This window comes from Hydrogenophaga atypica (assembly GCF_042665215.1).
Lineage (GTDB): Bacteria > Pseudomonadota > Gammaproteobacteria > Burkholderiales > Burkholderiaceae_C > Hydrogenophaga > Hydrogenophaga defluvii_A.
This window is the reverse complement of sequence record NZ_JBHTCA010000025.1, coordinates 1-53,431: the sequence shown is the minus strand read 5'-3', so window position 1 is coordinate 53,431 and position 53,431 is coordinate 1. Positions and strand designations below refer to the sequence as shown.

The window sequence follows — 53,431 nt, the reverse complement described above, 5'->3', positions numbered from 1 at the left end:
CCGAGGCGCTGGAGTACGGCATGGTGGGCATCAACGTGGGCATCCTCGCCACCGAACACGTGCCCTTTGGTGGCGTCAAGCAGTCCGGCCTGGGCCGTGAGGGTTCGCACCACGGCATGGACGACTACGTGGAGATCAAGTACCTCTGTGTGGGGGATGTGCTGCGCTGAGTGGCGGTGCTTGGCCAGCGTCTGAGCCGGCCAGGCCCACTCCTGCGGTTGTGCCCGATGCCTTGCGCTCCCGCTTGACCGCGTACATGGCGGCATCGGCCTGATCGAGCGCCTGCCCGGCATCGAGCGTGGCCGGCGCCACCACCGCCAGGCCCACACTGGCCCCGGGGTAGTCCAGCACCCGACCACGGACCACAAACCGGCCCTGGGTAGCGGCGATCACACGCTGCAGAAAGGCCGCGCCAGCGGCCTGGGCCTGTTCGGCATCGGCCGGCCCTTGCCCGATCACCACAAACTCGTCGCCACCGATGCGGGCGGCCAGGTCTTCGTCGCGCAGGCTCATCTGCAGGCGCTGCCCCATCTCGATCAGAAACGTGTCGCCAGCGTCGTGGCCGTGGGTGTCGTTGATGCGTTTGAAACCATCCAGATCGAGAAACGCGATCAGGAGGTGGTTGCCGGTGCGTTTGCCGTGGGCCAACATGCGGGCCAGCTCGCTGAGCAGGGCCCGGCGGTTGGGCAATCCGGTCAGCGTGTCCGTTCGGGCGTGGTGCGCCAGCTGTTCGTTGGCCTGCAGCAGCTGGTGAAGGAGTTGCTCGCGTTCGATGTGCTGGCCAATCAGCGTCGAAAACAGGGCCAGCAAACGCTCGATGTCGGGGTTGCGGGCGTGGCTTTCGGTGCTGGCCACACACAGGGTGCCGTACAGCGCATCGTTGCCCAGTCGCACCGGCACGCTCACGTAGGTCTGCAAACCCAGCGCCTGGGCGGCGGCGGAATCGGCCCAGCGCTGCGCGACATTCGATTCGAAGGGGTGCCCCTCGTCCAGCGCACGTTTGCACAAGGTGTCGCCCCAGGGCACCGCCAAGCCCTCAGGGATATGGAGGGTGCGCGTGTTGTGAGCGAACAGGACGCGCTGTTCGTCCCGGTCGACATCGATCACGGTGAGGTAGGCCGAATCCAGATCGCTGATGACCTGCAGCATCTCCAGCAATGGGCGCGTCAATTCCTCCAGGGATCGTGCCGAGGTGACGGACGTGACGAGCCGATCGAGGAGTGCGTCCATGGGCCATTATGGGCAGGCAGCCCACGGGATATCAAGCACGGGGGAACGGGCCGAGCAGCTGTTGCACCTCTGGCGTGAGCCACCAGGCCTGGAGCGCCGCACACCGTGCGGGGCTCAGACGGGCGCGCAGACAGGCGATGTCGTCTGAGGTGTCGGTGGCCCAGTCCAGCGGCGGCGGCAACGTGCCTGTGGCCGGGTCCGCCGCCCGCTCGCTCAGCCACACGCACAAGGCACACAAAGCCAGCGCCTCGGCGCGGCCATCGGTCGGCCAGGGTGGCGCCTCGAACACCAGCCACCCGATGTCGGCCGCATCGTCCACCACCCCATGGGGCAGCCCCCAGTGGCCCATGAGCAGACGCCCCAGCTCGGCCGCGCACAGACCCACCAGCTGTTGTTCTGCCTCGGCCCGCTGGGTCGGCGGGCCGTTGGCGAGCGCGGGCAGCTGCTCGGCGGGGGCGCTGGCCAGCACGGCCAGACGCCCTAGAAACGACAACAACACGGCACTGGACCAGCGGCCGGCATCGGCCAATGGCCAGGCACTGGCGGCCCGCGCCATCAGTTCACTGGCCAGGGCGCTGGCCCGCCACAGGCGGTCTATCGCCTGCTGCCGTGGCGCCTCGCTGGTCTTGAAGGCGGCAATGAAGATGTAGCGCAGGCAAGTGATGCGCACCGTGGTGAGGCCCAGGTAGGTGACCGCCTGCGCGATGCTGTTGACCGGCTGCGGCAACCCGTAGAACGGTGCGTTGACCGCCTTGAGCACCCGCGCCGCCAGCAGCGGCTCACCGGCCACCAGGTCGGCCAGTTGGCGGGCACTGGCCTGGTTGACGAACTCGGGCGAGAGCAGCTGATCGAGCAAACGCGAGGGACGCGGCACAGCCACGTGGGCCGCCAGCAGCTGTTGCTGCTGCTCGGTGCTCAGGTCGTTGGCACGCAAGGGCCTGAAGCGGGGCAGGTTCAGCGGCGCATCACCGGTCGGGGCGGGCGCCCCCACGCTGGAGGGCGGTTCGTGTGATGTCTGCGGTGTGGGCACACGTGCCGGAGCACCCTGCGGTCGCGCCCCTAGGCGCTGGCGCAACAGCCATCCGATGGCGATCACGGCCACGCCCAAGCCCACCCACAGTTCCATGCTGACGCCCTTTCCGGCTCTCCACCAGGCCACCTGGGGTCAGCGTATCACGGCATGCCGACCTTGAACTGACCCACCGTGCGGGCCAGGTGTTCGGCCTGGTCCTTGAGGCTGGAGGCCGCAGCGGCGCTTTGCTCCACCAGCGCGGCGTTCTGCTGGGTCATCTGGTCGAGGTTGCCAATCGCCGCACCCACCTGGGTGATGCCCGAGCGCTGTTCGTTGGCCGCCGCCGAAATTTCCTGCATCATCTGCGAGACCCGGCGCACCTGGTCCACGATGTCCTGCATGGCCACGCCGGTTTCATTGACGAGGGCCGAGCCGGCGTCCACCGCCTGCGAGGAACGCCCGATCAGCGCCTTGATTTCCTTGGCCGCCTCGGCGCTGCGTTGGGCCAGCGTGCGCACCTCACCGGCCACCACCGCAAAACCCCGGCCCTGCTCGCCGGCCCGCGCCGCTTCCACGGCGGCATTGAGCGCCAGGATGTTGGTCTGGAAAGCGATGCCGTCGATCACGGTGATGATGTCGTTGATCTTGCGCGAGCTGTGGGTGATTTCCTCCATGCTGCCCACCACCCGCGCCACCACCTCGCCACCCCGCGCCGCCGACTCGGCCGCACTGGCCGCGATGCGGTTGGCCTCCTCGGCGGTCTGGGCCGACTGCGTCACCGCCCCGGTCATTTCCTCCATGGTGGAGGCGGTTTCTTCCAGGCTGGACGCGGTCTGCTCGGTGCGGGCCGACAGGTCGTGGTTGCCAGTGGCAATTTCGTCGGACGCCTGGTGCACCGACTGGCTGGTCTGGCTGATGTCCACCAGCGTCGCGCGAATCTTCTCGACAAAGTTGTTGAAGCCCTGGGCAATGCGGGCCAGCTCATCGTGGCCCTGCACCTGCAGGCGCCGCGTCAGGTCGCCGTCGCCCGAGGCCACGTCCTGCATGGCCTTTTCCAGTCGGCCCAGGCCGGCCACGGCGGTGGCCACCACGGCAGCTGCCACCAGCACGCTGATGACCGCCACCACCAGGCCGCCCAACAAAGCATTCACCAGCAACTGCCGCAGCCCGGCCAGCGCCTCGCTCCGGTGCAGCGCCACCACCAGCACCCAATCGGTGCCCGCAATGGGTGTGGCCAGCAACAGGCTGTCGGTGCCCTGGATGTCCATGCGCGTGAGCTGCCGGCTGTCCACCATGGCGCCCACACCCGCCGCGTTCAGGCCGGGTGCCAGGGCGGTCGCCTCCTTGAGCACCAGGTCCAGCGTCTCGTGCACCAGCACCTTGCCGCCGCGCGAGACGATGAAGGCGTTGCTCGACGGTGTGGGGTGGATGGCCGTGACGCTGCTGGCCACCACGTCCATGAACACATCGCCCGCCGCCACCGCGGCGGTCTGTGCCCCGTCCTTGACCGCCACCGCAAAAGTCATCACCAGCTTCTTGCTGCCGGCGTCCACATAGGGTTCGGTCAGCGCCACCCCTTGTGTGGCCGACGCCTGCGTGTACCAGGGCCGCGCGGTCGGGTCCCAGTCGGGCGGCAGGTTCTGTGGGCTGGAGAAGATGGCCTTCTTGCTCGCGTAGCCGATGTAGGTGGTGTCAAACCCGCCGCTGCGCACGCCCTGGGTGAGCGCGGGCAGCGGGTCTTCCACCGCCGTGGCCGGCGCCAGCGCCGCCACCACCGCCGCCCGGGTCTTGACCCATTCGGCGATGCCCGCCGCTCGCGCTTCTGCCAGCGCCTGGGTGCTCTGCGTCAGCGTGGCCATGGCCGAGCTGCGCACCGTGAAGAAGTTGAAAGCCGAGACGACCGCCACACTGAGCACCACCAGCACCGCGGTGGTCACGATCAGGCGCAACTTCAACGACAGCTTGGCGAAGGCGTTCATGGCGGGCCTTTCTGTGGCTAGGATAGAAACATTATGTCAAGCATTGTCAAATTTCAACACACTCCCCGACAAACTTTGATCGGGGTTTCAACGCGGGCACCCCGATGACCCGCCCCACCCGCTGGCGTGGCGCCTGGCCCCAGGCACTGGTGGCGGTGGTGGGCGTTGTGATCAGCCTGGTGGTGGCTGCCTCGGTGGCCAGCTACAACCGACAGCAGTCGCAGGAGCGGTTCGAGCGCCATGCCGAGCGCATCGACAAGGAGGTGCGCCAGCGCTTCCGGCTGCCCTTGTTCGCGCTGCAAGGCGCCGCTGGCCTGCACGCGGGCAGCGGTGAGCTGCGGCTGTCGGAGTTCCGCGCCTTCATCGCGGCGCTCAATCTTGAGCAGTCGTTTGCCGGCATCCGGGGGCTGGGCCTGATCGAGCGTGTGCCCCTGGCCGACGTGACCGGGTACGAGGCCCGCGTGAGCGCGCAGGACGGCCCCGGTTTTGCCGTCCACGAACTCGCGCCCAGCGCCTTGCCAGAGCGCTACGTCATCCGCTATGTGGAGCCGCTGCGCGACAACCTCTCGGCCCGGGGGCTGGACGTGGGCAGCGAGGCACTGCGTCGCGAAGCCATCGAGCGCGCGATCGACAGCGGCCAGCCCACCCTGACCCAGCCTGTGGTGCTGGTGCAGGACGGCCGCCGCAGCCCGGGCTTTCTGATGTACCACCCGGTCTACCGCCCGGTCAACGGCAAAGCCCCTGGCAGTCCCCCCGAAAGGCGGGCCCAGCTGGACGGTGTGTTCTACGCGCCCATCATCGCGTCCGAACTGCTGGGCGACGTGGCCGCCCTGGCCGACGGGCTGGTGGACTTCGAGCTGTTTGCAGGGCAGCGCACCGACGACCTGCAACGCCTGGTGTACGACAGCGACCACCACCTCAGCAACCCGGACGCTGCACCCGCCGGCGGGCGGGCCTTTCACCTCACCCGCCCACTGAACCTGCTGGGCCAGCCCTACCTGCTGCAGGTCAGCAGCACGGCCACGTTCGACGCCACATCAGGCGGCGCGGTGGCACCGCTGGCGCTCGCGGCCGGTCTGCTCATCAGCGCCTTGTTGACCTACCTGGTGCGCGTGGTCACGCTGGGGCGCGAACGGGCCGAACAACTGGCCACACGCATGACGCTGGACCTGGACCGGCTGGCCAAGGTGGCGCAGCGCACCTCCAACGCCGTGGTGATCACCGACGTGGCGCGGCGCATCGTGTGGGTCAACGAAGGTTTTGAGCGCCTCACCGGCCACAGCGCGCAGGATGCCCTGGGCCACCTGCCCGGCGAGCTGCTGCAACTCGACCACAGCGACCCCGGCCTGCTGCGGCGCATGCGCGCGGCCCTGACGGATGCGCAGTCCTTCCAGGGCGATCTGCTGACCCTGCGCGATGGCAACAAGCACTGGCTGCAGGTGGAGATACAGCCCTTGCGCCATCCCGACGGCAGCCTCAACGGCTTCATGGCGATTGCCGCCGACATCACGACCCAGAAGCAGGCGGAGCAGGCCTTGCGTGACTTCAACGAACGCATGGCGCTGGCCGCCGACAGCGCCGGCCTCGGGGTGTGGGAAATCGACATGGTCAGCGGCCAGCGCATTTGGGACGCGCAGATGTACCGCATGTTTGGTGTGGCGCCCGACAGCCCGCAGGCCGAACCCCTGGGCATCTGGCGCCGCTGCCTGCACCCCGAAGACCGCGAGCGCGTCAATCGCTCGCTGGCCAACGCCCTGGCCGGCGGGGCGCCCTTTCAGGCCGAATTCCGCATCGTGCGCGACGACCACAGCGTGCGCCACCTGCGCGGGGCCGCCCACGTGGTGCGCGATGCCGACGGCCGCGCGCTGCGCATGATCGGCCTCAACCACGACGTGACCGAACAGCGCCAGCTGGAGCAGGACCTGCGCGACCAGAACGCGCTGATGCGCACCATCCTGGAGGCCTTGCCCTGTGGCATGAGCGTGTTCAACCACAAGCTCGAACTGGTGGCCTCGAACGCCGAGTACAAGCGGCTGCTGGGTTTTCCCGACAGCTTGTTCGAACGCCAGCCGCCGCAGTTCGAAGACTTCATCCGCTACAACGCCGAACGCGGCGAATACGGCAGCGGCGACATCGAGGCCACGGTGGCCGACATCGTGGCGCGTGCGCGCGGCGAAGCGCGACCACACCGTTTCGAGCGCGTGCGACCGGGCGGCATCCCGCTGGAAATCCAGGGCGCGCCCATGCCCGGCGGTGGTTTTGTCACCACCTACGTGGACATCACCGAGCGCAAGCAGGCCGAACAGGCCATCGCACAAAAAGAGGCCTTGCTGCGCGGCGCCATCGACACCGTCAACGAAGCCTTTGTGCTGTACGACCCTGACGACCGGCTGGTGTTCTGCAACGAAAAATACCGCGATCTGTACGCCGCCTCGGCCGACCTGATCGTGCCCGGCGCACGCTTTGAAGACATCATCCGCAAAGGCGCCGAACGCGGCCAGTACGCCCAGGCCATCGGCCGCGTCGACGACTGGGTGGCCGAACGCATGGCGCAACACCGCGCCGCCAACACCTCGCTGGTGCAGCACCTCGACGACGGGCGGGTGGTGCGCGTCATCGAACGCCGCATGGCCGACGGCCACACGGTGGGCTTTCGCATCGACATCACCGACCTGGTGCGTGCCACCGAGGCGGCCGAGGCGGCCTCGCGCTCCAAGAGTCAGTTCCTGGCCAACATGAGCCACGAGATCCGCACCCCCATGAACGCGGTGCTGGGCATGTTGGCGCTGTTGCGGCGCAGCGCCCTCAACGCGCGCCAAGCCGACCACGCGGCCAAGGCCGAAGGGGCGGCGCGTTCGCTGCTCAACCTGCTCAATGACATCCTGGACTTCTCCAAGGTGGAGGCCGGCAAGATGACGCTGGAGGCCCAGCCCTTCGAGGTCGAAGCCCTGCTGCGCGACCTGGGTTTGGTGCTGGCCATGAACGCCGCCGGCAAACCGGTGGCGGTGCTCTACGACATCGACCCGGCCCTGCCGCCCGTGCTGGTGGGCGACGCGCTGCGCCTGCAGCAGGTGCTGGTGAACCTGGGGGGCAACGCGGTGAAATTCACGCTCCAGGGCGAGGTGGTGATTTCGATGCGACTGGCCGCCATTCACCAGGGCGTGGCCCAGGTGGACGTGGCCGTTCGCGACACCGGCATCGGCATCGCGCCTGAAAATCAGCGCAAGATCTTCAGCGGCTTCACCCAGGCCGAAGCGGACACCACGCGCCGCTTTGGTGGCACCGGGCTGGGCCTGGCCATCAGCCAGCGGCTGGTGGCCCTGCTGGGCGGTGAGTTGTGTCTGGACAGCACGCCGGGCCAAGGCAGCCGCTTTCACTTTCAGCTGGCGCTGGCCCTGCCCACCGAAGCGGCGCCACCGGTGGCGGCTCGGCGGCCACTCTCAGGCCGGGTGCTGGTGATCGACAGCCATCCCGTGGCACGCGAACTGCTGGCGCACATGCTGTCGGGCCTCGGCGCCCAGGCCGAGACGGTGGGCCACGGTCAGGGCGCGCTGGACCGGCTGGCCCAGGGCGAGCGATTTGAGGCCTTGCTGGTGTCGGCCACACTGCCCGACATGGACGCCACCGCCCTGTGCCACGCGGTGCGGCAACATGGCCCCGCGCCGGGGCCACGCTGTTGGGTGCTCACCGACCACGGGCACGAGCCGCCAGCGGGCGAGGACGGCGCCATTGCCGGCTGGTTGACCCAACCCGTGACACCCGGCACCTTGTGCGAGGCCCTGCGGGCGACCCGAACGCCCTGGCTGGCACACAGCCACGCCACCTCTCGGTTGCAGGGGCTGCGGCTGCTGCTGGCAGAGGACAACCCCATCAACCAGCAGGTGGCACGCGAACTGCTGGAAAGCGAAGGCGCGCTGGTGACGGTGGTGGACAACGGCGCACTGGCGGTGCAGGCCGTGGGCCAGCCCGGCACCCGTTGGGACGCGGTGCTGATGGACCTGCAAATGCCGGTGATGGATGGGCTGAGCGCCACCCGCCAGATCCGCCAAACCCATGCGGCGCACGCGCTGCCGGTGGTGGCCATGACGGCCAATGCCACCTCGGCCGACCGCCAGGCTTGCCTGGACGCGGGCATGAACGAACACGTCGGCAAGCCTTTTGTGCTCGACCAGTTGGTGTCCGTGTTGCGGGCCGTCACCGGCGGCGACAGGGTGGCCGCAGCGCCGGCGCCCGCCGCTGCGCCACCGGCCACCCACCAGGCGCCGGCCCACATCGACGCCGGCGCGGCCATCGCCCGGCTGGGCGGCCGGGCCGATGTGTACCAACGCATGCTGCAGGCGTTTGTGTCCGACAGCCCGTCCAGCAGCGCGGCGCTGCGGGCGGCCTGGGACAGCGGCGACACGAGCGAAGTGCAGCGGCAACTGCACACGCTCAAAGGCTTGGCGGCCACGCTGGGGCTGGACACCCTGGCGCAGACGGCGGCCACGGCGGAACACGACCCCGACAGCACCCCGGCGGTGTTGGCCCAGTGGGGCGACACACAGACCCAAGCCGACGCGCTGGCGCGTGGTCTGGCTTTGCCGGCGCCAGCCCCCATGGCAGCAGCGTCAGACAGCGCGGCCTGGCGCGACGCGTTGCGGCACCTGTTGACGCTGTTGCGCAGTTCGGACATGGGTGCCACCGACGCCGTCGAACGCCTGGCGGCACAGATGCCCGTCCAGCACAGGGCCGCGTTGGCCGAGCTGCAAGCGGCGGTGGCGGTGCTGGATTTCGAGCGCGCGCAGGGCCTGTGTCAGGCCTTGCTCGATTGAGGTTCGGCGCGGCCCAACGCACGCCCACGCCCGCCGTGTTTGGCACGGTACAGGGCGGCGTCGGCGTCTTGCACCAGCGACTGCTCGCCGTCTTCCAGCGGCGGTGTGGCGGTGCCCACCCCCACACTGACGGTGACCACCTGGGCGGCACCCGAAAACGCGTGTGGCAGCGCCAGCTCGCGCACACACAGCTCCAGCCGGTCGGCCAACATCAGGGCCGCGTTGTGGTCGGTTTCGGGCAGCAGGCAGGCGAATTCCTCACCACCGTAACGCGCCACCGTGTCGCCCGGACGTTGCAGGTGGCGGGTGAGCGCCCGCACCACCTCACGCAGGGCCTGGTCGCCTGCCGGGTGCCCATAGTGGTCGTTGTAGGCCTTGAAGTGGTCCACGTCGATCATCAGCAAAGACAGCGGTGCGCCACTGCGGCGCGCACGCGACCACTCCATGGCCAGGCGCTGGTCAAAGTAGCGCCGGTTGTAGCTGTTGGTCAGCGGGTCCACAAACACCATGTCGCGCAGCAGGTCCGACTGGAATTTGAGCATCAGGTGCGTCTTGACCCGCGAGCGCACCACACGCGGGTTGATGGGCTTGGAGATGTAGTCCACGCCGCCGGCTTCCAGGCAGCGCGATTCGACGTCGTCGCTGGTGTGGCCGGTGACAAAAATCACGGGCAACTCGCGCGTCACCGGATCGGCCTTGAGCTGCTGCAACACCGCGAAGCCGTCCATGCCGGGCATTTCCACGTCCAGCAACACCAAATCGGGCAAACGTTCGTGGCACAGGCGCAGCGCGGCCTCGCCGCTGGTGGCCATGAGCACCTGGCAGTCGGGCGCCAGGGCGCGGTACAGCACCTGGATCTGGATGGCCTGGTCGTCCACCACCAGCAGGCGAGGCTGGCGAGGCAAACCGGCCAGAAAGTCGCTTGTCTCCGGTTTCATGGCGGCACGTGTGGGGTGTTTTATTGAATGCAACGGGGCGAAAACAACCCCAGACCCGCATTGTGCACGCCTGCGCTCAGCCGGGCGGCAGCACGCGGATCAGGCGCCCTTCGCGCTCGTCGGTGAGCAGGTACAACAGGCCGTCCGGCCCCTCCTTCACGTCGCGCATCCGTTGGCCCAGGTCAGTCAACAGCCTGTGTTCGCGCAACACCCGGGGTTGTGGGCCGGCAATGTCCAGCTCCAGCCGGGCCAAATAGCGGAACTTGAGCGAGGCGACAAACAACTGGCCCTGCCAGTCGCTGCCGTAGCGCTTGCTGCGCAGAAAGACCATGCCGGCCGGCGCAATCGACGGCGTCCACTGGTGCAGCGGCTGCTCCATGCCGGCTTGGTGGGTGAGGCCTTCGCCGATCTTGCCGCCGCCGTAGTTCTCACCGTAGGTGATGACGGGCCAGCCGTAATTTTTGCCCGCCTCGGGGCGGTTGATTTCGTCGCCACCCTGTGGGCCGTGTTCACCCACCCACAGGCGGTTGTCCGGCCCCCAGGTCGCACCTTGTGGGTTGCGGTGGCCCCAGCTCCAAATTTCGGGCAAGGCGCCGGCACGCCCCATCAGCGGGTTGCCCGGTGCGGCGCCGCCCTGCTTGCGCAGGCGCACCACCTTGCCGTGGTGGTTGTCCAGCGTCTGGGCATCGGCCATGCGGTGGAAGCGGTCGCCCAAGGCCAAAAACAGAAAACCGTCGGGCGACTCGACGATGCGGCAACCAAAGTGCAGGCGGCTGGCCACCTTGGGGCGCTGGCTGAACAACACCTTCCATTGCTCCAGCCGGCGCCCATCGTCGGACAGCCGCGCGCTGCCCAGCGCGGTGGAATTGCCGCTGCCATCGGCTGCGGGCTCGGCGTAGCACAGGTACACGCGGCGGTTTTGGGCAAAGGCGCTGTCGGCCACCACGTCGAGCAAGCCCCCCTGCCCGCCCGCTTCGATGGCGGGCAGCCCGGTGATGGGTGCCCCCACCTCGCCCGTGGGTGACACCCAGCGCAGCCGTCCGGGGCGTTCGGTCACCAGCACACCGCCGTCCACAAAGGCCATGCCCCAGGGGTTTTGCAGCCCGGTGGCCACCACCTCGGGGCGCACCGCCTGGGCCTGTGCGGCCCAGGCCAAAACCCACCCCAACACGATTCCCATGAGTTGCCGCTTGCTGTTCCACATGGCCATCTCCTGACGCAAAAAACCATTGTGAACGATGGCCCTCATCGCCATCGACGATGGGCCCACAGCCCCAGGGCACAAGGGGGCTGTGCTAGTCTCACGCGCTGTTTTTGTTGTACCGGCCCGCACTGCACGCGCCGCTTTTTGCGCCCCTTTGTCCGTGACCTGTTCGTGACCTCCTCGCGCTCCCTCACCACCGGTTTGTTGCTCGCCAGCGCGGGCTCCATTGCCTTCAGCGGCAAAGCCATCATCGTCAAGCTCGCCTACAGGCACGGCGTGGACGCGGTCACGCTCATCATGTACCGCATGTTGTTCGCGCTGCCGCTGTTTGTGGCCATGGCCTGGTGGGCCAGCCGCGGGCAACCGGCGCTGAGCACTCGCGACCGCTGGGGCATCCTGGGCCTGGGCTTCAGTGGCTACTACCTGGCCAGCTTCCTCGATTTCTGGGGCCTGCAGTACATCAGCGCCAGCCTGGAGCGGCTCATCCTTTACCTCAACCCCACGCTGGTGCTGGTGCTGGGCTGGCTCATGTACGGGCGGGGCATCACGCTGCGCCAAGGTACGGCCATGGCCATCAGCTACGCTGGCGTGGTGCTGGTGCTGGGGCACGAGGTGCAGTTTCAGGGCGGCTGGGGCGCGGTGGGCGCCCTGCTGGTGTTTGGCAGCGCGCTGAGTTATGCCATCTACCTCGTCTACAGCGGCGAGATGGTCAAGCGCCTGGGCTCGCTGCGGCTGGTGGGCCTGGCCTCCACCGTGGCGTGCCTGTTGTGCATTGCCCAGTTCGTGTTGCTGCGGCCGCTGGACGCGGCCCTGGTCGCGCCGCCCGTGATTTGGCTGTCGGTGCTCAACGCGGTGGCCTGCACCGTCACACCGGTGCTGCTGGTGATGATGGCCATCGAACGCATCGGCGCGGGCCTGACCGCCCAGACTGGCATGATCGGCCCGCTGTCCACCATCGCCATGGGCGTGGTCTTGCTGGACGAACCTTTCAATGCGTGGATCATCGCCGGCACGGTGCTGGTGATGGGCGGTGTGGTGCTGGTCACCCGCGCGCGCTGACCTTTTCAACTTTCAGGAGTAGCACACATGGACTTGGGCATTGCAGGCAAATGGGCGCTGGTGGGCGGCGCGAGCAAAGGTTTGGGCTGGGGCTGTGCCGCCGCCCTGGTGCAAGAGGGCGTGAACGTGGTGATGGTGGCACGCGGCGCCGACGCATTGAACGCCGCCGCCGCAGGGCTGCGCGCGCAGGCCACGCGCCCCGGCCAGCAGGTGCTGGCGGTGGCCGCCGACATCACCAAGCCCGAGGGTCGTGAGGCCGCCTTCACCGTGGCCGGTGGCCCCGGTCGCGACTTCGACATCGTGGTGACCAACGCCGGCGGCCCGCCGCCCGGTGACTTCCGCAGCTGGGAACGCGAGGCATGGATCGCCGCGCTGGACGCCAACATGCTCACCCCCATCGAACTCATCAAGGCCACGGTGGACGGCATGGCCGCGCGCGGCTTCGGTCGCATCGTCAACATCACGTCCAGCGCGGTCAAGGCGCCCATCGACATCCTGGGCCTGAGCAACGGCGCGCGCACCGGCCTCACCGGTTTTGTGGCCGGCCTCTCGCGCAGCGGCATCGCCGCGCAAGGCGTGACCATCAACAACCTGCTGCCCGGCGCCTTCGACACCGACCGCCTCAAGGGCACCATGAAAGGCGCGGCCGACAAAACCGGCCAGCCCATCGAAGCCATCATGGACGCGCGCCGCAAAACCATCCCGGCCAAACGTTTCGGCAACCCCGAGGAATTTGGCGCCATCTGCGCCTTCCTGTGCAGCCAGCAGGCCGGCTACATCACGGGTCAGAACGTGCTGGCCGACGGTGGTGCCTACCCCGGCACCTTCTGACGCCGGAGGCCCACATGGACGACCACCAATTTCAGTATGTCGAAGGTCAGGCCCGGCCGGGTTTTCCTGCGCTGCTCGCGCAGTTCCAGACCCACAGCGATGGCGCTGCCGCGCAAGCCACGGCCGAACTCGACCTGCCCTATGGCCCACACCCGCGCCAGCGTTTTGATTTTTTTCCTGCGCCCGCCGCCGCCCAGGGCGTGATGCTGTACCTGCATGCGGGCTACTGGCAGTCGCGCGACAAGTCGCCGTTCCGCTTTCTGGCGCCGGCCTTCCAGGCGCGGGGTTTCCACGTCGCACTGGCCAACTACCCGCTGTGTCCCGATGTGACACTCGATGAACTCGTGAAAGCGGTGGCGCCCAGCGTCGCGGCGGTGGCCGCGCATGCGCGCCAGCGCAGCGGCGCTGACCTGCCCCTGGTCGTCGCCGGCCATTCAGCGGGCGCCCACCTGGCCAGCGTGCTGGGACTGGCACAAGGCGACCTGCCCCGCCACGACCCGGCCAAGGTCGATGGGGTGTGGGCCATCAGCGGCATTTACGACCTCGCGCCCCTCGTCGGCACCACCCTGAACCAAAAGCTGCGCCTGGACGCCGAAACGGCGCGTCGCCAATCGCCCTTGCTGACCGCCACCGCAGCACCCGTGCCGGCCGTGTGGCTGGTGGGCGGGGCGGAAACACCGGCCTTCCTGGCGCAGAACGCCGACATGCACCAACGCTGGCAAGGCCAAGGTGGCAGCGCAGGCGCCTGGAGCGCCTGCGTCCAAGCACCCGATGCCGATCACTTCACGGTGCTGCAAGACTGGGCCGCGCTGCGCGGTCCGCTGGCCGACACCTTCGAGCGTTGGTGGGCGCAGGTGCAAGACCAGGCACGCTGAAACCTCACGTGTTGTTTCGCTCGCGACGCAAGGCCTTGGCCTCTTGCTCAAAGCCATCCTTGAGCCGTTGGGTCGGCAAGGTCAGCGGCGCATCGGTTCGGCAAAACAGGTGGATGGTGGTCTGGAGCAAGGCATCCGCGATGGGCAAAGCCACCAAGCCGTTGCGGGGTCCGTGGCTGTCAAAAAATCGCTTGGGCATCAGCGCCACGGCGTCCATGCCCGGCAACACCGCGAGCAAGGTGGAGAAGGACTCGCACTCCAACATCACACGCGGCGGTGACAGGCCCAGGGCCTCCAGCCCCAAATGCACCGGGTCGCCCGGCCCGTGCAGCGGCCCCGTCAGCACCCAGCTCGCGCTCTCCAGATCGACCAGCCGGCGGCTCTTGGCCAGGGGGTGTCCAGCGCGGGCGGCGATCACCTCCGGGCTGTCGGTCAGGGGCAACACCGCCAGATCGGGCCCCAGACCTGTGGCCGGCAACGGGCCCAGCGCCAGGTCCAACTCACCCGAGCGCAACTGCAACAAGGCCTTGGGGTAGAGCGCATCCACCAGGCGCACGCGCACCTGCGGCCAGCGGCTCTGAAAACGCGCCACCGCACGCGGCGCCAGCATCAGCGCGGCAGCGGGTGACACGCCCACCGAGACCGTGGCCTGGGCGTGTTGGGTGTGCCAGGTCACCTCTTCGCGGGCGCGTTCGATTTCACGCACCACGGTGGCGGCGCGTGCGGCCAGCAGTTCGCCCGCCGGCGCCAGGTGCACCCCCTTGGGTGTGCGCACCACCAGCGCGGTGCCGAACTCTTCTTCCAGCTGTTTGAGCGCCTTGGTCAGCGCCGGTTGGGTGACGTTGAGCGCCTGCGCCGAGGCACGCAGGCTGCCGGTCTGGGCCAGGGTCAGGAGCAGGTGCAGGTGTTGCAGTCGCATCGTTGGCGGGCTCGTCGGGGTGATAACCCATGGTAATCGACCTGAGAAAAAGCGATTGGATGGACGGAACAACGCGGCCTAGCATGACCCCATCAAAAGGCCATCCATCCCGAGGAACCCGGCATGAAGTCCCCCGTCAAGAACATCCTCTTCATCATGTGCGATCAGCTGCGCGCCGATCACCTGTCCTGCTTCGGCCACCCGCGCCTGCACACGCCCCACCTGGACCGGCTGGCCGCGCGCGGCGTGATCTTCGACCGCGCCTACGTCAACTCGCCCGTGTGTGGCCCTTCGCGCATGAGCTACTACACCGGCCGCTACGTGCACTCGCACGGTGCGAGCTGGAACTTCGTGCCACTCAAGGCCGGCGAGATGACGATTGGCGACCACCTCCGCCCGCTGGGCGTGCAATCGGTGCTGGTGGGCAAGACCCACATGCGGGCCGACCTGGCTGGCATGTCGCGCCTGGGCATCGACCCGCAGTCGCAGATCGGCGTGCGCATTGCCGAATGTGGCTTCGACCCTTACGAGCGCGACGACGGCATCCACCCCTACTCCGGCCACGATCCCGACCCCAGCTACAGCGACTACCTGCGGCGCAACGGCTTCGACGGCGACAACCCCTGGGAGACCTGGGCCAACGCCACCGAAGACGACGACGGCACGCTGCGCTCGGGCTGGTTTCTCAAGTACAGCAACCGCCCGGCCCGCATCCCCGACGAACACTCGGAGACCCCCTACATCACCCGCCGGGCGATGGACTTCATCCGCGAGGCGGGCGAGCAGCCCTGGTGCCTGCACCTGTCCTACATCAAGCCGCACTGGCCTTACATCGTGCCCGAGCCCTACGCCAGCATGTACACCGCCGACGACGCGCTGCCGGTGGTGCGCAGCGATACCGAGCGCGACAACCCGCACCCGGTGTACGCTGCCATGATGGACCACCGCGTGTCGCAAACCTTCTCACGCGACGGCGTGCGCGAAGCGGTGATGCCGGGTTACATGGGCCTGATCAAGCAGATCGACGACCAGATGGGCGTGTTGTTCCAGTTCCTCGAAGACAGCGGCCTGATGGACAAGACCATGATCGTCTTCACCTCCGACCACGGCGACTACCTGGGCGACCACTGGATGGGCGAGAAGGACCTGTTCCATGAGCCAGTGATCAAGGCGCCGCTGATCGTCTACGACCCCGACCCACGTGCCGACACCACGCGCGGCACCCGTTGCCAGGCGCTGGTGGAAGCGGTGGACATCGCGCCCACGTTCCTTGACGTGTATGGCGGCCCCGCCGTGCCCCACGTGATGGACGGGCGTTCGCTGCGCCCACTGCTGTTCGGTCAGACACCGACCGACTGGCGGACCGAAGTGGTGTGCGAGTACGACTTCTCGTTCCAGGATTCGCGCATCGCCCTGGCCACCAAACCGCGCGACGCCTGGATGCGCATGGTGCGCGACGAGCGCTGGAAGTACGTGTTGTTCGAGAACTTCCGGCCCATGCTGTTTGACCTCTTGAACGATCCCAACGAATTCCACGACCTGGGCGCCTCCACCGCACCCGAGCACGTGGCAGCAAAAGAGCGATTGCACGAGGCCCTGTTCCGCTGGGCCCGCCAGCCACGCCAGCGCGTGACCGTGCCCGACGGCGCCATCGAGTCCATCGAGGTGCAGGCCCGCATCACCGAAGGCGGCATCCTGATCGGCTACTGGGACGAGGACGACCTGGCGCAAGCCCGCCAGCATTTCAAGCCCCGTTTTGCCTCGCACAACCCCCTGGTCAAGCCCACGCTGGACCGCCTGACGCACCCGGAAACGCAACCCTCAACACCGCCCGCCACACAGCCCGAAGGAGCCACCCAAGATGCGTGAAACGCCCGACATCACCCGCAAGAACCAGAGCCTGGACAGCGTGTCCTGGAACATCCTGGGCCAGGTCTACACGCCCAAGCAGATGACCGACGACAGCTTCTCGTGGCACGCCACCTTCCCCGAGGAGACCTTTGTGCCGCCACACGTGCACCCGCACCAGGATGAGTACATCTACGTGCTCGAAGGCCGCATCGACCTGATCCTGGACGGCAAGACCACCTCGGCCTCGGCCGGTGATCTGGTGCGCATGCCACGCGGCATCCCACACGCCTTCTTCAACAACTCCGGCAAGCCAGCCCAGGCGCTGTTCTGGGCCGCGCCAGCGGGCAAGCTGGTGGACCTGTACCGCCGCATCCACAACATGTCCAGCCCGGCCGAGGTGGTGAAGGTGGCGCGTGAATACGATGTCGTCTTCCTGCCGCCCATCTCGTCGGCCGCCGACACCCCCGCCCCCGCTCACGTTTGAGGACAACACCATGATCCAACGCAGACATCTGATGGGGGCACTGGCCGCGTCACCTTGGTGGGGTGCCCTGCCCGCCTCGGCTCAGACCTACCCCGACCGGCCGATCAAGATCATCGTGCCGCTGCCGCCGGGCAGCCCGCCCGATGTGCTCGCCCGGCTGGTGGCCGATGGGCTGTCCAAACTCTGGAAACAGGCGGTGGTGGTGGACAACCGGCCAGGCGCCACGGGCATGATCGGCATGCAGGCACTGGCCCGCTCCGCGCCCGATGGCTACACCATGGGCATCCTCTTTCTCACCCACACCGTGTTGCCCGAACTCATGGGCCCGTTGCCCTACGACACGGCCAACGACCTGGCACCTGTGGCCAACCTCGTGTGGCTCTACAACGTGCTGGTCGTGCCCTCGGCTTCGTCCATTCAGTCGCTCAAGGACCTCACCGACCGCGCACGCACCCAGCCCGGCGCCGTCACTTTCGCTTCGGGCGGCAACGGCTCGCCGGCGCACCTGGTGGGCGAATCGTTTGGACAGGCCAGCAAACTGAAGATGTTGCACGTACCCTTCAAAGGGCCGGCCGAAGCGGTGACCGCCCTGCTCGGCGACCAGGTGTCCACCATGTTCGCCACCACCTCGGTGGCCGCACCCTTGGTGCGGGCGGGCAAACTGCGTGCCGTCGCGGTCACCAGCCCACAGCGGCTGGCGGCCTTGCCGGGCGTACCCACGCTGGCCGAAAGTGGATTGGGCGACATCGAACTGCGCGAATGGGAGGGCCTGGTGGCCCCCGCCGGCACACCCCGCCCCATCATCGAGCAATGGAACCAGGCGCTGTTTCAGGTGCTGGCCGATCCCGCGCTGCGCAACAAGCTGGCCGATCTGGGCATGTCGGTGGCCCAGGCCAACCGGCCCGAAGAATTTTCGCAACTGGTGCGCCAAGAGCTGGTGCACTGGGGCAAGTTCGTGAAGGCCACCGGGCTGAAGCCGGGCTGAAAGCCCCCACCCCTCAACGCCGGGACGACACCACAATCCCCGCCACGATGAGTGCGAACGCCAGCGCGTGGTACGGCTTGGGCAATTCGCCCAGCACGAACGCTGACATGACGGCCGCAAACAGCGGCGCGAGGTTGCTGAAAAACGCCGCCATGGCCGGGCCGGCGCGCTGCACACCGGCACCCCAGCAGCGGTAGGCCAGCAGGGACGGCCCCACGGCCACATAAACCAGTGCGGCCACCAGCGGCCAGCCCCAATCGATGTGCGCAGGTGTGTTGCTGGGCAGCAGCCACTCACCCGCCGTGGCCACACCCGACCACACCAGGCCAAAACCGATCTGCGCCATCAGGAACGCGGCCCAGTCGCCCCGAATGGCCTCGGGCTCCTTGCGTTCGGTCAACATCCAGCTGTAGACAGCCCAGATGGCGGTGGCCAGCAACATCCAGGCATCGCCGGCCACCAGCCGGATGCGCAGCAGCTGCGCCACATCGCCCCGCGACAAGACCACCAGCACACCCGCCAGCGACAGCGCCGCGCCCAGCACCGCAGGCCGCGTGATGGGCGCCGCAAAACCGATGCGCCCCACCACCAGCATGAACAGCGGCATGCTGGCCACCACCAGCGTCACGTTGATGGGCGTGGAGGTTTGCAAGGCCAGGTACTGCAACGCGTTGTAGCAACCAACCCCCAGCAGGCCCAGCACGGCAAAACGCTTCCAGTGCGGCCACAGGCCACTGTCACGCCGCCACACCCAGTGCGCCAGCGGCAACAGCAACACAAAGGCCAGCACCCAGCGCAAAAAGTTCAGCGTGATGGGCGGCACCAGATCGTTGACCAAACGCCCCACCACCGCGTTTCCCGCCCACAGCAGGGGCGGCAGGGTCAGCAACAAGACTGTGACAGGAGAGAGGCGGGTGGCGGACATGCGGAGACTGTACCAAGCCACCCTCCTGACGATTTGATTACGGCGCCGCTTTGCACACGCCCCTTCACACAGCACGCGATTGCCCCCTTGGCAGCATGCCCACCTGCTTCAGAGAGCAAACCGTTCGACAAGTCACACAAGACTCTGTCAATCCACACTGTAAAAATGGGGGCTCTTACGTCGATCCAACTTGATTGATTGATTTACAATTTTTCCAATATCCGGTAGATCAATATTTACAAGTATCGCATCCCTCAATAGCTTATCCCGAATCTCAATCCTGTACCCATTGCACACCAGCGCCAGCACCTCACAACTATCAAAATACGCTCGAAAGCTTCCTAGATAATTGACACTTCCAGGCCGCAGGTCAACTACAGTCGTGGGAAATGTTAGAGTTTTTTTTGAAACAAAAAAATCCTTTTCCCGCCCCACATCAACCATGGCAGGCGTCGCAAGTGCATCGATCCCAGTTCCGTCACGCTGCTGTACATTGATGCTCGATATTTTATACTTCCCAGGAGGCATCTTAACCGACAAAAACGATCGTCCATACTCCTCCGAACCATATATTGAGAATTGCAAAGACACATCTCGATTTCTATAAATTCTAGTGGGCACCGCAAATGCAAATTGACCCATTTTATTATTCCCAACTGGGTCAACGGGAGCCATCTGCAAACCCCACAACACAAATCTCGACATGCTTATATCTGAAGTTTGACTCAATAATATTGTTGCCGCATCAGGATGGTCATAGACATAACGTTTTGGCGCTGCACAGCCGACCAAGAGAAAACCAAGAAAAATTACCAATATTTTCATATTAATCAAACAAACTTATAACAGAATAAGAATAGGTCAACTTTATTTTTCCTGCAATCTCCAACAATATATATTAAAACTTTGCACAAAAAAAACTATTGCCTCAATAGGAAATTAGATTTAAAAAGAAATCGGACGGCTTCGATCCGATATTTTCAATCCATATTCGTAGCACGCACAACTAAACAACTGCAAAATAAAGAAAAAGCCATCAAACACGAGAGAATGTCAAACGGTCGAATCAATTGGCAAAAATAGGAAGCCGCCGCAAGCCGCGCTGTGCCAATGCAGTCACGGGCATACCCCGCCGGGTCAGCAAGGCCAATTCGTTCGTGGCAACATCCAGGGCTTTACCCCCCACCGGAGACACCCGACATGAGCCAGAGCAGCCGCGCCGTCCGCATCCACCGCACCGGCGGCCCCGAAGAGATGGTCATTGACACCGTGGCCGTGGGCGAACCGGGCCCCGGCCAGGTGCGCATTCGCCACCACGCCATCGGCCTGAACTTCATCGACGTGTACCAGCGCACCGGTCTCTACAACAACCCGCTGCCGCTGCAACTGGGCATGGAAGGCGCTGGTGTGGTGGAGGCCGTGGGCGAGGGCGTGACGCACCTGAAAGTGGGCGACCGCGCGGCCTACGCCGCCAACCCGCCGGGCAGCTACTGCGACGTGCGCGTGATGCCGGCCATGAACGTGTGCAAGCTGCCCGACGCCATCGACTTCGAAACCGGCGCGGCCATGATGCTCAAGGGCCTGACCGCGCAGTACCTGCTGAAAAAAACACGCCCGGTGGAAGGCCTGGAGCCGGGCGACTTTGTGCTCTTCCACGCCGCCGCCGGTGGTGTGGGCCTGATCGCCTGCCAGTGGGCCAAGGCCCTGGGCCTGCAGCTGATCGGCACCGCCGGCAGCGACGACAAATGTGCGCTGGCGCTGGCACACGGCGCCGCCCACGCCATCAACTACCGCACCGAAAACTTCGTCGAACGCGTCAAGGCCATCACCGCCGGCAAGGGCGTGAAGGTGGTGTACGACAGCGTGGGCAAAGACACCTGGGAAGGCTCGCTGGACTGCCTGCGCCCCTTCGGCCTGATGGCCAGCTTCGGCAACGCTTCGGGGCCGGTGGCGCCGTTCGCGCCTGGCATCCTGGGTGCCAAAGGTTCGCTCTACGTCACGCGCCAGACGCTGTTCACCCACATCAGCAGCCGCGCCGCCACGCAGGCCATGGCCGACGACCTGTTTGCCGTGGTGACCAGCGGCCAGGTCAAGATCCGCATTGACCAGCGTTTTGCGCTGACCGACGTGCAGGCCGCGCACCGCAGCCTGGAAGCCCGCGCCACCACCGGCTGCACCATTCTGCTGCCGTGATCTACCAGCGCCCGCCGCTGCGCCCACGGCAGGCGCTGGCTTTTGAGGGTCAGCCGATTGGCTCGGTGGAAGTCGCAGTGGCGCAGCACTTGCAAGCCCACGGCCTGCTGGCCGCCGATGGCGCGGGCTGGCGGGTGGCTGCACCCTTTGACGCGCTGGCCCATGCGCTGCGCGAGGCCAGCCTGCTGGGCGCCTGGCGCAACGAACCGCTGCCGGTGCTGACCGAAGCCGGTCAGCGCGTCGGCCTCATCGAGCGCGCTGCCGTGCGCGCCCTGGGCCTGGCCACTGCGGCAGTGCACCTCACGGCACAAACACCCGATGGCCGCACCTGGGTGCAGCAACGCGCCTTCAACAAACCCAACGACCCCGGCCTGTGGGACACGCTGATGGGTGGCATGGTCAGCGCGGCCGACACGCTGGCACAGGCGCTGGAACGCGAGACGTGGGAAGAGGCTGGCCTGCGACTGGACCAGTTGCAGGGCCTGACCCACGCCGGCCACCTGCTGATCCAACGCCCCAGTGGCGGTGCCAACGATGTGGGCTACACGGTGGAGCGGATCGACTGGTACAGCGCCACCCTGCCCGAGGGCGTGGCGCCCGAGAACCAGGACGGCGAGGTCGAGCGTTTCGACTGCGTGGACCTTGGGCAACTTCGCGCCGACATCGTGGCCGGACGCTACACGTTGGAGGCCGCGCTCATCCTCGCGCCCGACCTCATCGACGGGCTCACTGCCCCTTGACCTGTTCGCGCAACCGGCTGGGTGCCAACGCGCCGGCCGAATCGAGGATGGGGTAGGCAATGGAGCAGATGTGCGAGTTGATGCGCTTGAGGTCGCTGATCAGGTCGATGTGCAGCGAGCTGCTCTCCATGCTGCCCAGGGTTTTGTCGGACAGGCGGGCCAGGTGGGAGGTGGCGTATTCGCGCTCCAAGTCGCGGAAGCGCGCTTTTTCTTCCAGCAGCTTCTGCGCATCGCGCACGCTGCCATTCAAAAACACGCTCATGCCCAGGCGCAGGTTGTCGATCAGACGGGCGTGCAGTTCACAAATCTCGGCCAGACCGGCCTCTGAAAAATCGCGGCCCTTGCGGATTTTTTTGTCTTCGATGTCGATCAGGACGCGCTCGACGATGTCGCCCACCTGCTCCATGTTGATGGTGAAGCTGATGATGTCGGTCCAGCGTCGGCCCTCTTCCTCGCTGAGCTGCTGGCGCGAGAGCTTGGTGAGGTAGTACTTGATGGCCGAGTACAGGCTGTCCACCGTGTCGTCGAGCTTGCGCAGGTCTTCCGACAGCTTGAGGTCGTTGGTGCGAATCACCGTGAGCACGCCGCGCAACATGGTCTCCACCACGTCGGCCTGGTGCATGGCCTCGCGCGCCGCACACGAAATGGCCAGCGATGGCGTGGTCAACGCAGAAGGGTCGAGGTGGTTGGGTCGGCCCAAGGGTGTGGCCGTGCTTTGCGGCAGCAAGCGCTCGACCCAGCCGGCCACCGTCTGCGTGAGGCCAATAAAAATGGCTGCCACCATGAGGTTGAAGCTCAGGTGGAACAACACGGTCAGCGCCGCCGGATCTTGCACATAGGGTTGGACAAAACGCAGCCACACCGGAATGAGGAACACGCCCACACCCACCGCCAGCAACTTGAACACCAGGTTGCCCAAAGGCACCTGGCGCGTGGCCACGTTGGCGCGCAAGGTGGTCAACACCGCCAGCAGGCCACTGCCCAGGTTGGCGCCCAGCACCAGGCCCAGGGCCACGTCGACCGAGATCACGTACAGCGACAGCGTGGCCGTGAGCAGCACCACCGCCAGACTGGAGTAGGACAGCACCACCAACACCGCACCCAGCAGGATCTCCAGCATGCGGTCGCTGGCGAGTTGCTCCAGCATCAACTGCACCGCCGGGTTGCGGGTGAGCACGGTGGTGGCCTGCGACACCAGTTGCAAGGCCAGCAACATCAAGCCCAGCCCAATCAGCACCCGCCCCACATCGCCCACGGTGTGGCCCTGGCGCGCGATGAACAGGGTGACGCCCAGGAAAATGCACAACGGCGAGAGCCAGGACAGATCAAGCGAGAACACCACCGCCATCAAGGCCGTGCCCACGTCGGCGCCCAGCATGACGGCCAGCGCGGCCGGCAGGGCAATCAGGCCTTGGCCCACAAAAGAAGCCGTGATGAGCGCGGTGGCGGTGCTGGACTGCACCAGGGCCGTGACGCCCAGGCCCGACAGCATGGCGCTGAAGCGGTTGCCCATGCTGACCGCCAACATCTGCCGCAGGTTGCTGCCAAACACACGCAGCACACCCGTGCGCACCAGATGGGTTCCCCACACCAGCAGCGCGATGGCTGCGAGAAGATTCAACAAATGTTTCATAGGACAGTGACCCGACTATAAGCCGGCGATGCACCGTCCGTGCCAGCGGGCTTACCTGCTGCGCCGCACCCTCAGAATCTCGTCCAGGATCATGCAGATCGCGCCCAGGCTGATGGCCGCATCAGCCAGGTTGAACGCCGGAAAATGCCCGCCCGGGAACACGGGCGAAAGAAAGCGCCAGTGGAAGTCCAGCATGTCCACCACATAGCCGTGGATGAGGCGGTCGATCACGTTGCCCAGGGCGCCACCCAGGATGCAGGACAGCGCGAAAGCGAACAGCTTCTGCCCGCTGTGGTTGCGCAACATCCAGACGATGAAGACGGCCGCCCCCAAGCCGATGGCCGTGAAAAACCAACGCTGCCAGCCGCCGGCCCCGGCCAAAAAAGAGAAGGCCGCACCGGGGTTGTGCACCCGCACGATGTTGAAAAACGAGGTGATGTAGGTGCTGTCGCCCAGGCGGTAGTAGCCCAGGATGAGCACCTTGGTGAACTGGTCGATCAGGAAGATGGCAAAGGCCAGCCCCAGCCAGTGCAGCATGCCCGGGCCGCCACGCCCGCCCCTGGCCGCCATCAGGCGTGGGCGCGGGTTTCACCCGCACCGGCGATGTTGCTCACACAGCGGCTACACAGCGTGGGGTGTTCGGTGTGCTGCCCGACGTCGTCGGTGTAGTGCCAGCAGCGCTCGCACTTGGTGGCGCTGCTGGGCGTCACCGCCACGGCCAACGATTCACCGTCCACCACCGTCACCGCCGAGGTGATGGTGACGAACTTGAGGTCGGCCCCCAGCGAGCGCAGCAGAGCCGCGTCGTCAGCGCCGGCGGTGATGGTCAGTGTGGCCTGCAGCGAGGCACCCACCTGGCCGGCGGTGCGCACGTCTTCGATGGCCTTGTTGGCCAGGTCGCGGATGGCGCGGATGCGCGCCCACTTGGCCAGCAAGCCTTCGTTGGGCGTGGGCAGCGGCAGGAAGGTTTCGAAAAAGATCGAACCCTGGTTCTTGCTGCCGGCGAAATGGGTCCAGGCTTCCTCGGCGGTGAAGCTCAGGAAGGGTGCCATCCAGCGCAGCATGGCGTGGGTGATCTGGTGCAGCGCGGTCTGGGCGCTGCGCCGCGCCAGGCTCTTGGGCGCGGTGGTGTAGAGGCGGTCCTTGAGCACGTCGAGATAGAACGCACCCAAATCCTCGGAGCAATACACCTGCAGCTTGCTCACCACCGGGTGGAATTCGTAGACGTCGAAGTGGCGCAGGATGTCGGCCTGCAGCTCGCTGGCGCGGGCCAGCGCGTAGCGGTCGATTTCCAGCATCTGCTCCAGCGGCACGGCGTCTGTGGCGGGGTCGAAATCGACCGTGTTGGCCATCAAGAAGCGCAGGGTGTTGCGGATGCGGCGGTAGGCATCGACCACACGCGCCAGGATCTTGTCGTCGATGTTGAGGTCGCCCGAATAATCGGTGCTGGCCACCCACAGGCGCACGATTTCAGCGCCGAGTTTGCTGGTCACCGATTGCGGCTCCACCGTGTTGCCCAGACTCTTGCTCATCTTGCGGCCCTGGCCGTCGGTGGCGAAGCCGTGGGTCAGCAGGCCCTTGTAGGGCGCGCGGTCGTACAGGGCGCAGCCCAGCAACAGCGAGCTGTGGAACCAGCCGCGGTGTTGGTCGTGGCCTTCGAGGTAGAGGTCGGCCTCGGGGCCCTGCGCGTGGCTGGCGCCGTTGGGGTAGGCGTGGGCGTGCGAACCACGCAGCACGTGCCAGAAGGTAGAGCCGGAGTCGAACCAGACCTCCAGGATGTCGGTGCTCTTGGTGTAGTGCGCTGCGTCTTCGACGCCCAGGATGTCCTCGGCCGTGACGCGGCTCCAGGCCTCGATGCCGCCCTTCTCAACGATGTCGGCGGCCTGGTCCAGGATGTCCATCGTGCGCGGGTGCAACTCGCCCGAATCCTTGTGCAGGAAGAAGGGCACGGGCACACCCCAGCTGCGCTGGCGCGAGATGCACCAGTCGGGCCGGTTGGCGATCATGTCGCGCAGGCGGGTCTTGCCGTTCTCGGGGTAGAAGCTGGTGTGGTCGATGGCGTCCAGCGCCAGCTGGCGCAGGGTCTTTGGCGCCTTGTCTTTGGTGAACACGCCCTCGCCTTCGTCCATGCGCACAAACCACTGGGCGGCGGCGCGGTAGATCACCGGCGTTTTGTGGCGCCAGCAGTGCGGGTAGCTGTGGGTGATGCGAACGGTGGCCAGCAGTCGGCCAGCGTTTTTGAGCGCGTCCAGAATGACGGGCACCGCCTTCCAGATGTGCAAACCACCGAACAGCGGGAAATCGGCCGCGTAAGTGCCGTTGCCCTGCACCGGGTTGAGGATGTCGTCGTAGGCCAGGCCGTTGGCCACGCAGCTGTTGAAGTCGTCCAGGCCGTAGGCGGGCGACGAGTGCACGATGCCGGTGCCGTCGCCGTCGCTCACGTACTCGGCCAGGTAGACCGGGGACAGGCGGCGGTAGCCAGCGTCCACATCAAACAGCGGGTGGCGGAAGTTGAGGCCGCCCAGCGCCGCGCCCTGTGCGGTGGCCAGCACCTGGCCGCTCAGGCCGAAGCGCTCCAGGCACTTCTCGACCAGGCTCTCGGCCAGCACCAGACAGCCCTGGGGCGTGTCGACCAGTGCGTAGGTGAGTTCAGGGTGGGCATTGAGCGCCTGGTTGGCGGGGATGGTCCAGGCGGTGGTGGTCCAGATGACGGCAAAGCCGCTCTTGCCCGCCGGCAGCGCCCCCAGGCCGAACGCGGCGGCCAGCTTGCCCGCATCGTCGGTCTCGAAGGCCACGTCCAGTGTGTCGCTCTGTTTGTCGGCGTATTCGATTTCGAATTCGGCCAACGAGGAACCACAGTCGAAACACCAGTACACCGGCTTCAAGCCGCGGTAGACGAAGCCACGTTCGATCACGCGTTTGAATGCGCGGATTTCACCGGCCTCGTTGGCCGGGTCCATGGTGCGGTAGGGGCGTTCCCAGTCGCCCAGCACGCCCAGGCGTTTGAAGTCCTCGCGTTGCTGGTCAATCTGCTCGGTGGCAAACGCACGGCTCTTGGCCTGCATGTCGTCGCGGCCCAGGTTGCGGCCATGTTGCTTTTCGATGGCGTTTTCGATCGGCAGGCCGTGGCAGTCCCAGCCGGGGATGTACTGCGCGTCAAAACCGGCCAGCTGGCGGCTTTTCACGATCATGTCCTTGAGCACCTTGTTCAGCGCGTGGCCGATGTGCAGCTTGCCGTTGGCGTACGGTGGGCCGTCGTGCAACACAAACAGCGGGGCACCCTGGCGGGCGTCACGCAGGCGCTTGTACAGCCCGCCTTCGTTCCACGACTGGACCCAGGCCGGCTCGCGCTTGGGCAGGTCGCCGCGCATGGGGAAGGGGGTGTCGGGCATGTTCAGCGTGGCGCGGTAGGCGCCGCCTGAACTGTCGGCTTTGCCATCGGCCTTGGCGGCCTTCGCGTCGGCTTTGGCGGGGGTGTTCTGATCGGACATGTGGGGACTCTGTGAGGGAGAAGCGGTGAAGCGGGAAACCGTTCGCCCTGAGCCAAACGAAGGGCGGCGACCGGCGGGGCTGTGTGTGTCAGCCCTGAATTCGGTCGCGCGTGGTCTGGCGGTGTGTCTGGGTGTGCAGCGAGGCAAAAAACGCACGTGCGTCGTCGCAGTCCTTGGCGATGCCCGTGGTCAGGGCGTCCAGACTGTCGTATTTGAGCTCGTCGTGCAGTTTGTGCAGCAGTTCCACGCGGATGATTTTACCGTAGGCCTCCCCGCCGCTCAGACGGGCCTTGAGCGCCTCCGGCCAGTCCAGACAATGGGTTTCCAGCAACACACGCCCGCCGTTGACGTCGTTGGGGTCCAGCGAAGGCCGCACGCCCAGGTTGGCCACCCCAGGCAGGGGCTGGTCGTCCGGTAGCAGGCCAAACACGTGCACCACAAAAATGCCGCTCGCAGCCGGCTTCCAATGCGAAAAGCGCAGGTTGAGGGTGCGAAAACCATCGCCCTTGCCCGGCGCACTTTCGGCCAGCTGGCGACCCAGCTTGCGTCCATGCACCACGTGCCCACTGATGCTGTAGGGTCGGCCGAGCAATGCGGCCACATCGTTCATGCGGCCTGCGCCCAGGGCCTCACGCACGGCCGAGCTGGAGACGCGCAAGCCATGCACCTCGTAGCTTTGCATGCGGGCCACGTCAAAGCCCTGGCGGGTGCCAGCGGCATCGAGCATCGCGTAGTCGCCCTGGCGCTTGGCGCCAAAGCGGAAATCGTCGCCCACCAGCACGTAGCGCGCGCCCAAGGCGCCCACCAGCACGTCGTCGATGAAAGCCTCGGCCGGCTGGCTGGCCAGGCGCTCGTTGAAGGGCAGCACCACACAACGGTCGACGCCACAGCGGCGCAGCTCGGCCAGTTTGTCGCGCAAGGTGGCGATGCGCGCGGGTGCCAGCTCGGGTTTGTGGTGCAGGCCGGCAAAGTAGTCGCGCGGGTGTGGCTCGAAGGTCATGACACAACTGGGCACGCCACGGTGGCGCGCCTCGTTGTTGAGCAGCGCCAGCATGGCCTGGTGGCCACGGTGCACACCGTCGAAATTGCCGATAGTGAGGGCGCAACCACGCTGCGCCTCGTCCTTGAGCGCGTGTTGCAGGTTCCAGAGTCCGCGGATGATCTTCATGGGAGCGGGCGCAAGAGCGCCGGGGAATTCGGTGCGTGTGCCGGATTTGTCACACAGTCGCTGTATATTGACATATCAAGAAGCGGCATCTGAGAACGTTCTAAGGCCGCATCGAGACGATTTTCCCGTAGCCAAATGTTTTGGAGGTGGGTCTTGAAGGTCTTGAAGTTGTCCGCGCAAGGTTTGCCACAGTCGTGGATCAGCCTGGAAGAAGCCGTGTTGCACTACGCGGCGGATGAAGTGCGCTGGGAAATGGGCGCCGAGGTGGCGGTGTTCCACGGCGGACACAACGCCATCACCGGGCGCCAGTCGATCATCGCGGTCAACTCCATCATCGGCACCAAGGGCGTGCCCAACATCAACCCCTTTGAGCTGCGGCCCTCGCTGACCAACAGCAAACTCTTCGCCCGCGACCGCAACCTGTGCGCCTACTGTGGTCACCCTTTCCATGAAGTCGAGCTGACACGCGAGCACATCGTGCCCATGGCACAAAAAGGCCGCGACCACTGGATGAACGTGGTGACCGCCTGCAAGTCCTGCAACCACCGCAAGGGCAACCGCACGCCCGAGCAAGCCCACATGCCGCTGATGTACGCGCCCTACGTGCCCAGCCTGTGGGAAGACTTCATTCTGCGCAACCGCCGCATCCTGGCCGATCAGATGGAGTTTTTGATGGCGCACCTGCCCAAAACCTCCCGCTTGCACGCCTGAACATCAAGACCACAAATCCAGCGGCGGGTCGTGCACCACGGCGCGCAGGATGTCGGAACGCGAGATGAAGGCGCTCACCACGCCGTCGTCGGCCACCACAGGCAGGCCTGGGAGGCCGAGGTCGAGCAGCAATTGGGCCACACGGCGCAAGTCGGTCTGGGGCTCCACACTGGGCACGGGGGTGACCATCAGCGAGGTGACGGGTTGCATGAGCATGGCGCGCCAGGCCAGCACATGGGTGTCGGGGCCGGGCAAATGCTCAGGCGCCAGCAGTTCACCCCGGGTGATCAGGCCAACCAAGCCACCCTGTGCGTTCACCACCGGCGCCTGCCCCAGGCCCTGATCGGCCAGCGTCTGCCAGGCGTCGAGCACCGAGGCGGTGTCCAACACCGTCAGCACTGATGGGCTCATCACGTCTTGCACGCGGGTCAATGGGTGGCGCTGGGGTTTGGGCGACTGGATGCTGGCGTATTCGTTGATGGCCTGGCGCTGCGGGGCGCCGGCCTGGCGGGCCAAGGTCTCAGGCAGCACCTGCGCCGAGGAGACCTCGGGGTCCACGCTGGGTGACGCGAGCGCAGATACCGCCCGCGCACGCCCTACCCGCAACGTGGGCGCCACCTTCCGCAACTCTTCAAGCGGACCCCTGAACATCTGGCCCGAGGTGCCGTAAATGGCGAACATCACAAACCCTTCACGAGCGGGCGCCTGCCCAACCGGTGCAGTTTAGGACGGCAGGAACAGGCTTTGCAAATCGCTCAAGAAATCGAAACCGCGCTCCGTGGGCCAGGCACGCTGGAGATCACGCTCCAACAGGCCCCGGCGCTCGGCCTCTTGCAGCCCCGCCTGGATGGTGGTCAGCGGCAGGCCGGTGCGTTCGCTGAAGTGGGCCAGCTCAAAGCCGTCCTTCAAACGCAGCGCGTTGAGCATGAACTCGAACGGCAGGTCGCTGGCCGCCACTTCGCTTTCGGTGGTCACGGGGCGTCCTTCCATCGCGTGCTGCATGTACAGGCGCGGCTCGCGCCAACGCACCTGGCGCAACACCCGGTGCGCAAAACTCAGCTTGCTGTGAGCACCCGCCCCCACGCCCAGGTAGTCGCCAAACTGCCAGTAGTTGAGGTTGTGCCAACAGCGATGGCCGGGCCGCGCGTAGGCCGACACCTCATAACGCTCCAGCCCCGCCACGCCTGTGCGCTCGGTGATGAGGTCGAGCATGGCGTAGGCGTCGTCGTCCTCGGGCACGACCGGCGGGAACTTGGCGAAATAGGTGTTGGGTTCAATGGTCAGGTGGTAAATCGACAGGTGCGGCGGCGTGAAGGACAAGGCAGTGTCCACATCGCGCGCGCAGTCGGCCAGCGTCTGCCCCGGCAAGGCGTACATCAGGTCGAGGTTGAAGGTGTCGAAATGCTGGGCGGCTTCGGTCAAAGCCGCGCGCGCCTGGTCGCCGTTGTGCACCCGACCCAGCGCCTTCAGGAACCGGTCATCAAAACTCTGCACGCCCACCGACAGGCGCGTCACACCGGCTTGTCGAAACGCCTTGAAGCGGTCGGTTTCGAAGGTCCCGGGGTTGGCTTCCAGCGTGATTTCCGCATTGGCCTCCAGCTTGAGCAAGGCGCGCACGTCCGAGATCAGCCGCGCGATGGCGTCGGGCGAAAACAGGCTGGGGGTGCCACCACCGATGAACACGCTGTGCACGGTGCGGCCCCAGATCAGGGGCAGCGCAGCGGTGATGTCTTCGCGCACGGCCTGCAGGTAGGCGTCCTCCGGCAGGGCGCCGTTGTTCTCGTGCGAATTGAAGTCGCAGTAGGGGCACTTCTTCAGGCACCACGGCAGGTGGACGTACAGCGCCAAGGGCGGCAGCGCGGTCAGCTGCAGGCTGCCCGGCCGCATCAGTTGCACGATCTGGTTCACGCCTGCCCTTGGAACCAGCGTTCGCGCATGAGCGCCAACATGGCCTGTGCCGCCCGGCCCCGGTGGCTGTTGGCATTTTTCACTTCGGTGGGCAACTGGGCAAAGGTCTGGCCGAACTCGGGCAACCACATCACCGGATCAAAACCGAAACCGTTGCTGCCCACGGGCTCAGGTGCGATCAGCCCCACCACCCTGCCACTGGCCACCAGGGGCTCGGGGTCGTCCGCACTGCGCAAAGCCACCAGCGTGCTGACCAAAGCCGCGCGCCGGTTCGTCACGTCATTCATCTGTTCCAAGAGGGCACGCACGTTGTTGTTGTCGCCCTTCTCGTACCCAAAGCGGGTGGCGTAGTAGGCCGTGTCCACACCCGGCTGGCCACCAAAGGCGTCCACGCACAGGCCGGCGTCGTCGGCCAGCGCGGGCAAGCCGCTCAGTTGCGCGGCATGGCGGGCTTTGGCCAGGGCGTTTTCGATGAAGGTGTGGTGCGGCTCGGCCGCCTCGGGGATGCCCAGCTCGGACTGGCGCACCAGCTCCACCCCCAGCGGGGCGAACATGGCCTGCAGCTCGGCCAGCTTGCCGGGGTTGTTGGAGGCGAGGACCAGCTTCATCGGAACGCGGCGGTTTGCAACTCGACCAGCTCGCCAATGCCCTTTTCGGCCAGCGCCAGCAGTTGGTTCATTTCGTCGCGGCTGAACGCCACACCTTCGGCCGTGCCCTGCACTTCCACGTAATGACCCACGCCGGTCATGACCACGTTCATGTCGGTGTCGCAGGCCGAGTCTTCGGGGTAATCCAGATCGAGCACGGGCACGCCCTGCACGATGCCCACCGACACGGCTGCGACGTGGTTGATGATGGGGGTCTCGGCGATCTTTCCGGCGGCCAGCAAGGTGTTGACCGCGTCTTGTGCGGCCACAAAGGCGCCGGTGATGCTGGCGGTGCGGGTGCCTCCGTCGGCCTGCAGCACGTCGCAGTCCAGAGCGATGGTGCGTTCGCCCAATTTTTTGAGATCGAACACCGCGCGCAGCGAGCGGCCAATCAGACGCTGGATCTCTTGCGTGCGCCCGCTTTGTTTGCCCTTGGCGGCCTCGCGATCGCTGCGGGTGTGGGTGGCGCGCGGCAACATGCCGTATTCGGCCGTGACCCAGCCCTCGCCGCTGCCGCGTTTGTGTGGCGGCACCTTCTCTTCAACCGAAGCGGTACACAGCACGCGCGTATCACCAAACTCGATCAGCACCGAGCCTTCGGCGTGTTTGGTGAAACCGCGCGTGATGCGCACCGGGCGCAACTGGTCGGCGGCCCGGCCGAAGGAACGGGCCAGGGCCGCAGGGGAAGTGGAACTCATGGGTTGGAACCTTTTCGTGCCGAAGAACGGCGGATGGCTTCGTTGATCTCGGCGATGGAGCGCTCGATGGCGGCATCGTCGAAATCGTCGAGCGAGGCGTCGATGTTACCGGCGGCCTGGATGGTGGAGGCAAACACGCCGTCGCTCACGCCTTCGGTGCTGATCATGTGGGTGGGTTCGAAGTCGCCCGGTGTTTCCCAGTCCAGCGCCACCACGGTGACGTTGTCGCCATGGGCGCCGCCACGCTCCAGGGCCTCGTCCACCAGCAGCGGCACGGCATCCTGCACGCGCCCTTGTGCGAGTTGTTCGGCAATGTGTTCATCGCTCAACTCGGACCACAGGCCATCGGAACACAACAGCAGGCGGTCGCCTTCGTGCAGGAAGATGGGGTCGGACACATCGAACAGTGGTGCCACCGGTGAACCCAGGCAGGTGAACAGGATGTTGCGGTTCATGGGGTCGGCCTGGCCCCGGATCATGATGTGTTTTTCGGCGTAAGAGTGGTCGCGGCTGCGTTGAAGCAACTTGCCACGGCGCACCAGGTAGATGCGCGAATCGCCCGAATGAATCCACTGCACGTACCCATTCTGGATGACCGCAACCACCAGGGTGGTGCGCGGGTTGTCCAGCATGGCATGCGCGTTGCCGTGGTCCACGATGGCCTGGTGCGCCGCCATCAGCGCCTCGCTCAGGAATCCGGCCACGTTGCTCAGCGCTGGCTGCGCCTGGCGGTGGAACAGGTCGGAGACCGTTTGCACCGCAAGCTGCGCCGCCACCTCACCCTTGGGATGGCCGCCCATGCCGTCGGCCAAGGCCAGCAGCACCGCTTCGCGGGTGTAGCTGTAGCCCATGCGGTCTTCGTTTTTCTCTCGCCCACCCTGGCGGCTCAGCTGGTGGACCGCAAATTTCATGCTGTTCACAGCTGTGTCACGTCCGCTGACGGACGGCCTTTCTGTTTGTCCGATGACAGGAAGCTGCCAAACTGCTGGCGCACCTTGTCGGCCACAGTGGGTTTGGAATAGCTGCGTTCAACCTCGCGGCCCAACTCCTTTTGCAGCGAGAACACCGACTGTGGGCGGGCCAGCGGGTCCAGCGCCATGCACCACAGCACCACCTCAATGAGGTTGTCGGAATACACCCCACGCAAACGGCCCATGGCCAGGGACAAACGGTCCTTGTCCAGACGTTGGGGCGCATCGTTGGGCGGGTAACCCTGCATGGCGGCGTACATACAGGCGCCCACGGCGTAGATGTCGGTCCAAGGGCCCAGCTGGGCGTTGCGCTTGTACATCTCGGGCGCGGCAAAGCCGGGCGTGTACATGGGCCGCACGAACTGCCCCTCCTTGTTGAGCACCTCGCGCGCGGCGCCAAAGTCGATCAGCACCGCCTTGTTGTCCTCGGTGATGAAGATGTTGGCCGGTTTGATGTCCAGGTGCAGCATCTTGTGCTGGTGCACGATGCGCAAGCCACGCAACACCTCGTCGAACAGGCTGCGTATGGTGGACTCGCGGAAGACCTTGGGGCGCTTGAGTTCGCGCGCTGTGACGATGAAGTCTTGCAGGGACGCGCCCTCAAGGTAATTCATCACCATGTAGACGGTTTCGTTCTCGCGAAAGAAGTTGAGCACGCTCACCACCGAGGGGTGAGAGATTTGCGCCAAAGCGCGCCCTTCTTCAAAAAAGCTCTTGAGACCGAGGCGGTAGAGCGAGAGCTTGTCGGGCGGCACGGTGGGCAGCAGGTGCCCCGGGTCGCGCGAGGCCAGCGAGGCTGGGAGGTATTCCTTGAGCGCCACCTTCTGGCCACTGGCATCGATAGCGAGGTAGACGATGCCAAAACCGCCGGCCGCCAGCTTGCAGATCACGCGGTAGCCACCGATCAGGGTATCGGGCGGCAGCGGAGCGGGTTTGGTCTTTGACATAATGCGGACTCTCGCGGTGCGCGCTCCAGGCAGCACCCGCCCTGCGGGCCATCAACGGAAATTCCAATGCCAGTTTACAGCATGACCGGCTACGCCACGGTGCAAGGCGGCGCCTCGAAAAGTGAGGCCGACACACCTGTGGCCCCGGTCGGCCTGCCCAGCGTGGGCCTTGAGTTGCGGTCGGTCAACAGCCGCTTTCTCGACCTCTCCTTCAAACTCTCCGACGAGCTGCGCAACGCCGAACCAGCGCTGCGCGAAAAGATCATGTCGCGTGTCAAACGCGGCAAGGTCGAACTGCGCGCCTGGATAGAAGGCCGTGCCGACGGTGGTGTGCAAGCCCCATCGCCGGCCGATCTGCAACGCCTGGTGGCGGTGCAAGACAACATCCGCGCCTGGCTGCCCAACGCGGCCCCGCTGAGCGTGGCCGAGGTGCTGCAGACCAAGGCCCGCCAGCCGCTGGCCACCACCGGCCTGGCCGACAGCCTGGTCGCCCTGATCGACACCGCGCTCGACGCCTTTATCGCCTCGCGCGAACGCGAAGGCGCCCGCCTGGCCACCAGCCTGCTGGACCGCGTGGCGCAACTGCGCGCCCTGGCCCAACAGGCCCAGCCGCTGGTGCCGCGCCTGGTGGAGCAGCAACGTCAGCGCTTCATCGAACGCTGGAACGAGGCTTTGGGTGCGGTTGAAGGCAGCGCGCCTTCGGACATGGCCCGTGACCGCGCCCTGACCGAAGCCACGGCTTTTGCCATCCGCATCGACGTGGCCGAGGAGCTGACGCGCCTGGCCTCGCATCTGGACGAAATCGAAAGCCTGCTCGCCAAAGGCCGAGACCTGGGCAAGCGCCTGGATTTCTTGATCCAGGAACTGCACCGCGAGGCCAACACCCTGGGTTCCAAGTCTTCCAGCCTGGAGCTCACCCGCATCTCGGTGGACATGAAAGTGCTGATCGAGCAAATGCGTGAGCAAGTCCAAAACATCGAGTAAGAACATGCCCCCTTGCGTCCCTCACCCTTTGGGTTCGGCCCGGGGCTCCACCGCTGCGCGGGCCGCTGCCCCCCAAGGGGGCTGTTTCGCCTTGGGGCGGCCCGGCGGCGAAACCCATTGCTGCGAGAACTGAACATGGAATACCCCGGCAACCTTTACGTGGTGGCCGCTCCCAGCGGCACCGGCAAATCCAGCCTGGTGAAGGCGCTGATGGAGCTGGACTCCCACATCACACCCTCCGTCTCCCACACCACACGCGCACCACGTGGCCAGGAGGTGGATGGCCGCGAGTACCACTTCGTGGACAACGCCACCTTCGACCGCATGGTGGCCGAAGGCGCGTTTTTGGAGTGGGCGCATGTTCACAACAACCGCTACGGCACCTCGCGCGCGGGCATCGAAGCCATGATTGGCCAAGGCAAGGACGTGGTGCTGGAAATCGACTACCAGGGCGCCATCCAGATCAAGCAGTTGTTCGCCAATGCGGTGCTGATCTTCATCCTGCCGCCCAGTTGGCAAGAGCTGCGCTCGCGCCTGCAGCGCCGCGCCGAGGACTCGGCCGACACCATCGAACTGCGCCTGCGCAACGCCGCCGAAGAGGTGGCACAGGTGCAGGCATTTGACTTCGTTATAATCAACGATTCGTTTGACCGCGCGCTTTTTGACCTGAAAGCCATTGCCCACGCCCAGCGCCTGAAGTTTGCTGCGCAGAAACGGGCCCGCGCCGAAACCTTTCGCGCGCTCAACATCCTCTAGCTTTTTGCCCCCGGAGAACACCATGGCCCGCATCACCGTCGAAGACTGCCTGGAAAAGATCCCCAACCGCTTTCAGCTGGTGTTGGCCGCCACCTACCGCGCGCGCATGCTGAGCCAAGGCCACGCCCCCAAGATCGAGAGCAAGAACAAGCCGGGCGTGACCGCCTTGCGCGAAATTGCCGACGGCAAGATTGGCTTGGAAATGCTGAAAAAAGTGCCGATCTGATTCCGGACACACATCAAAAAAAGCACCTTGAAGGTGCTTTTTTTGTATCCGCGCGTGGTCAAGTCCATTCGGACGGGCAAGCCACACGCGCAGCGGCTAAAGTACGGCCATGAGTTCCACCGTTGCCACTGCTTTTGCCCCCGAGAGCGCCAGCTCCACGCCCGCCCAGAGCGCGGCGGCAGCCAGCTTTGCCGGGCTGGTGGACAAGATGGACTACCTCAGCGCGGCCGAAGTGGAGATGGTGCGTCAGGCTTACCGCTTTGCCGATGCCGCCCACCTGGGCCAGATGCGCAAAAACGGCGACCCCTACATCACCCACCCGATTGCGGTGGCGGCCATGTGCACCGAGTGGAAACTCGATGCCCAGGCCCTGATGGCAGCGCTGATGCACGATGTGCTGGAAGACTGTGGCGTCACCAAACAGGAAATGATCGAGCGGTTTGGCGCGCCAGTGGCCGAACTGGTGGACGGCCTGACCAAACTGGACAAACTGGAGTTCGACACCCGCGAGCAGAACCAGGCCGAGTCCTTCCGCAAGATGCTGCTGGCCATGGCGCGCGATGTGCGGGTGATCCTCATCAAGCTGGCGGACCGCACCCACAACATGCGCACCATGGGCGACATGCCGCCGTCCAAGTGGGGCCGCATTTCCAGCGAGACCCTGGAAATCTACGCGCCCATTGCCCACCGTCTGGGCCTCAACCACACCTACCGTGAACTGCAGGATCTGGCCTTCCGCTTTCTGCACCCCTGGCGTTACGAGGTGCTGGGCAAGGCGTTGAACAAGTCGCGCGGCCGCCGCAAGGACCTGATTTCGCGTGTGCGCCATGAGGTGGAGGCCGCATTCGAAAAACATGGCCTGCAAGTGCGCATCATGGGCCGCGAAAAAACGCTGTACTCGGTCTACCACAAGATGGACCTCAAACACCTGTCCTTCTCGCAGGTGACGGACATCTACGGCTTTCGCATCGTGCTGCCCGAACTGACCGACTGCTACACCGCCCTGGGTCTGCTGCACCAGATCTACAAGCCGCTGCCAGGCAAGTTCCGCGACTACATCGCCATCCCCAAGGTCAACGGCTACCAGTCGCTGCACACCACGCTGGTGGGGCCGTTCGGCACCAACATCGAGTTCCAGCTGCGCACGCATCCCATGGACGTGGTGGCCGAGTCGGGCGTGGCGGCCCACTGGCTGTACAAGGCCAGCGAACCGGGCAGCGCCACCAGTCAGAGCCTGGGCACCCAGTGGCTGCAGTCGCTGCTGGACATCCAGCAAGAAACCCACGATGCCGCCGAATTCTGGGACCACGTCAAGATCGATCTCTTCCCGGATGCGGTCTACGTGTTCACGCCCAAGAGCAAGATCATGGCCATGCCACGCGGGGCCACGGTGATGGACTTCGCCTACGCCATCCACAGCGATGTGGGCCACCGCGCCATCGCCGCCAAGATCAACGGCGAGCAGATGCCCTTGCGCAGCGAACTCAACAACGGTGACGTGGTGGAAGTGGTGACCTCGCCACACGCCCAGCCCAACCCGGCCTGGCTGGGCTTCGTCAAAACCGGCCGCGCGCGCAGCAAGATCCGCCACTACCTCAAGACCGTGGCACACGACGAATCACGCGCCTTGGGCCTGCGCATGCTTTCCCAGGCCTTGCGCGCCGAGGGCATTTCAGAACTGCCGGACGCGGACGGCGAACACAAACCCATCTGGGACAAACTGCTGCGCTTCACCGGCAACCGCAACGCGGATGAACTGCTCGCCGACATCGGCATGGGTCGGCGCATTGCCAGCATGGTGGGCAAAAAAATGGCCGTGCTGCTGACCGAAACCGGCATGAAACCCGATTTGCTGCTCATCAGCACCGAGCGCTATGCGAGTGGCCAGGAGAGCGAGGCCCAGGGTGTGGTCACACTGGATGGCAGCGAAGGCCTGTCGGTGCAGTACGCCAGTTGCTGCCACCCGATTCCGGGTGACCGCATCACCGGCTACCTCGGGCGCGGCGAGGGCTTGGTGGTGCACACAGACGACTGCCCCGTGGGGCGCCGCCTGCTCGACCGCGACCGCGAGCGTTTTCTGGAAGTGGAATGGGCGGACGAGCCGGTGCGCCCCTTCGAATCGGCCGTGGTGGTCACGGTCACCAACGGCAAAGGCGTGCTGGCCCGCGTGGCTGCGGCACTGGCCGCGGCGGAGGCCGACATCACCCACGTGGACATGGGCATGGAGCCCGCGCAGACCGCCACCGATCTCAAGTTCTCGATTGCCGTGCGCGACCGGGTGCACCTGGCCGATGTGCTGCGCAGCCTCAAGCGCACGCCCTCGGTGTTGAAAGCCCAACGCCTGCGCCCACGCGGCGCGTGAACAAAAAGCCATCCCGCCGCTTGCCCGCTGCGCGTGGCCGCATCCCCCTCAAGGGGCGACACCAGCCGTCCGGCAAAGCCGGCCCGGCGGTGTCCTGCCGCTTGTTTGCCGCGCATCGCGCGGCGGTGGCCCGTGTGAATCAATCGGCCAAAGGTGCCGGGTAACTGACCGCCAACACCTCGATCTGGCGCCAGCCGGTGGGTGTCATCAAACGCACTTCGTCCCCTTCACGCGCCTTGAGCAGGGCCTGTGCCACCGGCGAAACCCAACTGACCTGGCCCTGGCTGTTGTCGGTTTCGTCTATGCCCCGGATGGTGACCGTGGTCTCGGTACCCGCCTCGTCGCAGTAGGTGACGGTGGCACCAAAAAACACCTGGTCTTTGCCATGGTGGACGCTGGGGTCCACCACCTCGGCAATCTCAAGGCGTTTGGTGAGAAAGCGGATGCGCCGGTCGATTTCGCGCAGGCGTTTTTTGCCGTAAAGGTAGTCGCCGTTTTCCGAGCGGTCGCCGTTGCTGGCCGCCCAATGCACCACCTCGACGATGCGAGGCCGCTCCTCGTCGATCAGCGCAAACAGTTCGGCGCGCAACCGCTCGTAGCCGGCGCGGGTGATGTAGTTTTTGCCACCGGCCGGCAGCGCAGGTGGCGCGCCCTCTTCGTCGCCATCGCTGTCACTGTCGGTTTCGCGTGTGAAGGCCTTGCTCATGGTCCATGGATTATGAGACGCACAAGAAACGAAAAACCCCTCAGATATTGCTATCTGAGGGGCATCGTTTGGTGCGGCTGGCAGGATTCGAACCCACGACCCCTTGGTTCGTAGTCAATACAAAATGAGTTCCAGAAGAATTCATTACATCCAGCACGCAGGTTTAATTCATTCAAAATCAACAACTTATAGAAGATTAGCGTCCAAAATCAACCTAAGACGTACAATAACTGCTACCGAGAAACGGCAACCGAACGGCAACCAGCCCGGAGAAACGGCAACCGAACGGCAACTGGGAGGCAGGTCATGGGCATGATTACAGACAAAGAAATGGGGTCGAGGCCTAAGGGCGCTGACCAGTGGTTCACAGACCCGGCGCCGCGCGGCGCTGGCCGGTTTTTGGGCAGGATCACACCGGGTGGTGAGCGATCATTCTATTTCCGTTACACCACAAGCACTGGCCAGCGCGACACGCTCGCGGTGGGTGCTTACGACCCCAAAGGCCGCGATGGCTATTTGACCCTGGCGGCAGCTCGCGAAAAGGCGGCGAGTTGGTCGAAACAATATAGAGATGGCGCCCGCGATTTGCGCCAACACTTTGCCAAGCTTGAAGCCGAGCGCCTGCAAGCAAGCGAAGACGCCCGCCAGCAGGCAGATAAGGAGAAGCGTGCTGCAGCGGCTGCAGAGCAGCAGGCCGAACTAGACCAGCAGCGGCGCTTAACCGTCAAGCAAGTGTTTGAGCGCTGGGCAGCTACCGAGTTGGCTCCGCACATTGGTGGCGACGGCAAGCGCATCGGGCGAAAAGACGGCGGGCAGTACGTACGCGAGCAGTTTGAGCGAAGGGTGTTTGCCACGCTGGGCGACATCGCGGTCGTGGACGTGCGCAAGGCCGACATCCTTGCCATCCTGGATGCAGTGAAGGCCGAGGGCAAGCTGCGCACCGCCAACGTGCTGCTTGCCGACCTCAAGCAAATGTTTCGCTTCGCCGCCGAGCGCGAAATCATCGATCACAGCCCGATTGAGTTGATCAGTAAGCGCAAGGTCGGCGGCAAAGACATCAAACGCGACCGAGTACTGTCAAATGACGAGTTGGCCGCACTGGTCAAGCAACTGCCCACCGCAAACCTCAGCAGGCGCACTGTTCTTGGGTTGTGGTTGATTCTGGCAACGGGCTGCCGCATCGGGGAATTGATGGGCGCGGTATGGGCCGATGCGAAGCACCAGCAGCAGGCATTGCAGGCGACGGTGGACGCGCACAACACGGCACAAAAGTCTGGCGCTGTGCAGCTAGGGTTCGTCGATCTGCAAGCGCGTACTTGGTACTTGCCCACTACCAAGAACCAACGCAATCACCTAATTCATCTAAGCGACTTTGCCGCGCAGCAATTCGCCGAATTGGCCACGCTGCGCGAAGCGGACCGCATCACCGGCAAACCGCTCGCCTGGGTCTTTCCTGATAGCCGTGGCACCGGGCCGGTGTGTATCAAGTCTTTCGGAAAACAACTGGCCGACCGCCAAAGCAGCGAAAGCGCACGCCTGCAAAACAGAACCAAATCGGTCAACGCGCTGGTGCTGGAAGGTGGCCGCTGGACCGCGCACGACCTGCGCCGCACTGCGTCCACCATGATGAGTCAATTGGGCATTCCGGACGACGTGATCAATGAATGCGAGAACCATATCAAGCAGGGCATGAGCGGCCTGTACATCCAAGATCGGCGCGAGGCTGAACAGATTGAAGCGTTCGACGCCTTGGGCCAAAGGCTGGCCACATTAAGGGCGGCATGATTATGCAGATCACCGCAATCGCCCTTCAATCCAATCCAAAAACGTCGGCAGCAGGTTCGGAATTCACAATGGCAAGGCCAGCATCCAGCAACCCGACAGCTTTACCGCTGATCCTGGTTTCCAGGAAGCGTTGTTCAGGGATTTGGCCAAGCTCCTGCATCGGGGCAATCAACGCCTGCTTGTTCCCGCTCAAGTAGACCCACTTCACGGCACGACTCACGCCGACAAAACAAAGGTGCCCGATACGTTTGCTCATTTCCCCCTGAAATGACGATTGATTAAGGCGTGGCAGAAATACGCTGTCGAAGCTCAGACCTTTGGCCTGGTGGTAGGTCATCAACTTGGGAATTGCGGTGGAAAAATTGATTGGTGCATCTCTTTCTTGCACTTCCACGTCAATGCCCGCCTCCTTGAACCCCTTGGCAAAACCATGGACCTGACTCTGCTTCGGAAACAGAACGGCAATGGAATCGCCGTAGCTCAAGCGTAGCTTCACCATCTCGATGAGCTGCGCCGCTTCCTCCGAAAAATTGTCGGCCACAAAAAATAGGGGGCGCGAGCGGTCCATCTCAAGGTTGGATGCTTGCCGCATGAATTCCTGCCGCCGTGCTTCATCGGGGATGAATTGCGACGCCAGCTCGGTCACCATCGGGTTGCAACGGAAGGCTGCCAACAAGGCCGTGTTGTGAGACGAAAGCCCGAGCCGCTTGAGTGCCTCCGGCTCCGACACGCGATCGTCATAGAGCTGTTGTTTGCCGTCCATGCAAATCGTGATGTGCCGTGCCACACGCTTCAATATTTCTATGGCGCCTGCATCCATGTCCTGCGCTTCATCGACCAGCACGCTGTCAAACACTGGCGTTGGCAGCTTTCCACTATCAATCACACCGAAAACACCGGCGCGGATCGCATCAAAGTCGGGTTTTTTTTCCTTAGTGGGCAAGCGCGGATTGACGCGCTCGCGGTAGGTGTCAGCGCACCATTTGTCGAACGTCGAGATGCAATCGACCGGCACATCCAGCATGTCGTTGCCCGCCTGAATGAATTGCTTGAGCGTGTTCGTATAGACAAACAGTCGCACCGCGTCCTGATTTTTCCCGGTTCGATGGAACAGCAGGTTCAGCCGATGCAGCAAGACCAGCGTCTTGCCTGCACCGGGGCCACCGACAATGGCCTTGTGGGTGCGGGTATCCATCTGAACCGCGTCCTGCTGGGCAGGCGTGAGGCTTGAGAAAGGTATCAACCAAGCCATGGTTCACTCCGCAGCACGGCACATATCGGGCCTGACACCGCCTGCATCTATGGCGTCTGTCTGATTGAGCGCTCTGCGCAACTGGGTAGCCGACTGCCTGGCCTCGCGGTCGTCCGCAATATCTGCTGCGCAGATGTACCAACCCAATTCCCAGTTATCAAGGGCTGCGGGTTCCCCGAAGGATGCGAGAACACGTTGCGCTTGGGCCGTCACGTCCAGGTCGGTTTTCAGGTGCTGGCGGATTCGCAGCTTCAGTGCCTGATATGCAGGCGCACCGTCTGTCTGGGTCGCGCGGTCTAGGGCGCGCAGGGCAGCACCGTAGTCGCGCTGGCGTTCATGCAGTAGTGCGAGATTAAAGAGGGGCCCGCCCCATTGCGTACTGGCCTTTGCAGCCTCTTCGTAGCCGCGTATGGCAGCAGCCGTGTTGCCGCGCGCTTCTTCGTACATCGCCTGGCGATTGATCAGCCAGGCCACGGGTCGATTGGCCTGTCGCAACAGGGCGCGCACCAAGCCTATGGCCTTGTCATGCTGCCCCAATTCGGCGCACAACTCCGCGATGCGCGGCATCAAATCATTGGCCTTGCGCGGGTCTTGTCGGTACTCTTCCTCCAGGCGGTCTATTTCTTCCTGCTGCCTGTTCGGGTTGACCACATGCGAGAGTGGATTTTCGATGCTCGCCTGGAACGGTGCAGACTCGGGAAACTGGGCCAGCTTGAGTTCCAGGTGCAAAACCTGATTCGCATCGTAGGCGTACTCCAGCCTGAGGGGGCTGCCCTTGCTCACCATCGCCATGTTCCAATGGTCGCGAAAAAGCGGACGGCGCTCCAACCCAGCTACCAGTTCAACGGACAGCCGCAACGGTTTTTCAAACGCATCTTCGGGCACCGACAAGCTGTCGTTGACCGCCACACCCAGCGCCGGAAACGGAAGCGCTGCACCTTGCGCTACCAACGGCAGATCACCGCTTTGGGTGACCAAATAGATGTCGTCTTGCACCAACGGCGCAATAAGACCACGCCCGCTGGTTGCCAATGCCAACGCCTGCAGACTCGCGCCCCGCGCCACCGCCAACTGCGCATCCTTGCGGTCCTCGTACTGCAGCATGCGCGCATGCGCAAAGTAGGCGCGCAGTGCATCGGCCACTTGCGGAATAAATGAGCTACCGCCCACGGCCAAGACCAAATCGATGTCGGCAGGCTCCAGCCGGGCACGTTCCAGCGCATCGGCAATCGGCGCAAAAATCGAATTCTCCAACCGGTACTCGGTGCTGCGAGCAAACAAATGCTCGTCATTGAGAAACGGGGCCAGCACCTCGTCGAACTGAGCTGCAGACAGGGTTGCGGTGGATAACTTCAAGGTGCGTGCACCCTGGCGCAAGGACACCTGTGCCGGATACCGCACCACAATGGCCTCAGGCGGCGTTGCATCGAGTTTGCCAAATTGCTGCAGGCGCGAGATTTCGTTGCACATTTGAATCTTCAGTGCCTCTGCCACGGCGATCAGCGCGGGCGTGATAACCTTGATTTTTTCCTGGAACGACAAGTCGAACTCGGAAAGGCTGTTTTCTTTGCACAACTGCGGCACTAACACCTTGTGCAAGACAGCCAGGTCAATGTCGCCACCACCAAGCCGGTGAAAGCGAGACACCGACCGGCTGGCGACCTGCACCGGCGCCCCTGCAGCAGTGCGGGTCAGTTCAAAAAGTGCGATGTCGCAGGTGCCACCGCCGAAGTCGAACACCAGCAGGTTCTTCTGCCCGGTGACCGACTCCACCAAACTGGGGTCGTACCGGTAGGCAAAGTCGATAAAGGCCGCCACCGGCTCATCCAGTAAGCGGCCACCGCTCACGTCCAGGCCTGCAATGGCACAAGCGCGCGCCGTTTCTGCGCGCTGGGCAGTCTGAAACGATGCTGGAACCGTGACCACCACGTTGCCTGCGGCAGCGTCGCCGATACCCTCGCGCCGCAGATAACCCAGAATGCGCGCCGCGATGTCGGTCGGGCTGCGATAGCCCGGCGGCGCATTCGGGTACGACCGGGAGGTGCCGATCTCGTTCTTGCAGTCGTGGAACACACTCACATTGCGCGCGAGACCCTTGGAGGTGTCGGCCATCATTGCGCGCAAATCCTTGGCGCCCTGCCCGACATACTCACGTCCCTGATACGTCGCCACGATCGAGGGCAGCAACGTGCCGGTAAATTCACCGGCGGGTGTGGGCTGGCGCAAAGAGACCAACTCCGGCTCTGCAGCAGACGTGGCGCCTGCGGGCAGGCTTGCTCGGCAGAGCGTTGAGTTGGTGGTTCCAAGGTCTATGCCGTAGGCATCGGTCTGTATCGGTTTTGAAGTGGTCATGGTCGGCCCGCTTGCAGGATTGATTGAAAGTGTTTCGAATCGTGTTGGGGACACCATGCGGCCTATGAGAACAGGCTACAAAGGCGCCGTCACCAATTGCTCAGGTACTGCCGCCCGCAGGTCTTTCAACGGGCAGCGGCCTCGTTCATCACCCAGGGTGCCGTGCCAGGGTCATCCGTCATCGCTTGGCGGCCTTCTTAATCTTTTCTTCTTCACTTCCAACTGCTTGAAGTTCTCTTTGGAGATCACAGGTTTACCGGTCTGCGTCTCAATATCCTTGCGCGTGCGCCCTGCCACCGCGCCGCCGTCTTTGGCATCTTTCTTGAGCGGTGCCATGCCGAGGGAATCGCGGTCACGGTGTAGCTTGGTGGTGGTCGCTTCGGCCAACATGGTCAAAATCAGCTCGATGTCGGTCATGTGGTCGCGCAGGTTTTCACGCGCCAGCGCCTTCACCTGCTTGTACTCGTCCACCTTCAAGGCAAAGGTGCCGTGCATGATTTCGTTGGTCAGGATGGCGAATTCCTGGCTATTGGTCACCCCGCGCTGCTTCCATTCGTCGGTCAGGTCCTGGCGCACCGCAATGCCGCGCAAACGCTTGTCGATCCACTCCTTGGGGTAGCCCTTCTTCTCGTAAAGTTCTTGCATGCGGCCCATGGCCAACTCGGGGTTTTCAATCTCGTCCAGGCGTTCTTTGCCCACCTTGGCCAACCAGCGTTTGAAGGGCTCGGCCTTGGGGCTGGGGATGGACTGGATCAATCGGAAAATGCCCTGCGTATTCCAGCACTGGAGTTTTTGCCTTCCGCCCGCCGTATCAAACGCCAGAGCAAGGGGGGGGTCAATTTGTCCCCTCCCTTGGCTGTCCAAGCTCAAATCCGGGTCGCGCCTACGCATCTTCTTCCAGTAGTCCGACGGGTCGGCGGCATCCGTCAACGCAGCAACGATGTCGGTGATGACAAACCACCATTCGTCGTTGTGCAAGGTGCGGCGGATGTCCTTTTCCTGAAAAACGACCAGATGGTCGGCAGAGGTCTCCTGCTGGAGGACTTTCTTGCTCACGGTCTTGGCTCCGAAAGCAGCGCGGCGAGCGGGCTACCGGCAGCGATATGGGGCACAACGATCTCCGTGGCCAGCGCCAGCACTAGGCGGTTGCGTGTCAGGGCCGTAGCGCGGGTGGTGCGGGTAACACTGGGGGCAAAGGCGCTGAAGACGAGCATGCGGCCACTGGCGAGGGGTTCGCGTTCTTCGGGTGTGGGGCGGTAGTCGGCGGATTGGCCGCCAAAACCGCGTGCCAGCACTTTCACGGCGCGGCCCTTGCGCCGGAGCAGTGAGCGCAGCACCTGCCGTTCCAGCGGCGAGTGGAAGCCGCTGACGATAACGCGACCCGCCTTGACCCATTCCGGCACACGGTCGAGTGTTTCGAGCAGGACATGGCCGGGGCATTCGCGGGAGGCGATGAGGCCCAGCAGCGGTTCGTCGAGCAGCGCTGTCTCACCAACGCCGACTATTCGCGTGGCGAGTTCAGCGCCGACACGCTGAGCGCAATTGGCTGGCAGGGCGATGGGCGCAGATTTCATTCTTCCTCGTCGGCCCCGCCCATGCGGTACTTGATGTCGTAGTTGATGACGAAGTCGACCTCATCATCACTTAGCCCGAGTAGCTTTCCAAGTTCAATATCAATGCTATCAATCACGGACTTCGATGTTCGAATTCTGAAGCTTTGTGTCTCCGTCCTCCCAGTAGATTTCTGGTTCCGCACAAGCATTGTGCTATTACGCCTAAGATCTTGAATGTATCTCTCAGCCAATGATTTGATGTCCGGTGAAGCCAAGGCTGCACGAGGAATGGGAAACTCCTGAATATCGGTTGGATTGAGATCGCGCAAATTTGAGGTGATTGTGTACCACCACCAAAAGCAATTACTACTCAAAATGCCTACAAGGGGAGTGGCGTTTTCTACCGCCGCTGTAGTAAAACTAGTTTCACGACTACTACTTCCTGCTGCCCCATTTACAGAAAAAGCCGGGGCGAAATCTGTAAACACTTTCCAATAAAGCCCACCAGTGGTGCGGTAATACACGCGTCCTTGGGACCGCCCAAAATAGTTTCTAGCTTTTGAATCCGCAGATAGCAACTTCCCAAGAATTGTTTGCTCTGTCGAAGAACCTAGCTTTGGAACCCAAAATGATGGGCGCACCCGATCAACATCGGCATAAAGCAGGCGCTCAAATAAGCCGTCTCGATCAGTGCTGGTCCACTTGATGTATTTCGTCGAGGCACTCTTGGGGGTGGAAGATGCGAGAGCGACAAAAATAGTCAACGCTCGATTGACGGTGTCAAACAGTTTTGCTGGTCGCCACGCAAAATTGGAGAACCAAGCAGAACGCTTCCGCTCAATTATTTGCTGAACCACCCGCATCCGTTGCGTTGACGGCAAAGCAAGCGGAACGATCATGCTTATCGCACCGCTTGGAGACAGGAGGTCACAACTTCTTTCCATGCACATTGCGTGTATCGCGTTGCTGTCACGGGAAGCAAAAGCGCCGAGCGAATACTCAACCTCACGCACCTCAAGATACGGCGGATTCCCAATCACGACATCGAACCCACCCCCGCGCATCACGCCGTAGAACTCGGCGAACCAGTGAAACGGCTGGTGGCTGGCTCGCCATGCGGCGAACTCATCCTTCTTCTTCGGATTGATGCCATAGTCCTGGGCAAGGTAGCGATCCAGTTCTAGGCTCAGGCCGTTCAGTTTGTCGCGCAGCTTGCGCTTGTCTTCAGCCGTGACCTTGCCGCCATGCACAGTCTGCTGCTGTCGGAAGAAATCAAAGGCATCGGCCAGGTCGGCCGTACTGGCCTTGATTTCGGCGCGGTGCGTCTGGTCGCTGGCGAGCGTGTTGGCGGCGTCGAACTGCGCCTCTGTGGCATAGCCGACCAGCGTATTGCCAGCGCGGATGTTGAAGTCGATGTCGGGCAGCGGCTCCAGTTCATGCCCGGCGTCCACCTGCGACACCAGCTTGAGGAAGAGACGCAGCTTACAGATTTCGACCGCTTCAGCCATGATGTCTACGCCGAAGAGGTTGTGCAGGATGATGTTCTTGTAAATAAAGTAGCTGCGCGAATGATGGTGCCCTACTTCATCCAGAACTTTGATGAAGTCGGCTTCGCCCGGCTTGCCGAGTTTTTTCGCATCCTCGACGAAACCTTCCATGCGGTCGAGGCAGGCTTCGTAGAGAGGTTCCAGCACGTTGAGCGCAGCAAAAAGAAAAGCGCCTGAGCCACAGGTGGGGTCAAGGATGGCGATGCCGTGACGGAACTTTTCATTGGCTCGTTCCGGGACGCGCCCGACGATGGCTTGCCAGACGGCGCGCAATAGGTCGGGGCTGGTGCAGGTGTCGATGACATCCTGCATGAACTGGCGGATGTCGAGGTTGAGAGTGATGAGGTCGTCGGCGCTTTTCACTTCGCCACTGGCCAGCCTGTCGCGCACGGCCAGGCAACGGGTGCGGCGCTCCACGTATTCGCGCCAGGTTTCGGTGGGCAAAGTTCCGCGCTGCGTTTGTCCATTGCTGGCGGCGACGTGGAAGACAGCTTCCTCCAGGTTGTAGCGGCGCTCGAACATGCGCGCCTTGGGGTCGTTCATGCCCATTTGTACAAAATCGGGCAGCACGGTCACCGGCACCGATTTGCCGCTGGCATCGATGACGCCGGTTTTCATGGCCGGGTAAATGTAGCGGTCGGGGTCGGCCTTGAGCAGAGACCATACCGACGCATCGCCGTCGAAGGCGACCTTGCAGCGTTCGCGGGCCTGCTCCAGCAGATGCGGGATGACGGTGTTCTTGCTGATGTACTCGGTGATGTCTTCCTTGGTGTAGTACGCACCCATCTGTTTTTGGTTGATGTACTTCTCGAAGATGTAGCCAAGCACGTCGGGGTTGATCTCGCTGCCCGAGGAGAGCGGCCGGTCGTCGAGGTGCCAGTCGTAAGCATCAAAGAAGGTGAACAGGCGCTGGAAGGCTTCGTCGGGGATGTCGATGTCGGGGTGGTTGACTTCAAGTTCATGCACGTCAAACAGCCCACCGTTTAGATAGGGCACATCACCAATCAAGCTAGCCATATCAGCACCCCGCGCCCGTTTGTGCTGTCCCAAGCCTTCATGAAACAGGCGGCGCAGGAACTGGCGGTAGAAGGTATGAAACTTTCCTTTGCCTGCTTTCTCGCGCACGGCTTGCATGCGGTCGGCCAGATAGTTCGGGTTGCCGTCGAGGAAGCCTTTTTGCTGAATGAAGTACACGAACATCAAGCGGTTGAGCATCAGCGAGGTGTACCAGGCTTGATCGGTAGCGGCTTCGATGCCGTCAATGAATGCGGAAAAGGCTTCGTGCTCGGCCTTGAAGCGTTCGTAGAAGCGCTTGGAAACCCGGTCACGATCAAAGGCGCTACGCAAGCCCTTGATAACGTCGGTGAGGGTGATGGCTTCTTCTTCTTCCAGCGCCCAGACAATCTGGCCCAGCTTTTGCCGCAGCGATTCGCCACTGGTGCCCTTGTGCCAGGTGTGTGTGCGCGTGGTGTTGGGCTGGCCGGGGACGCGGGCGACCCATAGCCAAGTGAGCATGGTTTCTGCTGCATTGGCGAACACCAGCAGGTGCTCGTGGGCGAGTTTGGTGGCTTCCTTCTCGATCTTCAGCAACGTCGCGCGGGGCGGGATATTGCCGCTGGGATCGGGCGAACAGCGGAAAACCACGACGCCGCGCTTCTGGGCGATGCTGGCGAGGGAGTAACGCCCACCTTCCGCCACCACTTCCTGGGGGCGCAGACTGGCCTTATCCCAGCCCAGTTCATTGAAGAGTTGTTCGAGTTTGAATTCGCTGAGCAACTTGCTGAAGCGGGAAGGATCGATGGTCATTGTGTTGTTCTCGCTTGGGTGCTCAGGCAAGACCCATCGAGCAGATGAGATGGGTGTCGCGCTGGTTTTCCTGTTCATCGACGACGCACAGGCGGCCATCTTCGCGCAGGGACAAGATCAGGTCGGCCAACTGGTGGTCGTCAGCGCCGGCCTTGATTTGCCGGTTCAGGGTGTCGGTTGCGGTCTGGTAAAGCGGGAAGCGGTAGATGTCTTCCAGTGCCCGTTCGATGCGGCGGACGTGTTCGTCTGTATTGAACAGATCGCGCTTGCTACCGATGCTCTCGCGGTAGCGCTTGAGCCGCTCGTAAGCCTTGAAGCGAGCACCAGAGGGGCGACCGAGTGCGCCACCGAAGGTTTTCTCTTCGGCGACGATGTGCGCCAGCCCCTGCTGGGTGAGTGCGTGGTGTGCTTCCATGCGCGGCAAAGCTTCTGTCTCCGCCGTACACGCGGCGGCTTTCAGGATGGTGAGTTGCGACTGGGTCACCGGTTTGCCTGCTTCGTCCATCCAGGCCAGTGCATCGTTACCCTGAGCGGTGCGCATGTACAAGAGAACGCCCTTGGGTGAGGCGGGCGTCACGGTGTGTGCTTTGGTCGCGAACACCACATTGGGCAGGGTTTCGATTTTGGCTACCAGCGACGGGTCGGCATCGGTGGCGTTCTTCCAGATTTGATAGGCGTATGACGCCAGGTCAACCTCGGTGTCGCCATCGTCATCGAGGATGCCGTTCTTCTCGGTGTAAAGGTCACGGATGAGGTCGTCGTCTTTGTCATCGTCGAAAAAGGTTTCGTCGGAGCCGACGACTTCCCGGTTTTCGATCAGACGCTGGCGAACGCGAGAACGCAGCTTGATGAGGCGCTCCACACCATCGGCAGGCACAAAGGAATAGCAAAGAATTTTGTCCGACTGCTGTCCAATCCGGTCCACGCGACCGGCACGCTGTATCAGCCGGATGATGGCCCAGGGCAGGTCGTAGTTGACGATGATGTGGGCATCCTGAAGGTTCTGGCCTTCGGAGAGTACGTCGGTGGCGATCAGCACGCGCAATTCGTCGGCCGCTTTGACGGCGTCGCGTTTGTCGTTGGATACCGGTGAAAAGCGCCAGGCGAGGTGCGTGGGGTCGGCGCTTTGACCGATAGCCTCTTCAAGCTGTTTGATGCCGCGTGCGGCCAACTGTGTTTTCAGGTAGCGTGCCGTGTCGGCGAACTGGGTGAAGACCAGCAGTTTCTCCTTGCCGTGCTTTTGACTGGCGAGCTTTACCAGTTGGGCCAATTTGGTATCGTGATCGGGATTCCAGTCGCCACATTGCTTGAGCACGCCGAGTAAGGCCAACGAATCGGCCAGCAGGTCATTGCCCAGGTCTTTGATGAACAGGCTGCTGGCCAGCCATTTGAAGCGACCTTTGAAGGTGTGCGCATAGGCCGTGTAGGCTTTTGCGGCGCGCGCGCGGTAGTCGGCTTCGTTGCGTAGGCCGTTGGTGGTGGATGCGACGATCTCGGGGTCGTCGGAGACTTCCTCATCGGTGTCGTCATTGCTGTCGGCGGCCATCGCATCTTCGGGGTCTTCATCGTGGAAGCGCGTGTCGAGCAGTTCGGCCCCCTGGGTTCCTAGTGGGATGTCCAGCCCCTGTTCGATGGCATAGAGCACGATGAAGTTGCGCAGAATGTGCCGTTCAATGGACAGCAAGAATGCCGGGCCAGCGCTCTCTAGGCGTTTGAATAAGTTGGTGCGGCAGAAGCCCATGAGCCGCGTGCCAGCGCGCGACAGGCCGTCAATGATCTTGTCTTGATGCGGCGTAGGAGGCGTTTTGGGCTTGGGCGCAATGTAGTTGCCCAGCCCATAGCGCGGCAGGGTTAGCTCATTGATGGTGCCCACTACCTTGTCGGAGTAGAAGCGGCCGTAGGGATCGGCGGGATCAGCGTCGTTGATGGCGAAGCTCAGGTTTTTAGGCACGCGCTTCGGGAAATAAGACTTGGTGCCGTCCGCAAATTTCAGGTATTTGCCGCGTTCATCCTGCTCGGAGTAGTGCTGCATGATGAAGCCGCGTGTTCGACGCACCATGTAGAGTCGCATCAAATCGCGCCAGTCATCGGTGTCGGTGCTTTTCTCGAACGCGGCGAGCGAACGCACAGGGCACTGGTGGCGGCGAATGAACTCATGCTCTCCACCAAGTTCGGCCAACAACTTCTCGGGGCGCACACCGATGTCGGCGTCTTCCCGCAAGAACAGTGAGAGTTGCGCAGAGAGGTCGAGATAAGTCTTGTTGTAGGGCGTGGCCGACAACAGAATGCAGTGGCTGTCGTTGCGCTCGATATAGGCGCGAATCACCTTCCAGCGTTTGCCTTCCTTGTTGCGCAGGTTATGCGATTCATCAATGAGCACGACGCGGTAGCGGCGGGTCTTCTCGGGTAGTTCCGTCAACACCCTGGACAGCGACAAGACCTTGGCGTGCAGGCGGTAACGATGGGCGTAGTCCTCCCACATCGGCACCAGGTTTTTGGGGCAGATGATGAGGGTTTCGGTGTGATAGTCGTCTTCAAATACTTTGGCCAACGCTGTAGCCATCATGGATTTGCCGAGACCGACCACGTCGCCAATCAGGACGCCGCCGCGCTTGTTGAGATGGTGGGCGGCGATCTTGACAGCGGCCACCTGAAAATCGAACAGGGTGTTGCCGAAGATAGACGGGATATGAAATTCAGAAAGCCCCGCTCTGGCTTCCTGCGCCAGGTGGTAGGCCATTTTGAGATAGACGTGGTATGGCGGCACCAGCCGCTCGCTGGCCCAGCTTTCATCAATGATGTCCGCGAGTTCCTTGGATATGTCGATACACCAGCGGTCGGTCCAGCGGTCCTCGAACCAATCCACCAATTTGCTGCAGGCGTCGTGCTCAAGAACATCGACATTCAATTCACCCTGCCTGGAAAGGCCTGCAAAAGTGAGGTTGCTACTACCGAGAAACCCAGTGACAGGATTGTTTGCGTCCTGCCGGTGTAGCAAATAGAGCTTGGCATGTAGCGGGTGGCGCAGATAAACCTTGACCACCAGTTTCTTGCTGTGAATTTGCCCCGCGAGTTGCCTGAGCGCGGCCTCGTCGTCGTTGGTCGGAACGCCAAAGGTAAGCTGTTGACGGAATTCTTCGGCAATGCGGCGCTTTTCGCGAAGGGCGGTCTGGTTGTCGAGTACATCCCCTTCGTCAGTTGAGCGGAGAGCCTGGCGCAATTCGTCGGTAGGGGTGACGTGCATGCCGACCAGCAGGCGGCAATTGCTACCATCGCCGCCCGACCAGCGGTCGACGTGCTTGGCCAAGTGTCGCCAGCCGCGCAGGTTGAAGTAACCAACGCAAAAATCCGCCCGTTCGGCGACTTGCAGCGTTTCCTCCAAGGCGGGGAGCAGCGATTTGTTTATGTTGTCGAATATTCTTGGCATTACGTTTCCCGTCGTACTGTGTTTTTATTTCTTGGTCTTAGTGCCAACTCGTCTATTGGTCTCGCGCTGCGCGCTAACGGGCACTTGCTTGTCCTGAATAGGTATGCCCACCCGCGCGCAGTGCTCCCGGATCATCACCGCCACCATGTTGGCAATGGATCGATGATCGCGGTCGGCAGCGGTGCATAGTGCTTGGCGGATTCAAATCTGAAGTGCAACACCCTTGGTTTCAATGAACGAGGGTGGAGTGTTGGGGGCTGTTCAGGAGCAGGTCCCGGTAGACCGCCAGAGGGGATCGTACGCCCAAGCCTTTTCTGGGTCGATTGTTGATCTGATCGGCAATGGCATCGAGCTGCTCCTGGCTGTGGATCGATAGGTCGGTGCCCTTGGGCAGGTACTGGCGTACCAGCCCGTTCATGTTCTCGTTGGAGCCCCGCTGCCAAGGGCTGTGCGGGTCGCAGAAGT

General features: G+C 63.8%; 42 protein-coding genes. 16 read left to right on the top strand and 26 right to left on the bottom strand.

Annotated features, from left to right (window positions below; all coding sequences use genetic code 11):
• The coding region (locus ACFQPB_RS20145; RefSeq protein WP_382227180.1) for an aldehyde dehydrogenase family protein at positions 1–170 on the top strand (170 nt) is incomplete at its 5' end.
• Here the strand turns inward: ACFQPB_RS20145 and ACFQPB_RS20140 are convergent.
• Genes ACFQPB_RS20140 through ACFQPB_RS20130 form a run of 3 tightly spaced genes read right to left on the bottom strand, consistent with a single transcriptional unit; the run spans position 136 to position 4,221 of the window.
• Positions 136–1,230, bottom strand: a complete 1,095-nt coding sequence (locus ACFQPB_RS20140; RefSeq protein ID WP_382227173.1) for a GGDEF domain-containing protein — start codon at positions 1,228–1,230, stop codon at positions 136–138. The two genes, ACFQPB_RS20145 and ACFQPB_RS20140, sit on opposite strands and share 35 nt — an antisense overlap.
• A 31-nt stretch (positions 1,231–1,261) precedes the next feature.
• The gene (locus ACFQPB_RS20135; RefSeq protein WP_382227170.1) at positions 1,262–2,356 is read right to left on the bottom strand and encodes an HDOD domain-containing protein; all 1,095 of its coding nucleotides are present in this window, start codon (positions 2,354–2,356) and stop codon (positions 1,262–1,264) included.
• 47 nt (positions 2,357–2,403) lie between these two features.
• Positions 2,404–4,221 (bottom strand): methyl-accepting chemotaxis protein, encoded by a 1,818-nt coding sequence (locus ACFQPB_RS20130; RefSeq protein WP_382227167.1) that lies wholly within the window; start codon positions 4,219–4,221, stop codon positions 2,404–2,406.
• Between the two features lie 104 nt (positions 4,222–4,325).
• Here ACFQPB_RS20130 and ACFQPB_RS20125 point away from each other — a divergent pair, with 104 nt between their 5' ends.
• Positions 4,326–9,032, top strand: a complete 4,707-nt coding sequence (locus tag ACFQPB_RS20125) for a PAS-domain containing protein (protein WP_382227164.1) — start codon at positions 4,326–4,328, stop codon at positions 9,030–9,032.
• On the opposite strand, the gene ACFQPB_RS20120 is transcribed toward ACFQPB_RS20125, so the two are convergent.
• Both ACFQPB_RS20120 and ACFQPB_RS20115 read right to left on the bottom strand, forming a co-directional pair.
• The gene (locus ACFQPB_RS20120) at positions 9,014–9,970 is read right to left on the bottom strand and encodes a diguanylate cyclase domain-containing protein (RefSeq protein WP_382198685.1); all 957 of its coding nucleotides are present in this window, start codon (positions 9,968–9,970) and stop codon (positions 9,014–9,016) included. The genes ACFQPB_RS20125 and ACFQPB_RS20120 overlap by 19 nt on opposite strands.
• Before the next feature lie 76 nt (positions 9,971–10,046).
• The gene (locus ACFQPB_RS20115) at positions 10,047–11,174 is read right to left on the bottom strand and encodes a PQQ-dependent sugar dehydrogenase (RefSeq protein ID WP_382227161.1); all 1,128 of its coding nucleotides are present in this window, start codon (positions 11,172–11,174) and stop codon (positions 10,047–10,049) included.
• A 171-nt stretch (positions 11,175–11,345) separates the two neighbouring features.
• Here ACFQPB_RS20115 and ACFQPB_RS20110 point away from each other — a divergent pair, with 171 nt between their 5' ends.
• The 3 genes from ACFQPB_RS20110 to ACFQPB_RS20100 are packed head-to-tail and all read left to right on the top strand — an operon-like array spanning position 11,346 to position 13,939.
• On the top strand, positions 11,346–12,233 hold the full coding sequence (locus tag ACFQPB_RS20110) for a DMT family transporter (RefSeq protein ID WP_382227158.1): 888 nt from the start codon (positions 11,346–11,348) through the stop codon (positions 12,231–12,233).
• Positions 12,234–12,260: 27 nt separating this feature from the next.
• The gene (locus ACFQPB_RS20105; RefSeq protein WP_382227155.1) at positions 12,261–13,064 is read left to right on the top strand and encodes an SDR family oxidoreductase; all 804 of its coding nucleotides are present in this window, start codon (positions 12,261–12,263) and stop codon (positions 13,062–13,064) included.
• Positions 13,065–13,078: 14 nt separating this feature from the next.
• Entirely contained in the window at positions 13,079–13,939 is an 861-nt protein-coding gene (locus ACFQPB_RS20100; RefSeq protein ID WP_382227153.1) for an alpha/beta hydrolase, read from the top strand.
• 4 nt (positions 13,940–13,943) lie between these two features.
• Here ACFQPB_RS20100 and ACFQPB_RS20095 read toward each other — a convergent pair whose 3' ends face one another.
• A complete protein-coding gene (locus ACFQPB_RS20095; protein WP_382227150.1) occupies positions 13,944–14,858 on the bottom strand; it encodes a LysR family transcriptional regulator in 915 nt (304 codons plus the stop codon).
• 123 nt (positions 14,859–14,981) lie between these two features.
• On the opposite strand from ACFQPB_RS20095, the gene ACFQPB_RS20090 reads away from it, so the two are divergent.
• Genes ACFQPB_RS20090 through ACFQPB_RS20080 form a run of 3 tightly spaced genes read left to right on the top strand, consistent with a single transcriptional unit; the run spans position 14,982 to position 18,178 of the window.
• Positions 14,982–16,727, top strand: coding sequence for an alkaline phosphatase family protein (locus ACFQPB_RS20090; protein ID WP_382227147.1), 1,746 nt, complete (start codon positions 14,982–14,984; stop codon positions 16,725–16,727).
• Positions 16,720–17,193 (top strand): cupin domain-containing protein, encoded by a 474-nt coding sequence (locus ACFQPB_RS20085; protein WP_382227144.1) that lies wholly within the window; start codon positions 16,720–16,722, stop codon positions 17,191–17,193. Before ACFQPB_RS20090 ends, ACFQPB_RS20085 begins: the two co-directional genes overlap by 8 nt.
• Before the next feature lie 10 nt (positions 17,194–17,203).
• The gene (locus ACFQPB_RS20080) at positions 17,204–18,178 is read left to right on the top strand and encodes a Bug family tripartite tricarboxylate transporter substrate binding protein (RefSeq protein WP_382227141.1); all 975 of its coding nucleotides are present in this window, start codon (positions 17,204–17,206) and stop codon (positions 18,176–18,178) included.
• 13 nt (positions 18,179–18,191) lie between these two features.
• On the opposite strand, the gene ACFQPB_RS20075 is transcribed toward ACFQPB_RS20080, so the two are convergent.
• On the bottom strand, positions 18,192–19,103 hold the full coding sequence (locus ACFQPB_RS20075; RefSeq protein WP_382198676.1) for a DMT family transporter: 912 nt from the start codon (positions 19,101–19,103) through the stop codon (positions 18,192–18,194).
• 147 nt (positions 19,104–19,250) lie between these two features.
• Positions 19,251–19,928 carry a hypothetical protein gene (locus ACFQPB_RS20070; RefSeq protein ID WP_382198675.1) on the bottom strand — a complete coding sequence of 226 codons (678 nt, stop codon included), beginning with the start codon at positions 19,926–19,928 and terminating at the stop codon, positions 19,251–19,253.
• A gap of 375 nt (positions 19,929–20,303) precedes the next feature.
• Between ACFQPB_RS20070 and ACFQPB_RS20065 the strand changes: the two genes are divergently transcribed.
• Positions 20,304–21,296 carry a quinone oxidoreductase family protein gene (locus ACFQPB_RS20065; protein ID WP_382227138.1) on the top strand — a complete coding sequence of 331 codons (993 nt, stop codon included), beginning with the start codon at positions 20,304–20,306 and terminating at the stop codon, positions 21,294–21,296.
• A complete protein-coding gene (locus tag ACFQPB_RS20060; RefSeq protein ID WP_382227135.1) occupies positions 21,293–22,036 on the top strand; it encodes an NUDIX hydrolase in 744 nt (247 codons plus the stop codon). Before ACFQPB_RS20065 ends, ACFQPB_RS20060 begins: the two co-directional genes overlap by 4 nt.
• On the opposite strand, the gene ACFQPB_RS20055 is transcribed toward ACFQPB_RS20060, so the two are convergent.
• The 4 genes from ACFQPB_RS20055 to ACFQPB_RS20040 all read right to left on the bottom strand — a co-directional run bounded on the left by ACFQPB_RS20055 (position 22,023) and on the right by ACFQPB_RS20040 (position 28,328).
• Positions 22,023–23,669, bottom strand: coding sequence for a Na/Pi cotransporter family protein (locus tag ACFQPB_RS20055; protein ID WP_382198672.1), 1,647 nt, complete (start codon positions 23,667–23,669; stop codon positions 22,023–22,025). The genes ACFQPB_RS20060 and ACFQPB_RS20055 overlap by 14 nt on opposite strands.
• Before the next feature lie 51 nt (positions 23,670–23,720).
• Entirely contained in the window at positions 23,721–24,239 is a 519-nt protein-coding gene (gene lspA / locus ACFQPB_RS20050) for a signal peptidase II (RefSeq protein WP_382198671.1), read from the bottom strand.
• Positions 24,239–27,061: an isoleucine--tRNA ligase gene (gene ileS / locus ACFQPB_RS20045; RefSeq protein WP_382227177.1), complete on the bottom strand. Its 2,823-nt coding sequence runs from the start codon at positions 27,059–27,061 to the stop codon at positions 24,239–24,241. The genes lspA and ileS overlap by 1 nt, the downstream gene beginning before the upstream one ends.
• A gap of 187 nt (positions 27,062–27,248) precedes the next feature.
• Positions 27,249–28,328 carry a bifunctional riboflavin kinase/FAD synthetase gene (locus tag ACFQPB_RS20040; RefSeq protein ID WP_382227132.1) on the bottom strand — a complete coding sequence of 360 codons (1,080 nt, stop codon included), beginning with the start codon at positions 28,326–28,328 and terminating at the stop codon, positions 27,249–27,251.
• 153 nt (positions 28,329–28,481) lie between these two features.
• Here ACFQPB_RS20040 and ACFQPB_RS20035 point away from each other — a divergent pair, with 153 nt between their 5' ends.
• Entirely contained in the window at positions 28,482–29,039 is a 558-nt protein-coding gene (locus ACFQPB_RS20035; RefSeq protein ID WP_382198668.1) for an HNH endonuclease, read from the top strand.
• A gap of 3 nt (positions 29,040–29,042) precedes the next feature.
• On the opposite strand, the gene ACFQPB_RS20030 is transcribed toward ACFQPB_RS20035, so the two are convergent.
• From ACFQPB_RS20030 to ACFQPB_RS20005, 6 genes are read right to left on the bottom strand one after another with little or no spacing between them, the layout of a single operon-like run.
• Entirely contained in the window at positions 29,043–29,720 is a 678-nt protein-coding gene (locus tag ACFQPB_RS20030) for a CBS domain-containing protein (RefSeq protein WP_382227130.1), read from the bottom strand.
• Between the two features lie 42 nt (positions 29,721–29,762).
• Entirely contained in the window at positions 29,763–30,926 is a 1,164-nt protein-coding gene (gene hemW, locus ACFQPB_RS20025; protein WP_382198691.1) for a radical SAM family heme chaperone HemW, read from the bottom strand.
• Positions 30,927–30,943: 17 nt separating this feature from the next.
• Positions 30,944–31,555, bottom strand: a complete 612-nt coding sequence (gene rdgB, locus ACFQPB_RS20020; protein ID WP_382227128.1) for an RdgB/HAM1 family non-canonical purine NTP pyrophosphatase — start codon at positions 31,553–31,555, stop codon at positions 30,944–30,946.
• Positions 31,552–32,292 (bottom strand): ribonuclease PH, encoded by a 741-nt coding sequence (gene rph, locus ACFQPB_RS20015; RefSeq protein ID WP_382227125.1) that lies wholly within the window; start codon positions 32,290–32,292, stop codon positions 31,552–31,554. Before rph ends, rdgB begins: the two co-directional genes overlap by 4 nt.
• Positions 32,289–33,203 (bottom strand): PP2C family protein-serine/threonine phosphatase, encoded by a 915-nt coding sequence (locus ACFQPB_RS20010; RefSeq protein ID WP_382198661.1) that lies wholly within the window; start codon positions 33,201–33,203, stop codon positions 32,289–32,291. Before ACFQPB_RS20010 ends, rph begins: the two co-directional genes overlap by 4 nt.
• Positions 33,204–33,208: 5 nt before the next feature.
• The gene (locus ACFQPB_RS20005) at positions 33,209–34,210 is read right to left on the bottom strand and encodes a serine/threonine protein kinase (protein ID WP_382227123.1); all 1,002 of its coding nucleotides are present in this window, start codon (positions 34,208–34,210) and stop codon (positions 33,209–33,211) included.
• Positions 34,211–34,276: 66 nt separating this feature from the next.
• Between ACFQPB_RS20005 and ACFQPB_RS20000 the strand changes: the two genes are divergently transcribed.
• The 4 genes from ACFQPB_RS20000 to ACFQPB_RS19985 all read left to right on the top strand — a co-directional run bounded on the left by ACFQPB_RS20000 (position 34,277) and on the right by ACFQPB_RS19985 (position 38,538).
• Positions 34,277–35,194, top strand: coding sequence for a YicC/YloC family endoribonuclease (locus ACFQPB_RS20000; protein WP_382227120.1), 918 nt, complete (start codon positions 34,277–34,279; stop codon positions 35,192–35,194).
• A gap of 135 nt (positions 35,195–35,329) precedes the next feature.
• The gene (gmk, locus tag ACFQPB_RS19995; protein WP_382227117.1) at positions 35,330–35,950 is read left to right on the top strand and encodes a guanylate kinase; all 621 of its coding nucleotides are present in this window, start codon (positions 35,330–35,332) and stop codon (positions 35,948–35,950) included.
• 22 nt (positions 35,951–35,972) lie between these two features.
• The gene (gene rpoZ, locus ACFQPB_RS19990; RefSeq protein ID WP_342130711.1) at positions 35,973–36,176 is read left to right on the top strand and encodes a DNA-directed RNA polymerase subunit omega; all 204 of its coding nucleotides are present in this window, start codon (positions 35,973–35,975) and stop codon (positions 36,174–36,176) included.
• 109 nt (positions 36,177–36,285) lie between these two features.
• Positions 36,286–38,538 carry a RelA/SpoT family protein gene (locus ACFQPB_RS19985; protein WP_382198656.1) on the top strand — a complete coding sequence of 751 codons (2,253 nt, stop codon included), beginning with the start codon at positions 36,286–36,288 and terminating at the stop codon, positions 38,536–38,538.
• Positions 38,539–38,677: 139 nt separating this feature from the next.
• Here ACFQPB_RS19985 and greB read toward each other — a convergent pair whose 3' ends face one another.
• Positions 38,678–39,244, bottom strand: a complete 567-nt coding sequence (gene greB / locus ACFQPB_RS19980; protein ID WP_382227113.1) for a transcription elongation factor GreB — start codon at positions 39,242–39,244, stop codon at positions 38,678–38,680.
• A gap of 306 nt (positions 39,245–39,550) precedes the next feature.
• Between greB and ACFQPB_RS19975 the strand changes: the two genes are divergently transcribed.
• The gene (locus ACFQPB_RS19975; RefSeq protein ID WP_382227110.1) at positions 39,551–41,029 is read left to right on the top strand and encodes a tyrosine-type recombinase/integrase; all 1,479 of its coding nucleotides are present in this window, start codon (positions 39,551–39,553) and stop codon (positions 41,027–41,029) included.
• 25 nt (positions 41,030–41,054) lie between these two features.
• Here ACFQPB_RS19975 and ACFQPB_RS19970 read toward each other — a convergent pair whose 3' ends face one another.
• The 7 genes from ACFQPB_RS19970 to ACFQPB_RS19940 all read right to left on the bottom strand — a co-directional run.
• On the bottom strand, positions 41,055–42,281 hold the full coding sequence (locus ACFQPB_RS19970; protein WP_382227107.1) for a UvrD-helicase domain-containing protein: 1,227 nt from the start codon (positions 42,279–42,281) through the stop codon (positions 41,055–41,057).
• A 3-nt stretch (positions 42,282–42,284) separates the two neighbouring features.
• Positions 42,285–44,633 carry an Hsp70 family protein gene (locus ACFQPB_RS19965; protein WP_382227104.1) on the bottom strand — a complete coding sequence of 783 codons (2,349 nt, stop codon included), beginning with the start codon at positions 44,631–44,633 and terminating at the stop codon, positions 42,285–42,287.
• Between the two features lie 171 nt (positions 44,634–44,804).
• Positions 44,805–45,689 carry a BRO-N domain-containing protein gene (locus ACFQPB_RS19960; RefSeq protein ID WP_382227101.1) on the bottom strand — a complete coding sequence of 295 codons (885 nt, stop codon included), beginning with the start codon at positions 45,687–45,689 and terminating at the stop codon, positions 44,805–44,807.
• Positions 45,686–46,207 carry a DNA-processing protein DprA gene (locus ACFQPB_RS19955; RefSeq protein ID WP_382227098.1) on the bottom strand — a complete coding sequence of 174 codons (522 nt, stop codon included), beginning with the start codon at positions 46,205–46,207 and terminating at the stop codon, positions 45,686–45,688. Before ACFQPB_RS19955 ends, ACFQPB_RS19960 begins: the two co-directional genes overlap by 4 nt.
• Positions 46,204–49,539: an Eco57I restriction-modification methylase domain-containing protein gene (locus ACFQPB_RS19950; RefSeq protein ID WP_382227095.1), complete on the bottom strand. Its 3,336-nt coding sequence runs from the start codon at positions 49,537–49,539 to the stop codon at positions 46,204–46,206. Before ACFQPB_RS19950 ends, ACFQPB_RS19955 begins: the two co-directional genes overlap by 4 nt.
• Positions 49,540–49,561: 22 nt before the next feature.
• Entirely contained in the window at positions 49,562–52,966 is a 3,405-nt protein-coding gene (locus ACFQPB_RS19945; protein WP_382227093.1) for a helicase-related protein, read from the bottom strand.
• Between the two features lie 229 nt (positions 52,967–53,195).
• Positions 53,196–53,431 (bottom strand): IS30 family transposase (locus ACFQPB_RS19940; protein ID WP_382227090.1); only part of this gene is annotated, 236 nt, incomplete at its 5' end.

What these genes read in the sequence shown, in the direction of transcription:
- ACFQPB_RS20125 (WP_382227164.1), top strand. Translation starts at nt 4,326, where the DNA reads ATGACCCGCCCCACCCGCTGGCGTGGCGCCTGGCCCCAGGCACTGGTG.
- ACFQPB_RS19955 (WP_382227098.1), bottom strand. Translation starts at nt 46,207, where the DNA reads ATGAAATCTGCGCCCATCGCCCTGCCAGCCAATTGCGCTCAGCGTGTC.
- ACFQPB_RS20135 (WP_382227170.1), bottom strand. Translation starts at nt 2,356, where the DNA reads ATGGAACTGTGGGTGGGCTTGGGCGTGGCCGTGATCGCCATCGGATGG.
- lspA (WP_382198671.1), bottom strand. Translation starts at nt 24,239, where the DNA reads ATGGCGGCCAGGGGCGGGCGTGGCGGCCCGGGCATGCTGCACTGGCTG.
- ACFQPB_RS20005 (WP_382227123.1), bottom strand. Translation starts at nt 34,210, where the DNA reads ATGTCAAAGACCAAACCCGCTCCGCTGCCGCCCGATACCCTGATCGGT.
- greB (WP_382227113.1), bottom strand. Translation starts at nt 39,244, where the DNA reads ATGAGCAAGGCCTTCACACGCGAAACCGACAGTGACAGCGATGGCGAC.
- ACFQPB_RS19945 (WP_382227093.1), bottom strand. Translation starts at nt 52,966, where the DNA reads ATGCCAAGAATATTCGACAACATAAACAAATCGCTGCTCCCCGCCTTG.
- ACFQPB_RS20055 (WP_382198672.1), bottom strand. Translation starts at nt 23,669, where the DNA reads ATGAAACATTTGTTGAATCTTCTCGCAGCCATCGCGCTGCTGGTGTGG.
- ACFQPB_RS20000 (WP_382227120.1), top strand. Translation starts at nt 34,277, where the DNA reads ATGCCAGTTTACAGCATGACCGGCTACGCCACGGTGCAAGGCGGCGCC.
- ACFQPB_RS20090 (WP_382227147.1), top strand. Translation starts at nt 14,982, where the DNA reads ATGAAGTCCCCCGTCAAGAACATCCTCTTCATCATGTGCGATCAGCTG.
- ACFQPB_RS20040 (WP_382227132.1), bottom strand. Translation starts at nt 28,328, where the DNA reads ATGAAGATCATCCGCGGACTCTGGAACCTGCAACACGCGCTCAAGGAC.
- ACFQPB_RS20085 (WP_382227144.1), top strand. Translation starts at nt 16,720, where the DNA reads ATGCGTGAAACGCCCGACATCACCCGCAAGAACCAGAGCCTGGACAGC.
- ACFQPB_RS20130 (WP_382227167.1), bottom strand. Translation starts at nt 4,221, where the DNA reads ATGAACGCCTTCGCCAAGCTGTCGTTGAAGTTGCGCCTGATCGTGACC.
- ACFQPB_RS19965 (WP_382227104.1), bottom strand. Translation starts at nt 44,633, where the DNA reads ATGACCACTTCAAAACCGATACAGACCGATGCCTACGGCATAGACCTT.
- ACFQPB_RS20100 (WP_382227153.1), top strand. Translation starts at nt 13,079, where the DNA reads ATGGACGACCACCAATTTCAGTATGTCGAAGGTCAGGCCCGGCCGGGT.
- rpoZ (WP_342130711.1), top strand. Translation starts at nt 35,973, where the DNA reads ATGGCCCGCATCACCGTCGAAGACTGCCTGGAAAAGATCCCCAACCGC.
- ACFQPB_RS20080 (WP_382227141.1), top strand. Translation starts at nt 17,204, where the DNA reads ATGATCCAACGCAGACATCTGATGGGGGCACTGGCCGCGTCACCTTGG.
- ACFQPB_RS20075 (WP_382198676.1), bottom strand. Translation starts at nt 19,103, where the DNA reads ATGTCCGCCACCCGCCTCTCTCCTGTCACAGTCTTGTTGCTGACCCTG.
- ACFQPB_RS20030 (WP_382227130.1), bottom strand. Translation starts at nt 29,720, where the DNA reads ATGTTCGCCATTTACGGCACCTCGGGCCAGATGTTCAGGGGTCCGCTT.
- ACFQPB_RS20115 (WP_382227161.1), bottom strand. Translation starts at nt 11,174, where the DNA reads ATGTGGAACAGCAAGCGGCAACTCATGGGAATCGTGTTGGGGTGGGTT.
- gmk (WP_382227117.1), top strand. Translation starts at nt 35,330, where the DNA reads ATGGAATACCCCGGCAACCTTTACGTGGTGGCCGCTCCCAGCGGCACC.
- hemW (WP_382198691.1), bottom strand. Translation starts at nt 30,926, where the DNA reads ATGCGGCCGGGCAGCCTGCAGCTGACCGCGCTGCCGCCCTTGGCGCTG.
- ACFQPB_RS20140 (WP_382227173.1), bottom strand. Translation starts at nt 1,230, where the DNA reads ATGGACGCACTCCTCGATCGGCTCGTCACGTCCGTCACCTCGGCACGA.
- ACFQPB_RS19950 (WP_382227095.1), bottom strand. Translation starts at nt 49,539, where the DNA reads ATGACCATCGATCCTTCCCGCTTCAGCAAGTTGCTCAGCGAATTCAAA.
- ACFQPB_RS19970 (WP_382227107.1), bottom strand. Translation starts at nt 42,281, where the DNA reads ATGGCTTGGTTGATACCTTTCTCAAGCCTCACGCCTGCCCAGCAGGAC.
- ACFQPB_RS20095 (WP_382227150.1), bottom strand. Translation starts at nt 14,858, where the DNA reads ATGCGACTGCAACACCTGCACCTGCTCCTGACCCTGGCCCAGACCGGC.
- ACFQPB_RS20105 (WP_382227155.1), top strand. Translation starts at nt 12,261, where the DNA reads ATGGACTTGGGCATTGCAGGCAAATGGGCGCTGGTGGGCGGCGCGAGC.
- ACFQPB_RS20070 (WP_382198675.1), bottom strand. Translation starts at nt 19,928, where the DNA reads ATGAAAATATTGGTAATTTTTCTTGGTTTTCTCTTGGTCGGCTGTGCA.
- ACFQPB_RS19975 (WP_382227110.1), top strand. Translation starts at nt 39,551, where the DNA reads ATGGGCATGATTACAGACAAAGAAATGGGGTCGAGGCCTAAGGGCGCT.
- ACFQPB_RS20065 (WP_382227138.1), top strand. Translation starts at nt 20,304, where the DNA reads ATGAGCCAGAGCAGCCGCGCCGTCCGCATCCACCGCACCGGCGGCCCC.
- rdgB (WP_382227128.1), bottom strand. Translation starts at nt 31,555, where the DNA reads ATGAAGCTGGTCCTCGCCTCCAACAACCCCGGCAAGCTGGCCGAGCTG.
- ACFQPB_RS20120 (WP_382198685.1), bottom strand. Translation starts at nt 9,970, where the DNA reads ATGAAACCGGAGACAAGCGACTTTCTGGCCGGTTTGCCTCGCCAGCCT.
- rph (WP_382227125.1), bottom strand. Translation starts at nt 32,292, where the DNA reads ATGAGTTCCACTTCCCCTGCGGCCCTGGCCCGTTCCTTCGGCCGGGCC.
- ACFQPB_RS20010 (WP_382198661.1), bottom strand. Translation starts at nt 33,203, where the DNA reads ATGAAATTTGCGGTCCACCAGCTGAGCCGCCAGGGTGGGCGAGAGAAA.
- ileS (WP_382227177.1), bottom strand. Translation starts at nt 27,061, where the DNA reads ATGCCCGACACCCCCTTCCCCATGCGCGGCGACCTGCCCAAGCGCGAG.
- ACFQPB_RS19985 (WP_382198656.1), top strand. Translation starts at nt 36,286, where the DNA reads ATGAGTTCCACCGTTGCCACTGCTTTTGCCCCCGAGAGCGCCAGCTCC.